At 50.0% G+C, this 50,408-nt stretch carries 44 protein-coding genes and 3 pseudogenes; 27 read left to right on the top strand and 20 right to left on the bottom strand.

Translation table 11 applies throughout. The features are described 5' to 3' along the window. Positions 1–171: 171 nt before the first annotated feature. Both mobB and mobA read right to left on the bottom strand, forming a co-directional pair. Complete coding sequence (gene mobB, locus RTW80_RS12050) at positions 172–699, bottom strand: molybdopterin-guanine dinucleotide biosynthesis protein MobB (RefSeq protein WP_000907640.1); 528 nt, start codon at positions 697–699, stop codon at positions 172–174. Beyond that, positions 681–1,265: a molybdenum cofactor guanylyltransferase MobA gene (mobA, locus tag RTW80_RS12045; protein ID WP_001052168.1), complete on the bottom strand. Its 585-nt coding sequence runs from the start codon at positions 1,263–1,265 to the stop codon at positions 681–683. Before mobA ends, mobB begins: the two co-directional genes overlap by 19 nt. Before the next feature lie 69 nt (positions 1,266–1,334). Between mobA and RTW80_RS12040 the strand changes: the two genes are divergently transcribed. From RTW80_RS12040 to RTW80_RS12025, 4 genes and pseudogenes are all read left to right on the top strand, one after another. Continuing rightward, positions 1,335–1,604 (top strand): YihD family protein, encoded by a 270-nt coding sequence (locus tag RTW80_RS12040; RefSeq protein ID WP_001295263.1) that lies wholly within the window; start codon positions 1,335–1,337, stop codon positions 1,602–1,604. A gap of 76 nt (positions 1,605–1,680) precedes the next feature. Continuing rightward, entirely contained in the window at positions 1,681–2,667 is a 987-nt protein-coding gene (srkA, locus tag RTW80_RS12035) for a stress response kinase SrkA (RefSeq protein WP_001065497.1), read from the top strand. 16 nt (positions 2,668–2,683) lie between these two features. Continuing rightward, positions 2,684–3,310 (top strand): thiol:disulfide interchange protein DsbA, encoded by a 627-nt coding sequence (dsbA, locus tag RTW80_RS12030; RefSeq protein WP_000725337.1) that lies wholly within the window; start codon positions 2,684–2,686, stop codon positions 3,308–3,310. A gap of 154 nt (positions 3,311–3,464) precedes the next feature. Next, a pseudogene (locus RTW80_RS12025) lies at positions 3,465–4,895 on the top strand (YdgA family protein). Between the two features lie 40 nt (positions 4,896–4,935). Here the strand turns inward: RTW80_RS12025 and RTW80_RS12020 are convergent. After that, positions 4,936–5,868 carry an acyltransferase gene (locus RTW80_RS12020; RefSeq protein WP_001303740.1) on the bottom strand — a complete coding sequence of 311 codons (933 nt, stop codon included), beginning with the start codon at positions 5,866–5,868 and terminating at the stop codon, positions 4,936–4,938. Between the two features lie 363 nt (positions 5,869–6,231). On the opposite strand from RTW80_RS12020, the gene polA reads away from it, so the two are divergent. After that, positions 6,232–9,018: a DNA polymerase I gene (gene polA / locus RTW80_RS12015; protein ID WP_000250006.1), complete on the top strand. Its 2,787-nt coding sequence runs from the start codon at positions 6,232–6,234 to the stop codon at positions 9,016–9,018. Positions 9,019–9,399: 381 nt separating this feature from the next. On the opposite strand, the gene yihA is transcribed toward polA, so the two are convergent. Next, positions 9,400–10,032 carry a ribosome biogenesis GTP-binding protein YihA/YsxC gene (yihA, locus tag RTW80_RS12010; protein WP_000183349.1) on the bottom strand — a complete coding sequence of 211 codons (633 nt, stop codon included), beginning with the start codon at positions 10,030–10,032 and terminating at the stop codon, positions 9,400–9,402. Positions 10,033–10,328: 296 nt separating this feature from the next. On the opposite strand from yihA, the pseudogene RTW80_RS12005 reads away from it, so the two are divergent. The 3 genes and pseudogenes from RTW80_RS12005 (at position 10,329) to hemN (ending at position 12,682) form a co-directional block, all read left to right on the top strand. Further along, a pseudogene (locus RTW80_RS12005) lies at positions 10,329–10,495 on the top strand (hypothetical protein). Positions 10,496–10,613: 118 nt separating this feature from the next. After that, positions 10,614–11,120, top strand: coding sequence for a Der GTPase-activating protein YihI (gene yihI / locus RTW80_RS12000; RefSeq protein WP_001300530.1), 507 nt, complete (start codon positions 10,614–10,616; stop codon positions 11,118–11,120). A gap of 188 nt (positions 11,121–11,308) precedes the next feature. Next, the gene (gene hemN, locus RTW80_RS11995) at positions 11,309–12,682 is read left to right on the top strand and encodes an oxygen-independent coproporphyrinogen III oxidase (RefSeq protein WP_000116090.1); all 1,374 of its coding nucleotides are present in this window, start codon (positions 11,309–11,311) and stop codon (positions 12,680–12,682) included. 189 nt (positions 12,683–12,871) lie between these two features. Here the strand turns inward: hemN and RTW80_RS11990 are convergent, their stop codons facing one another. The 4 genes from RTW80_RS11990 to glnA all read right to left on the bottom strand — a co-directional run bounded on the left by RTW80_RS11990 (position 12,872) and on the right by glnA (position 17,259). Next, complete coding sequence (locus tag RTW80_RS11990; RefSeq protein WP_000893994.1) at positions 12,872–12,982, bottom strand: YshB family small membrane protein; 111 nt, start codon at positions 12,980–12,982, stop codon at positions 12,872–12,874. 111 nt (positions 12,983–13,093) lie between these two features. After that, on the bottom strand, positions 13,094–14,503 hold the full coding sequence (gene glnG / locus RTW80_RS11985; protein ID WP_001188775.1) for a nitrogen regulation protein NR(I): 1,410 nt from the start codon (positions 14,501–14,503) through the stop codon (positions 13,094–13,096). An 11-nt stretch (positions 14,504–14,514) separates the two neighbouring features. Next, positions 14,515–15,564, bottom strand: coding sequence for a nitrogen regulation protein NR(II) (glnL, locus tag RTW80_RS11980; protein WP_000190577.1), 1,050 nt, complete (start codon positions 15,562–15,564; stop codon positions 14,515–14,517). 285 nt (positions 15,565–15,849) lie between these two features. Continuing rightward, positions 15,850–17,259 carry a glutamate--ammonia ligase gene (gene glnA, locus RTW80_RS11975; RefSeq protein ID WP_001271717.1) on the bottom strand — a complete coding sequence of 470 codons (1,410 nt, stop codon included), beginning with the start codon at positions 17,257–17,259 and terminating at the stop codon, positions 15,850–15,852. A 372-nt stretch (positions 17,260–17,631) separates the two neighbouring features. Between glnA and typA the strand changes: the two genes are divergently transcribed. From typA to RTW80_RS11955, 4 genes are all read left to right on the top strand, one after another. Beyond that, a complete protein-coding gene (typA, locus tag RTW80_RS11970; RefSeq protein WP_000570668.1) occupies positions 17,632–19,455 on the top strand; it encodes a ribosome-dependent GTPase TypA in 1,824 nt (607 codons plus the stop codon). Between the two features lie 216 nt (positions 19,456–19,671). Further along, positions 19,672–20,382, top strand: coding sequence for a GntR family transcriptional regulator (locus RTW80_RS11965; protein ID WP_032248001.1), 711 nt, complete (start codon positions 19,672–19,674; stop codon positions 20,380–20,382). 7 nt (positions 20,383–20,389) lie between these two features. Further along, positions 20,390–21,370 carry a sugar phosphate isomerase/epimerase family protein gene (locus RTW80_RS11960; RefSeq protein ID WP_000256400.1) on the top strand — a complete coding sequence of 327 codons (981 nt, stop codon included), beginning with the start codon at positions 20,390–20,392 and terminating at the stop codon, positions 21,368–21,370. Positions 21,371–21,471: 101 nt separating this feature from the next. Continuing rightward, the gene (locus RTW80_RS11955) at positions 21,472–22,737 is read left to right on the top strand and encodes an MFS transporter (RefSeq protein WP_000956312.1); all 1,266 of its coding nucleotides are present in this window, start codon (positions 21,472–21,474) and stop codon (positions 22,735–22,737) included. A 110-nt stretch (positions 22,738–22,847) separates the two neighbouring features. On the opposite strand, the gene RTW80_RS11950 is transcribed toward RTW80_RS11955, so the two are convergent. Both RTW80_RS11950 and RTW80_RS11945 read right to left on the bottom strand, forming a co-directional pair. After that, positions 22,848–23,636: a DeoR/GlpR family DNA-binding transcription regulator gene (locus tag RTW80_RS11950; protein ID WP_000022286.1), complete on the bottom strand. Its 789-nt coding sequence runs from the start codon at positions 23,634–23,636 to the stop codon at positions 22,848–22,850. Between the two features lie 39 nt (positions 23,637–23,675). After that, entirely contained in the window at positions 23,676–24,572 is an 897-nt protein-coding gene (locus RTW80_RS11945) for a sugar kinase (RefSeq protein ID WP_000160872.1), read from the bottom strand. A gap of 172 nt (positions 24,573–24,744) precedes the next feature. Here RTW80_RS11945 and yihU point away from each other — a divergent pair, with 172 nt between their 5' ends. The 13 genes and pseudogenes from yihU (at position 24,745) to yiiF (ending at position 35,963) form a co-directional block, all read left to right on the top strand. Continuing rightward, positions 24,745–25,623: a sulfolactaldehyde 3-reductase gene (gene yihU, locus RTW80_RS11940; RefSeq protein ID WP_001299483.1), complete on the top strand. Its 879-nt coding sequence runs from the start codon at positions 24,745–24,747 to the stop codon at positions 25,621–25,623. 24 nt (positions 25,624–25,647) lie between these two features. Further along, on the top strand, positions 25,648–26,535 hold the full coding sequence (locus tag RTW80_RS11935; protein ID WP_000094544.1) for an aldolase: 888 nt from the start codon (positions 25,648–25,650) through the stop codon (positions 26,533–26,535). A 32-nt stretch (positions 26,536–26,567) separates the two neighbouring features. Next, complete coding sequence (locus RTW80_RS11930) at positions 26,568–27,578, top strand: zinc-dependent alcohol dehydrogenase (RefSeq protein ID WP_000357967.1); 1,011 nt, start codon at positions 26,568–26,570, stop codon at positions 27,576–27,578. A gap of 69 nt (positions 27,579–27,647) precedes the next feature. After that, positions 27,648–29,081: an MFS transporter gene (locus RTW80_RS11925; RefSeq protein ID WP_032247381.1), complete on the top strand. Its 1,434-nt coding sequence runs from the start codon at positions 27,648–27,650 to the stop codon at positions 29,079–29,081. 98 nt (positions 29,082–29,179) lie between these two features. Further along, a complete protein-coding gene (locus RTW80_RS11920; RefSeq protein WP_001291190.1) occupies positions 29,180–30,529 on the top strand; it encodes an MFS transporter in 1,350 nt (449 codons plus the stop codon). Beyond that, entirely contained in the window at positions 30,519–31,406 is an 888-nt protein-coding gene (locus RTW80_RS11915; protein ID WP_063119344.1) for an aldose 1-epimerase, read from the top strand. Before RTW80_RS11920 ends, RTW80_RS11915 begins: the two co-directional genes overlap by 11 nt. Before the next feature lie 140 nt (positions 31,407–31,546). Continuing rightward, entirely contained in the window at positions 31,547–32,146 is a 600-nt protein-coding gene (gene yihX, locus RTW80_RS11910; RefSeq protein WP_001295269.1) for a glucose-1-phosphatase, read from the top strand. Next, positions 32,140–33,012, top strand: coding sequence for a virulence factor BrkB family protein (locus tag RTW80_RS11905; protein WP_000920762.1), 873 nt, complete (start codon positions 32,140–32,142; stop codon positions 33,010–33,012). Before yihX ends, RTW80_RS11905 begins: the two co-directional genes overlap by 7 nt. Continuing rightward, entirely contained in the window at positions 33,009–33,446 is a 438-nt protein-coding gene (dtd, locus tag RTW80_RS11900) for a D-aminoacyl-tRNA deacylase (protein ID WP_000560983.1), read from the top strand. Before RTW80_RS11905 ends, dtd begins: the two co-directional genes overlap by 4 nt. 44 nt (positions 33,447–33,490) lie before the next feature. Further along, on the top strand, positions 33,491–34,432 hold the full coding sequence (gene fabY / locus RTW80_RS11895; protein WP_001297068.1) for a fatty acid biosynthesis protein FabY: 942 nt from the start codon (positions 33,491–33,493) through the stop codon (positions 34,430–34,432). A gap of 359 nt (positions 34,433–34,791) precedes the next feature. Further along, a pseudogene (locus RTW80_RS31345) lies at positions 34,792–34,908 on the top strand (hypothetical protein); the annotation flags it as partial. Between the two features lie 376 nt (positions 34,909–35,284). Continuing rightward, entirely contained in the window at positions 35,285–35,503 is a 219-nt protein-coding gene (locus RTW80_RS11885; RefSeq protein WP_001295676.1) for a CopG family transcriptional regulator, read from the top strand. A 217-nt stretch (positions 35,504–35,720) separates the two neighbouring features. Next, positions 35,721–35,963 (top strand): protein YiiF, encoded by a 243-nt coding sequence (gene yiiF, locus RTW80_RS11880; protein WP_001086388.1) that lies wholly within the window; start codon positions 35,721–35,723, stop codon positions 35,961–35,963. 329 nt (positions 35,964–36,292) lie between these two features. On the opposite strand, the gene fdhE is transcribed toward yiiF, so the two are convergent. Genes fdhE through fdnG form a run of 4 tightly spaced genes read right to left on the bottom strand, consistent with a single transcriptional unit; the run spans position 36,293 to position 41,816 of the window. Continuing rightward, entirely contained in the window at positions 36,293–37,222 is a 930-nt protein-coding gene (fdhE, locus tag RTW80_RS11875) for a formate dehydrogenase accessory protein FdhE (RefSeq protein ID WP_000027705.1), read from the bottom strand. Continuing rightward, positions 37,219–37,854 (bottom strand): formate dehydrogenase cytochrome b556 subunit, encoded by a 636-nt coding sequence (fdoI, locus tag RTW80_RS11870; protein ID WP_000829013.1) that lies wholly within the window; start codon positions 37,852–37,854, stop codon positions 37,219–37,221. The genes fdhE and fdoI overlap by 4 nt, the downstream gene beginning before the upstream one ends. After that, positions 37,851–38,753, bottom strand: coding sequence for a formate dehydrogenase O subunit beta (gene fdoH, locus RTW80_RS11865; RefSeq protein ID WP_000331377.1), 903 nt, complete (start codon positions 38,751–38,753; stop codon positions 37,851–37,853). Before fdoH ends, fdoI begins: the two co-directional genes overlap by 4 nt. A gap of 12 nt (positions 38,754–38,765) precedes the next feature. Beyond that, the gene (gene fdnG, locus RTW80_RS11860) at positions 38,766–41,816 is read right to left on the bottom strand and encodes a formate dehydrogenase-N subunit alpha (RefSeq protein ID WP_010723259.1); all 3,051 of its coding nucleotides are present in this window, start codon (positions 41,814–41,816) and stop codon (positions 38,766–38,768) included. 193 nt (positions 41,817–42,009) lie between these two features. On the opposite strand from fdnG, the gene fdhD reads away from it, so the two are divergent. Both fdhD and RTW80_RS11850 read left to right on the top strand, forming a co-directional pair. Then, positions 42,010–42,843 carry a formate dehydrogenase accessory sulfurtransferase FdhD gene (gene fdhD / locus RTW80_RS11855; protein ID WP_000753617.1) on the top strand — a complete coding sequence of 278 codons (834 nt, stop codon included), beginning with the start codon at positions 42,010–42,012 and terminating at the stop codon, positions 42,841–42,843. 152 nt (positions 42,844–42,995) lie between these two features. Then, on the top strand, positions 42,996–44,051 hold the full coding sequence (locus RTW80_RS11850; RefSeq protein ID WP_001295677.1) for a YiiG family protein: 1,056 nt from the start codon (positions 42,996–42,998) through the stop codon (positions 44,049–44,051). Between the two features lie 49 nt (positions 44,052–44,100). Here the strand turns inward: RTW80_RS11850 and RTW80_RS11845 are convergent, their stop codons facing one another. The 6 genes from RTW80_RS11845 to rhaD form a co-directional block, all read right to left on the bottom strand. Further along, positions 44,101–45,849, bottom strand: coding sequence for a putative frv operon regulatory protein (locus tag RTW80_RS11845; protein WP_063119345.1), 1,749 nt, complete (start codon positions 45,847–45,849; stop codon positions 44,101–44,103). Then, entirely contained in the window at positions 45,849–46,919 is a 1,071-nt protein-coding gene (locus tag RTW80_RS11840) for an aminopeptidase (RefSeq protein ID WP_001019484.1), read from the bottom strand. Before RTW80_RS11840 ends, RTW80_RS11845 begins: the two co-directional genes overlap by 1 nt. Beyond that, a complete protein-coding gene (locus tag RTW80_RS11835; RefSeq protein WP_000446023.1) occupies positions 46,909–48,360 on the bottom strand; it encodes a PTS fructose-like transporter subunit IIBC in 1,452 nt (483 codons plus the stop codon). The genes RTW80_RS11840 and RTW80_RS11835 overlap by 11 nt, the downstream gene beginning before the upstream one ends. Before the next feature lie 10 nt (positions 48,361–48,370). Beyond that, on the bottom strand, positions 48,371–48,817 hold the full coding sequence (locus RTW80_RS11830; RefSeq protein WP_000729595.1) for a PTS fructose transporter subunit IIA: 447 nt from the start codon (positions 48,815–48,817) through the stop codon (positions 48,371–48,373). Positions 48,818–49,117: 300 nt separating this feature from the next. Next, a complete protein-coding gene (gene rhaM, locus RTW80_RS11825; protein WP_000619493.1) occupies positions 49,118–49,432 on the bottom strand; it encodes an L-rhamnose mutarotase in 315 nt (104 codons plus the stop codon). Between the two features lie 9 nt (positions 49,433–49,441). Next, positions 49,442–50,266 carry a rhamnulose-1-phosphate aldolase gene (rhaD, locus tag RTW80_RS11820; RefSeq protein ID WP_063119346.1) on the bottom strand — a complete coding sequence of 275 codons (825 nt, stop codon included), beginning with the start codon at positions 50,264–50,266 and terminating at the stop codon, positions 49,442–49,444. Positions 50,267–50,408 lie beyond the last annotated feature (142 nt).

Here is a 50,408-nt window from a genome sequence, read left to right as displayed (position 1 = left end):
CAGAAGTGAAACGCCGTAGCGCCGATGGTAGTGTGGGGTCTCCCCATGCGAGAGTAGGGAACTGCCAGGCATCAAATAAAGCGAAAGGCCATCCTGACGGATGGCCTTTTTGCGTTGGTGCAAAAAAATGCCGGATGCGACGCTGGCGCGTCTTATCCAGCCTGCTCTTGCTTATCCGTCCTGCTTTTGCATCCACTCCACCACAAAATCAGCCAGCCCCTCAACATCATTAATATCCAGTAATGCGACATCAAGATTAAGCGGCACATCACTGGCTACAGCAATAACATGTCTGTCTATCACTAATTCTTCCGGTCGATGTCCGGCTCTATCGCGAAACAGCACAATCTTTGCGATCTCTTCATGCTTAAACCCTTCGACCAGAATCAAATCCAGCTTTGAGGTATCCATTCGACTTGCGAGAAAATGTAGATCCAGCTCTTCTTCGTCTGGTGTTTCCGTCATCAAGGCCCATCGTTGCTGGCTGGCAACGATGGTTTGTGCCGCGCCAGCCTTGCGCAGCTCATAGCTATCTTTGCCTGGCTTATCAACATCCATATCATGGTGCGTATGCTTAATCAGCCCTGGACGGATCCCTCTGGCGCATAATGCCGGGATCAGTTGTTTCAAAAGCGTAGTTTTTCCGGTACCACTCCACGCGGCAAAGGCGAGTAACGGTATCATCGTTTTTCCTGCCATCGGGCAAGCTCCTCTGGCGTATTCACGTTAACAAATGCATCTTTATGATCGCTGAAATCAACCGCATGACCGCCAGCCAGACGCATAAATGCCATTACCCGGCGTTCTCCTGCTTGCAGATATTCTAGTAATAAAGGCTCAATAGCGCGGTTTACCAGAGCAATAGTCGGGTGATCGCGTTCACCGTCATGGACCCACACGACAGGCGCATCTTTGCGCTGATGATTAAGCCGGGCGGCTAAATCATGGGGAATGTAAGGCGTATCGCACGGACAAAACAAAAACCACTCACCAGCTTCCTGCTGCATTACTGAAAGCATCCCTGCCAGAGGGCCTGGGTAATCCGCCAGTGAATCTTCAATCACTTTCAGACCGCCTGCCTGATAGATTTCCTGATGACGATTAGCATTAACCACGACGTGAGAGAGCTGCGTCATAAGCGCGTCAGCGACATGTTGCCATAATGGTTTGCCGTTTAATTCAAGCAATCCTTTATCTACGCCGCCCATTCGTCTGGCTTTACCGCCTGCCAGCACAACGCCTGTTATCGTCGTCATCAGATTCACCGATATCGCCTCTTTTATTGTGGGATTGACCCTGCTAACGTGTCTGTCTCAAGAGTAAGGAGCATTACTATGAAATGTAAACGTCTGAATGAAGTTATTGAACTCCTCCAGCCAGCCTGGCAAAAAGAGCCAGACCTTAACCTGTTGCAATTTTTGCAGAAACTGGCGAAAGAGTCAGGTTTTGACGGCGAACTGGCGGATTTGACGGATGACATTCTGATCTATCACCTGAAAATGCGTGATTCCGCGAAAGATGCGGTGATCCCGGGTTTGCAGAAAGATTATGAAGAAGACTTCAAAACGGCGCTGTTACGCGCTCGCGGCGTAATTAAAGAGTAAAAGCTTGTAAGCGGCGCCACCAAAATCATCGTGAAATGATATCCTTCGTCATTCGTAATGTTTTCCGGATGATGGGATGAATAACAGCGCTTTTACTTTCCAGACACTACACCCGGATACCATCATGGACGCTCTGTTTGAGCATGGGATCCGGGTGGATTCCGGTCTTACCCCGCTTAACAGCTATGAAAACCGTGTCTATCAATTTCAGGACGAAGATCGTCGACGTTTTGTCGTCAAATTTTATCGCCCTGAACGTTGGACAGCCGATCAAATCCTCGAAGAACATCAATTTGCGTTGCAGCTGGTAAATGATGAAGTTCCGGTCGCAGCACCTGTGGCCTTTAACGGTCAGACTTTATTGAATCATCAGGGATTTTATTTCGCTGTTTTTCCAAGCGTCGGTGGTCGCCAGTTCGAAGCTGATAATATCGATCAGATGGAAGCGGTTGGGCGTTATTTAGGGCGTATGCACCAGACGGGGCGCAAACAGCTTTTTATCCATCGCCCGACCATCGGTTTGAACGAATATCTCATTGAGCCACGCAAGCTGTTTGAGGACGCTACACTGATACCTTCCGGGTTGAAAGCGGCATTCCTGAAAGCGACAGATGAGCTGATTGCCGCCGTTACAGCACACTGGCGGGAAGATTTCACCGTTCTGCGGCTACATGGAGACTGCCACGCCGGGAATATTCTCTGGCGCGATGGTCCAATGTTTGTTGATCTGGATGATGCACGTAATGGTCCAGCCGTTCAGGATTTGTGGATGTTGCTCAATGGCGATAAAGCCGAGCAGCGGATGCAACTGGAAACTATTATTGAAGCTTATGAAGAATTTAGCGAGTTCGACACCGCTGAAATCGGACTGATTGAACCTTTACGCGCCATGCGTTTGGTTTATTATCTTGCCTGGCTAATGCGGCGTTGGGCTGATCCCGCGTTCCCGAAAAATTTCCCGTGGTTAACCGGGGAAGATTACTGGCTGCGACAGACGGCGACTTTTATAGAACAGGCAAAAGTTCTACAAGAACCCCCTTTGCAATTAACACCTATGTATTAATCGGAGAGAGTAGATCATGAAAAAGATTTGGCTGGCGCTGGCTGGTTTAGTTTTAGCGTTTAGCGCATCGGCGGCGCAGTATGAAGATGGTAAACAGTACACTACCCTGGAAAAACCGGTAGCTGGCGCGCCGCAAGTGCTGGAGTTTTTCTCTTTCTTCTGCCCGCACTGCTATCAGTTTGAAGAAGTTCTGCATATTTCTGATAATGTGAAGAAAAAACTGCCGGAAGGCGTGAAGATGACTAAATACCACGTCAACTTCATGGGTGGTGACCTGGGCAAAGATCTGACTCAGGCATGGGCTGTGGCGATGGCGCTGGGCGTGGAAGACAAAGTGACTGTTCCGCTGTTTGAAGGCGTACAGAAAACCCAGACCATTCGTTCTGCTTCTGATATCCGCGATGTATTTATCAACGCAGGTATTAAAGGTGAAGAGTACGACGCGGCGTGGAACAGCTTCGTGGTGAAATCTCTGGTCGCTCAGCAGGAAAAAGCTGCAGCTGACGTGCAATTGCGTGGCGTTCCGGCGATGTTTGTTAACGGTAAATATCAGCTGAATCCGCAGGGTATGGATACCAGCAATATGGATGTTTTTGTTCAGCAGTATGCTGATACAGTGAAATATCTGTCCGAGAAAAAATAATTCAATGTAAATTACATAAAGCCCGTGAATATTCACGGGCTTTTTTTATTATTTAATAAATATAAATACATTCTGATAATGCATCCTGCCGCTGGACATTATTTCAGCATAAGTGGATATTCAAAGTTTTGCTGTTTTATCAGGGAATATTTATATGATACGTAAGTCAGCTACAGGTGTTATTGTTGCGTTAGCCGTAATCTGGGGTGGTGGCACATGGTACACAGGTACGCAAATTCAGCCTGGTGTCGGAAAATTTATTAAAGATTTTAACGATGCTAAAAAGAAAGGTGAACATGCCTACGATATGACGTTAAGTTATCAAAATTTTGACAAAGGCTTTTTTAATTCCCGTTTTTAAATGCAAATGACATTCGATAACGGTGCACCCGATCTCAATATCAAGCCAGGCCAGAAAGTTGTATTTGATGTGGATGTTGAGCACGGTCCGTTGCCCATCACAATGTTAATGCATGGTAATGTCATCCCAGCACTGGCAGCGGCAAAAGTGAACTTAGTGAATAATGAACTGACACAACCGCTATTTATCGCCGCGAAAAATAAATCGCCCGTGGAAGCGACATTGCGATTCGCGTTTGGTGGCTCATTCTCTACGACATTAGATGTTGCCCCTGCAGAGTATGGAAAGTTTTCTTTTGGTGAGGGCCAGTTTACTTTTAATGGTGATGGTAGTTCATTGTCTAACCTGGATATTGAAGGCAAAGTCGAAGATATTGTTCTGCAATTATCACCAATGAACAAAGTAACGGCAAAAAGTTTTACCATTGATTCTCTGGCGCGATTAGAAGAAAAGAAATTTCCGGTTGGTGAAAGCGAGTCGAAATTTAATCAGATTAACATTATCAATCACGGGGAAGACGTTGCCCAAATCGATGCTTTCGTTGCAAAAACCATGCTGGATCGCGTTAAAGACAAAGATTATATCAATGTCAATCTGACCTACGAACTTGATAAGTTAACAAAAGGGAATCAGCAACTCGGTAGTGGTGAGTGGTCATTGATTGCTGAATCTATTGATCCCTCAGCGGTGCGCCAATTTATCATCCAGTATAACATTGCAATGCAGAAGCAGCTTGCTGCACACCCTGAGTTAGCAAACGATGAAGTTGCTCTGCAAGAAGTGAATGCTGCATTGTTCAAAGAGTATTTACCGTTATTACAAAAAAGTGAGCCGACCATTAAACAACCGGTAAAATGGAAGAACGCACTCGGCGAACTAAATGCCAATCTGGATATCAGTATTGCCGACCCAGCCAAATCTTCATCATCCACAAACAAAGATATTAAATCGCTCAATTTTGATGTGAAGTTACCGCTTAATGTCGCCACAGAAACCGCAAAACAGCTTAATTTATCTGAAGGAATGGATGCGGAAAAAGCGCAAAAGCGGGCTGATAAACAAATCAGCGGGATGATGACCTTAGGTCAGATGTTTCAGTTAATCACGATTGACAACAATACCGCCTCGCTGCAACTGCGTTATACACCGGGTAAAGTTGTTTTTAACGGACAGGAGATGAGCGAAGAAGAATTTATGTCTCGTGCCGGACGTTTTGTTCATTAAAATACTCACTCGCCTCTGCTCATTCAGAGGCGAGCAAAATTTACTTGTCCTGCCGCTGTGATGACATCAACGACGTCAGAAGTCGGTCTTTTTCCTGCCACAGTGAGTTCAGCCATTGCTGAAAATGGCGCTTAAAGCTTTTGTCATTGATGTAGTCGCCATGTAACTCATCGGCAATAGGCTGTAAATCCACATGTACGACAATCCGCGTCAGTTTACCGCTTAACATATCGAAGAACGGCTGACGGTTATTGTCCGGATAACACAGCGTAACATTAAGCAGTTTATCGAATTGTTTACCCAGTACATTTAGCGCCATCGCAATGCCTGCCGCCTTTGGTGGCAACAAGTTTTGAAAAGTGGAGTGGGTTTGCTGATGTTTTTCTTGCGTGAAACGGGAGCCTTCAACGAAATTGACAATGGTGGTGGGATGCAGGCGAAACTTTTCACAAGAACGCCGAGTGGTTTCAACATCTTTACCACGTCGCTCCGGATGACGTAATAAATAAGCGCGGGAATAACGCTTCATAAACGGCATATCCAGCGCCCAGCACGCCAGGCCAAGAAATGGCACCCAGGCCAGCTGTTGCTTGAGGAAATATTTATTCATCGGAATGTGCTTACGAAACAGCACGCACAGTACGACAATATCTGCCCAACTACGGTGGTTACAAATAAGCAGATACCAGTTCTTCTTACTTAACCCTTCCAGCCCGTGAACTTCCCATTGCAGGTGTGGGTTCAGATGCAGTAATACCGCCAGACCTTCACACCAGCAATACATCATAAAATCACAAAAACGCGAAACCTTTCGCCAAATGACTGGCACAGGTAGCAATAGTTTTACAATCCCGGCAATGATGATCGGGACGGAGCAAAAAATAGTGACCAAAATGGTCAATACGATACTCAGCAAAAGGGTTATCGCAGCGAGTATTCTCGTCATAATGAATTTATTCAAAAGGTTAGCCATAGACAGTGCGCTAAAGAAGCGCAAGGCGCAGATTTTAGCAGAAAACGACCCAAATAACGGATGATCCTTAAGGAGAAAAATAATTCATATCTATCCACATTAGAAAAAATCCCATTATCTCAATTATTAGGGATGGCTTTATTTTTAACTGCATGAAAAACAAAGACAAACATCATGCTGTAAAAAGCATGATAATAAATTAAAAGCGATGTAAATAATTTATGCACAAAGTTATCCACATGACGATTTGCGAGCGATCCAGAAGATCTACAAAAGATTTTCACGAAAAGCGGTGAAAAACTCATGTTTTTATCCTGTCTGTGGCATCCTTTACCCATAATCTGATAAACAGGCACGGACATTATGGTTCAGATCCCCCAAAATCCACTTATCCTTGTAGATGGTTCATCTTATCTTTATCGCGCATATCACGCGTTTCCCCCGCTGACTAACAGCGCAGGCGAGCCGACCGGTGCGATGTATGGTGTCCTCAACATGCTGCGCAGTCTGATCATGCAATATAAACCGACGCATGCAGCGGTGGTCTTTGACGCCAAGGGAAAAACCTTTCGTGATGAACTGTTTGAACATTACAAATCACATCGCCCGCCAATGCCGGACGATCTGCGTGCACAAATCGAACCCTTGCACGCGATGGTTAAAGCGATGGGACTGCCGCTGCTGGCGGTTTCTGGCGTAGAAGCGGACGACGTTATCGGTACTCTGGCGCGCGAAGCCGAAAAAGCCGGGCGTCCGGTGCTGATCAGCACTGGCGATAAAGATATGGCGCAGCTGGTGACGCCAAATATTACGCTTATCAATACCATGACGAATACCATCCTCGGACCGGAAGAGGTGGTGAATAAGTACGGCGTGCCGCCAGAACTGATCATCGATTTCCTGGCGCTGATGGGTGACTCCTCTGATAACATTCCTGGCGTACCGGGCGTCGGTGAAAAAACCGCGCAGGCATTGCTGCAAGGTCTTGGCGGACTGGATACGCTGTATGCCGAGCCAGAAAAAATTGCTGGGTTGAGCTTCCGTGGCGCGAAAACAATGGCAGCGAAGCTCGAGCAAAACAAAGAAGTTGCTTATCTCTCATACCAGCTGGCGACGATTAAAACCGACGTTGAACTGGAGCTGACCTGTGAACAACTGGAAGTGCAGCAACCGGCAGCGGAAGAGTTGTTGGGGCTGTTCAAAAAGTATGAGTTCAAACGCTGGACTGCTGATGTCGAAGCGGGCAAATGGTTACAGGCCAAAGGGGCAAAACCAGCCGCGAAGCCACAGGAAACCAGTGTTGCAGACGAAGCACCAGAAGTGACGGCAACGGTGATTTCTTATGACAACTACGTCACCATCCTTGATGAAGAAACACTGAAAGCGTGGATTGCGAAGCTGGAAAAAGCGCCGGTATTTGCATTTGATACCGAAACCGACAGCCTTGATAACATCTCTGCTAACCTGGTCGGGCTTTCTTTTGCTATCGAGCCAGGCGTAGCGGCATATATTCCGGTTGCTCATGATTATCTTGATGCGCCCGATCAAATCTCTCGCGAGCGTGCACTCGAGTTGCTAAAACCGCTGCTGGAAGATGAAAAGGCGCTGAAGGTCGGGCAAAACCTGAAATACGATCGCGGTATTCTGGCGAACTACGGCATTGAACTGCGTGGGATTGCGTTTGATACCATGCTGGAGTCCTACATTCTCAATAGCGTTGCCGGGCGTCACGATATGGACAGCCTCGCGGAACGTTGGTTGAAGCACAAAACCATCACTTTTGAAGAGATTGCTGGTAAAGGCAAAAATCAACTGACCTTTAACCAGATTGCCCTCGAAGAAGCCGGACGTTACGCCGCCGAAGATGCAGATGTCACCTTGCAGTTGCATCTGAAAATGTGGCCGGATCTGCAAAAACACAAAGGGCCGTTGAACGTCTTCGAGAATATCGAAATGCCGCTGGTGCCGGTGCTTTCACGCATTGAACGTAACGGTGTGAAGATCGATCCGAAAGTGCTGCACAATCATTCTGAAGAGCTCACCCTTCGTCTGGCTGAGCTGGAAAAGAAAGCGCATGAAATTGCAGGTGAGGAATTTAACCTTTCTTCCACCAAGCAGTTACAAACCATTCTCTTTGAAAAACAGGGCATTAAACCGCTGAAGAAAACGCCGGGTGGCGCGCCGTCAACGTCGGAAGAGGTACTGGAAGAACTGGCGCTGGACTATCCGTTGCCAAAAGTGATTCTGGAGTATCGTGGTCTGGCGAAGCTGAAATCGACCTACACCGACAAGCTGCCGCTGATGATCAACCCGAAAACCGGGCGTGTGCATACCTCTTATCACCAGGCAGTAACTGCAACGGGACGTTTATCGTCAACCGATCCTAACCTGCAAAACATTCCGGTGCGTAACGAAGAAGGTCGTCGTATCCGCCAGGCGTTTATTGCGCCAGAGGATTATGTGATTGTCTCAGCGGACTACTCGCAGATTGAACTGCGCATTATGGCGCATCTTTCGCGTGACAAAGGCTTGCTGACCGCATTCGCGGAAGGAAAAGATATCCACCGGGCAACGGCGGCAGAAGTGTTTGGTTTGCCACTGGAAACCGTCACCAGCGAGCAACGCCGTAGCGCGAAAGCGATCAACTTTGGTCTGATTTATGGCATGAGTGCTTTCGGTCTGGCGCGGCAATTGAACATTCCACGTAAAGAAGCGCAGAAGTACATGGACCTTTACTTCGAACGCTACCCTGGCGTGCTGGAGTATATGGAACGCACCCGTGCTCAGGCGAAAGAGCAGGGCTACGTTGAAACGCTGGACGGACGCCGTCTGTATCTGCCGGATATCAAATCCAGCAATGGTGCTCGTCGTGCAGCGGCTGAACGTGCAGCCATTAACGCGCCAATGCAGGGAACCGCCGCCGACATTATCAAACGGGCGATGATTGCCGTTGATGCGTGGTTACAGGCTGAGCAACCGCGTGTACGTATGATCATGCAGGTACACGATGAACTGGTATTTGAAGTTCATAAAGATGATGTTGATGCCGTCGCGAAGCAGATTCATCAACTGATGGAAAACTGTACCCGTCTGGATGTGCCGTTGCTGGTGGAAGTGGGGAGTGGCGAAAACTGGGATCAGGCGCACTAAGATTCGCCTGAACATGCCCTTTTTTCGTAAGTAAGCAACATAAGCTGTCACGTTTTGTGATGGCTATTAGAAATTCCTATGCAACAACTGAAAAAAAATTACAAAAAGTGCTTTCTGAACTGAACAAAAAAGAGTAAAGTTAGTCGCGTAGGGTACAGAGGTAAGATGTTCTATCTTTCAGACCTTTTACTTCACGTAATCGGATTTGGCTGAATATTTTAGCCGCCCCAGTCAGTAATGACTGGGGCGTTTTTTATTGGGCGAAAGAAAAGATCCGTAATGCCTGATGCGCTATGTTTATCAGGCCAACGGTAGAATTGTAATCTATTGAATTTACGGGCCGGATACGCCACATCCGGCACAAGCATTAAGGCAAGAAAATTATTCGCCGTCCTGCGTTTCTTCTACAGGCTGCATCTCGCTAAACCAGGTATCCAGTTTCTGCCGCAGCTTGTCCACGCCTTGTTTCTTCAACGAAGAAAACGTTTCAACCTGCACATCACCGTTAAACGCCAGTACAGCTTCACGCACCATATTCAATTGCGCTTTACGTGCGCCGCTTGCCAGTTTGTCCGCTTTGGTCAGCAGCACCAGAACGGCGATATTGCTGTCTACCGCCCACTCAATCATCTGCTGATCCAAATCTTTCAGCGGATGGCGAATATCCATTAGCACCACCAGACCTTGCAGGCTCTGACGTTTTTCGAGGTATTCGCCGAGCGCACGCTGCCATTTGCGCTTCATCTCTTCCGGGACTTCCGCATAACCGTACCCAGGCAAGTCAACCAGACGCTTGCCGTCAGCCACTTCAAACAGGTTGATAAGCTGGGTGCGCCCTGGGGTTTTTGAGGTACGAGCCAGGCTTTTCTGGTTAGTCAGCGTGTTCAGCGCGCTGGATTTACCTGCGTTGGAACGGCCTGCAAAAGCCACTTCAATTCCGGTATCGGAAGGTAGGTGGCGAATATCAGGCGCACTCATCACAAAATGCGTCTGTTGATAATTCAAATTAGTCAAAGCGGTCGTCTCCGTCAGTCAAAGCTTTGTGGCGATTATACCTGAACCATAATAAAAGGCGGATTTTTCGGCGTGAGCGTTGTAAGTAAAAGCCATACGCTTTGTGAGACATTGCCGATAGTCTTTATGCGAAATAGCAGAGAAAATTCTGCGATGCATGTCAAATAAGCTATATAAATCAGTGAATTGCTTTTATATAAAACTCTGAAAATGTGCAAATACTGATGGCGGTTGATTGTTTGTTTAAAGCAAAGGCGTAAAGTAGCACCCATAGAGCGAGGACGCTAACAGGAACAATGACTCAGGATGAGGGTCAGGAGCGCCAGGAGGCGAAGACAGAGGATTGTCAGGAAGACAAACGTCCGGAGACGTAATTAAACGGAAATGGAATCAACACGGATTGTTCTGGCTAATGGAAAAACAGGGTGTGTTGGCGGCCTGCAAGGATTGTAAGACCCGTTAAGGGTTATGAGTCAGGAAAAAAGGCGACAGAGTAATCTGTCGCCTTTTTTCTTTGCTTGCTTTCTGTTAGATTCCGCCGCAAATCTATACTGAATAAAACGGCTAAAAGACGAACCATTATGAAACCATCTTCACCATCACGCAGCAAAGGTCATGCAAAAGCGCGTCGCAAAACGCGCGAAGAGCTGAATCAGGAAGCTCGTGACCGCAAGCGTCAGAAAAAACGTCGTGGTCATGCGCCGGGCAGCCGCGCAGCGGGCGGTAACACCACGTCAGGCAGCAAAGGCCAGAACGCACCAAAAGATCCACGTATTGGCAGTAAAACCCCTATTCCATTGGGCGTGACTGAAAAAGTCACCAAACAGCACAAACCGAAGAGTGAGAAACCTATGCTTTCACCGCAGGCGGAGTTGGAATTACTGGAAACGGATGAGCGTCTGGATGCGCTGCTGGAACGTCTGGAAGCAGGCGAAACCCTGAGTGCCGAAGAGCAATCCTGGGTGGATGCTAAACTGGATCGTATTGATGAGTTGATGCAGAAACTCGGCCTCTCTTATGACGATGACGAAGAAGAGGAAGAAGACGAGAAGCAAGAAGACATGATGCGTCTGCTGCGGGGCAACTAACGGATTGCCGCCATGGGCCTTCCCGTTCTGCTGATAACCCTTCCGGTTATATGTTATCTGGTGTGGTTATTCGTTAAACTACAGCGGTTGTCGCGGCGACAAAAGTGGCTGCGCAACCGGCTGATGACCCGAAACGGGCATCCGCCGGTACGCCGTAGCCGCCAGAGACGCCATCGGAAGGAGTGAGCATGTCTGTACAGCAAATCGACTGGGATCTGGCCCTGATCCAGAAATATAACTATTCCGGGCCACGATACACCTCGTACCCGACCGCGCTGGAGTTTTCAGAAGACTTCGGCGAACAGGCGTTTTTACAAGCCGTGGCGCGCTATCCTGAGCGTCCATTATCTCTCTACGTACATATCCCGTTCTGCCATAAACTTTGTTACTTCTGCGGTTGCAATAAGATTGTTACTCGCCAGCAGCACAAGGCCGATCAGTATCTGGACGCGCTGGAGCAAGAAATCGTCCATCGTGCACCGCTGTTCGCCGGGCGTCACGTCAGCCAATTGCACTGGGGCGGCGGAACGCCGACGTATCTGAATAAAGCGCAAATCAGCCGCCTGATGAAGCTGCTGCGCGAAAACTTCCAGTTCAATGCCGATGCGGAGATTTCGATCGAAGTCGATCCGCGGGAAATCGAACTGGATGTACTCGATCATTTACGCGCCGAAGGCTTTAATCGCCTGAGCATGGGCGTGCAGGACTTCAACAAAGAAGTGCAACGTCTGGTTAACCGCGAGCAGGATGAAGAGTTCATCTTTGCACTGCTTAACCATGCGCGTGAGATTGGTTTTACCTCCACCAACATCGACCTGATTTACGGCCTGCCGAAACAGACGCCGGAGAGTTTCGCCTTTACCCTGAAACGTGTGGCGGAGCTGAACCCCGATCGTCTGAGTGTCTTTAACTACGCGCATCTGCCGACCATTTTTGCTGCTCAGCGCAAAATCAAAGATGCTGACCTGCCGAGTCCGCAGCAAAAACTCGATATCCTGCAGGAAACCATCGCCTTCCTGACGCAATCGGGCTATCAGTTTATCGGTATGGATCACTTTGCCCGTCCGGATGACGAGCTGGCGGTGGCCCAGCGTGAAGGCGTGCTGCATCGTAACTTCCAGGGCTACACCACTCAGGGCGATACCGATCTGCTGGGGATGGGCGTTTCCGCCATCAGCATGATTGGCGACTGCTACGCGCAGAACCAGAAAGAGTTGAAGCAGTACTATCAGCAAGTGGATGAACAAGGCAATGCGCTGTGGCGTGGTATTGCGCTAACGCGTGATGACTGTATTCGCCGCGATGTGATTAAGTCGCTCATCTGCAACTTCCGTCTGGATTACGCCCCTATTGAGAAACAGTGGGATTTGCACTTCGCTGATTACTTTGCGGAAGATCTCAAGCTGCTCGCCCCGTTAGCAAAAGATGGGCTGGTGGATGTGGATGAGAAGGGAATACAGGTGACGGCGAAAGGTCGCTTGCTGATCCGCAACATTTGCATGTGCTTTGATACCTATCTGCGCCAGAAAGCGCGGATGCAGCAGTTCTCACGGGTGATTTAAATAGTGAATGGCGCTTCGTTTACAAAGTAGAAAACGAAAGCGCCATCAATGTGCTGAGAACAAGATTGCCTGATGCGCTACGCTTATCAGGCCTACAAAACCTGTTGAAAATATTGCTTTTGTAGGCCGGATAAGGCGTTCACGCCGCATCCGGCATGAACAAAGAGCACTTCATCAGCAATCTGAAACTCAACTAAACAGCCCAATCATTGCGGCACACAGCACGGCAGCAACGGCAGTTTGCGGTGTGTGGCTGTCAACTGCGCCACTCGATACCAGATTAATTATTGATTCCAGCATAATGACTCTCCCCGTTTTCCGGGCAAGATCATACTGAACTTATCGGAACAGTAAAGCGTAAAATACCAGCAATTTGCGCTCAATAATCAATCTTTACACACAAGCTGTGAATCACTCCATCCCCAGCTCTTTTAACTTACGCGTCAGGGTGTTGCGGCCCCAGCCGAGTAGCCGCGCCGCTTCCTGTTTATGCCCCTGCGTATGTCGCAACGCGGTCGTCAGTAACGTCCGCTCCAGCTCTGGCTGCGCTTCGGAAAGCAGATTTTGATGACCGGAACGCAGCGCTCTGTCTGCCCACTGCGCAAGAAGCGTCGCCCAACTGTCCGGTTGCATTTGCGAAGTACTCTCCGCAACCGTTGATTCAAACAGTTCGCCGGGCAAATCCTGAATCAACACTTCCTGCCCGGCGGCCATCACCGTTAGCCAGCGGCAGGTGTTTTCCAGCTGGCGCACGTTGCCTGGCCACGCCAGACGCGTCAGAGCAGCTTCGGTTTCCGGATGCAGTAACTTCGCTTCTACGCCCAGTTCGTGCGCGGCAACCTGTAAAAAATGGCGCGCCAGACGGGGAATATCTTCCCGACGTTCGCGCAGCGGCGGCAGATGAACGCGGATAACGTTCAGGCGGTGGAACAGATCCTCACGGAACTTACCTTCCTGCACTCGCTGTTCGAGATTCTGGTGAGTGGCAGCGATAATCCGCACATCCACTTTCACCGGCGCATAGCCGCCAACGCGGTAAAACTGACCGTCTGCCAGCACGCGCAGCAAACGCGTCTGCACATCCAGCGGCATATCACCAATTTCGTCGAGGAATAATGTACCGCCATCGGCCTGTTCAAAACGCCCCTGACGAATGGTATTCGCGCCAGTAAACGCGCCTTTCTCGTGGCCAAACAGTTCTGATTCGATCAAATCTTTTGGGATAGCTGCCATATTCAGCGCGATAAACGGCGCTTTGGCGCGCGGACTGTGGCGATGCAGGGCATGAGCGACCAGTTCTTTACCGGTGCCGGATTCGCCGTTAATCAGCACGCTAATAGAAGAACGCGAAAGCCGACCGATAATACGGAACACGTCCTGCATGGCTGGCGCTTCGCCGATGATATCGGTCGTTGGGCCGTTAAGCTGAATATTACGCGGCTGCTGCTGTTCCTGGTAATGACTGATAGCGCGCTCAACCAGCGCCACTGCTTCGTCGATATCAAACGGTTTGGGCAGATAATCAAACGCCCCTTGTTGATAGGCGCTGACGGCAGCATCCAGATCGGAATGTGCGGTCATAATGATGACCGGAAGCATTGGATGGCGCTGTTTAATCTGCTTGAGCAGCGCCAGCCCGTCCATTCCCGGCATACGGATATCTGAAAGCAGCACATCCGGCGTTTTGCTCGCCAGCGCCTCCAGTACTTCCGCGCCGTTCTCAAATGTCGTACAGGTTAAACCCGCTCCAGCGAGCGCACGTTCAAGCACCCAACGGATGGAACTATCGTCATCGACTACCCAGACTATCCCTCGTTGCATAAACGTCACCTTTATTTCCTGATAGGCAGGTAAACCGAGAACTCGGTATGCCCTGGCCAACTGGTAAATTCAATTTTGCCTGAATGCTGATCAATCAAATTACGAGCGATGGATAAGCCAAGCCCGGTGCCACCTTCGCGGCCGCTGACCATCGGGTAAAACAGCGTATCCTGCAAATGAGGCGGAATGCCCGGCCCGTTATCTTCCACATCAATCCGCGCCGCCAGCCGGTAGCGCTCGCCGTGTAAGGTCAGTTGAAACGCGGTGCGGGTACGCAGAATGATTTCACCGCCTTCCGGCCCCAGCGCCTGTAGCGCATTGCGCACAATATTCAGCAAGACCTGTTCAATTTGATCCGGGTCGTGCGCCAGTTCCGGCAGGCTGGGATCGTAATCACGAATCAACCGCACGTTGTCCGGCAGTTCCATCGACACCAGCGTTACCACGCGTTCAGCCACTTTGTGAATACTTTCGGTAACGCGCGTACCGGGCAGCTGCGGCCCCAACAGACGGTCGACCAGATTTCGCAGCCGGTCCGCCTGTTCGATAATCACTTTGGTATATTCGAGTAGTGATGGGTCAGGTAACGCTTTGCTGAGCAGCTGCGCCGCGCCACGTAAACCGCCAAGCGGATTTTTAATCTCATGTGCCAGGCCGCGCACTAAATCACGGGCAGCAACCTGCTGGGCGTGCTGTAGCTGTTCCTGACTTAAGCGGCGCTGGTTATCCATCGGAGCCATCTCCAGCAGGATCATGCCGTCCGGCATACGCTGGGCCGTCACAGAAAGGATATGCGAGCGCCCGTCGATGACCAGCGTCACTTCGTTATCGGTAAAACCTTGCCCCGCCTCCAGACTTTCTTGCATCAGCTCGATATTTAATGAGAAGTAGCTCAACAGTTCCGGTAACGGTGTACCAAACAATTTGCGGGAGCTTTGGGCGAGCAGTTGTTGCGCGGCGGGGTTGGCGTAATGGATCGCCAGGTTGTCATCGATTAACAAAATACTGTTAATCAGCGAGTTGAGGATCTGCCCAGCATCGGGCTGCGTGCCTGTTGCCATAAAGCAGTCTCCTGAACAGGTTGCACCATTTTAGTGCATTATAGCTTTTTACGGATAAAAAGCGCGAAGCATCAGAGAATTGACGGAGAAAAAAGCCCATGCAGAGATGGGCTACAGATAGCTGACAAACTTCACGTTGGAGAGCGACTCACCTGCTCCGGCCTACCACATCATCACCGTGTAGGCCGGGTAAGACGCATTTGCGTCGCATCCGGCGTGATGTGCTTGCCACCGATCCCAGGCCTGCCAGAGACAGGCGAAAAGTTTCCACGGCAACTAAAACACTTAGACGCTGTAGTACAGCTCAAACTCTACCGGATGCGGAGTCATACGCACGCGGTCATCTTCTTCGCGACGCAGTGCGATGTACGCATCAATTGCTTCGTCAGTGAACACGCCACCGGCTTTCAGGAACTCGCGGTCCAGATCCAGTTCGTTCAGTGCTTCTTCCAGAGAGCCTGCAACCTGTGGGATCTCTTTCGCTTCTTCTGGCGGCAGGTCATACAGGTTTTTGTCCATGGCTTCGCCCGGATGGATCTTGTTCTTGATACCATCAAGACCGGCCATCAGCAGGGCAGCAAAGCACAGGTACGGGTTAGCTGCCGGATCCGGGAAACGTACTTCGATACGACGTGCTTTCGGAGAAGAAACCACCGGAATACGGATAGACGCAGAACGGTTACGCGCAGAGTAAGCCAGCATTACCGGTGCTTCATAGCCCGGGACCAGACGCTTATAAGAGTTGGTGGTCGGGTTTGCCAGGGCGTTAATCGCTTTAGCGTGTTTGATTACGCCGCCAATGTAGTACAGCGCCTGCTCAGACAGACCTGCGTATTTGTCGCCTGCGAACAGGTTAACGCCGTTTTTAGACAGAGACATGTGGCAGTGCATACCGGAGCCGTTATCACCGAACATCGGTTTTGGCATAAAGGTCGCGGTTTTACCGAAGCGGTGCGCTACGTTGTGCACAACATATTTGTAGATCTGAATTTCGTCAGCTTTTTTGGTCATGGTATTGAAGCGGGTAGCCACTTCGTTCTGACCAGCAGTCGCTACTTCGTGGTGATGGGCTTCAACCACCAGGCCCATCTGTTCCATCACCAGACACATTTCAGAACGAATATCCTGAGCAGAGTCTACCGGCGGAACCGGGAAGTAACCGCCTTTCACTGCCGGACGGTGACCTTTGTTACCACCTTCATATTGGGTGGAGGAGTTCCATGCGCCTTCGATATCGTCGATAGCAACGTGAGAACCGGAGATAGATGATCCGAAACGGATGTCATCGAACAGGAAGAATTCAGGTTCTGGCCCGAACAGTACGGTGTCGGCAATGCCAGTGGAACGCAGGTAATCTTCGGCGCGCTTCGCAATGGAGCGCGGGTCACGGTCATAGCCTTGCAGGGTGCCAGGTTCAAGGATGTCGCAACGGATAATCAGGGTGGAGTCGGCGAAGAACGGGTCAATCACTGCGGTGGATGCGTCTGGCATCAGCACCATGTCGGACTCGTTAATGCCTTTCCAGCCGCCAATCGAGGAGCCGTCAAACATTTTGCCTTCTTCGAAGAATTCAGCATTCACCTGATGAGCAGGGATAGTGACGTGCTGTTCTTTACCTTTAGTATCGGTGAAGCGCAAATCAACAAACTTCACTTCGTGCTCGTTCAGCATCGTCAGTACGTGTTCAGCGGACATACTTTAACTCTCCTGGATTGGTCATGGTCGTCGTGGTAACGAAATCTGCAATTATTTTGGCCGTGTCGCCGTAAAAAAGATAAAGCGAAATCTGTGCCAACTTTTAAATTGCCCCTAAAAGGCGTTATCATGCGCACCATCGTGCAAAAGGGCTGCACCACGATGTGAATGTTGCACCAATATAGTGCTTCAATGGAAACATTAAGCACCATGTTGGTGCAATGACCTTTGGATAACCCTTTTTATGCTCCGTGAAAGCGATCACAAAGGGACTCTGCAATACTTGTTTGCGGAGGATGTTTGTGATCCTGTTTTGTAGTGCGATTAATCCGTGTACAATAACGCGCTATTTCTAATGCCTGAGGCAAAGTTGTGATCGAAAAATTGCGTAATATCGCCATCATCGCGCACGTAGACCATGGTAAAACCACCCTGGTAGACAAGCTGCTCCAACAATCCGGTACGTTCGACTCTCGTGCCGAAACCCAAGAGCGCGTGATGGACTCCAACGATTTGGAGAAAGAGCGTGGGATTACCATCCTCGCGAAAAACACCGCTATCAAATGGAATGATTACCGTATCAACATCGTTGATACCCCGGGGCACGCCGACTTCGGTGGTGAAGTTGAACGTGTAATGTCCATGGTAGACTCAGTGCTGCTGGTGGTTGACGCATTTGACGGCCCGATGCCGCAAACGCGCTTCGTAACCAAAAAAGCGTTTGCTTACGGCCTGAAGCCGATTGTTGTTATCAACAAAGTTGACCGCCCTGGCGCGCGTCCTGATTGGGTTGTGGATCAGGTATTCGATCTGTTCGTTAACCTCGACGCGACCGACGAGCAGCTGGACTTCCCGATCGTTTACGCTTCTGCGCTGAACGGTATCGCGGGTCTGGACCACGAAGATATGGCGGAAGACATGACCCCGCTGTATCAGGCGATTGTTGATCACGTTCCTGCGCCGGACGTTGACCTTGACGGTCCGTTCCAGATGCAGATTTCTCAGCTCGATTACAACAGCTATGTTGGCGTTATCGGCATTGGCCGCATCAAGCGCGGTAAAGTGAAGCCGAACCAGCAGGTCACTATCATCGATAGCGAAGGCAAAACCCGCAACGCGAAAGTCGGTAAAGTGCTGGGCCACCTCGGTCTGGAACGTATCGAAACCGATCTGGCGGAAGCTGGCGATATCGTTGCGATCACGGGCCTTGGCGAACTGAACATTTCTGACACCGTTTGCGACACGCAAAACGTTGAAGCGCTGCCGGCACTCTCCGTTGATGAGCCGACCGTTTCTATGTTCTTCTGCGTTAACACCTCGCCGTTCTGCGGTAAAGAAGGTAAGTTCGTAACGTCTCGTCAGATCCTGGATCGTCTGAACAAAGAACTGGTACACAACGTTGCGCTGCGCGTAGAAGAAACCGAAGACGCCGATGCGTTCCGCGTTTCTGGTCGTGGCGAACTGCACCTGTCTGTTCTGATCGAAAACATGCGTCGTGAAGGTTTCGAACTGGCGGTATCCCGTCCGAAAGTTATCTTCCGTGAAATCGACGGTCGTAAACAAGAGCCGTATGAAAACGTGACTCTGGACGTTGAAGAACAGCATCAGGGTTCTGTAATGCAGGCGCTGGGCGAACGTAAAGGCGACCTGAAAAACATGAATCCAGACGGTAAAGGCCGCGTACGTCTCGACTACGTGATCCCAAGCCGTGGTCTGATTGGCTTCCGTTCTGAGTTCATGACCATGACTTCCGGTACTGGTCTGCTGTACTCCACCTTCAGCCACTACGACGACGTACGTCCGGGTGAAGTGGGTCAGCGTCAGAACGGCGTACTGATCTCTAACGGTCAGGGTAAAGCGGTCGCGTTCGCGCTGTTCGGTCTGCAGGATCGCGGTAAGCTGTTCCTCGGTCACGGTGCAGAAGTTTACGAAGGTCAGATTATCGGTATTCATAGCCGCTCTAACGACCTGACTGTAAACTGCCTGACCGGTAAGAAACTGACCAACATGCGTGCTTCCGGTACTGACGAAGCCGTTGTTCTGGTTCCGCCTATCCGCATGACTCTGGAACAAGCTCTGGAGTTCATCGATGATGACGAACTGGTAGAAGTGACCCCGACCTCTATCCGTATTCGTAAACGTCACCTGACGGAAAACGATCGTCGTCGCGCCAACCGCGCACCGAAAGACGATTAATTTCGTTTTTTAGTCATAAAAAACCTGCCAGCGATGGCAGGTTTTTTTTTGCCTGTCGTGAGCACTCAGCAATGCGAGTATCTCCCTTATAAGTCTGTGGTTACGTCAATAGAGAGCTTTGTCACAATTATCTGCAAAGTCATACGCCGTTAATTGCTTTCTTTTTTGGCGTAAGCGTAAGATGCCTCATCTGGTTTAAACCAAAAGGATTAAACAATGACGGGAAATCAATCCACCGTAGAAAATGCAAAAGAGAAACTGGATCGGTGGTTAAAAGATGGCATCACTACGCCGGGTGGAAAACTCCCTTCAGAAAGAGAGCTGGGAGAGCTGCTGGGCATTAAACGTATGACGCTGCGCCAGGCGTTGCTGAACCTCGAGGCAGAATCCAAAATCTTCCGTAAGGATCGTAAAGGGTGGTTCGTGACTCAGCCGCGATTTAATTACAGCCCGGAGCTGTCGGCGAGCTTTCAGCGGGCCGCAATTGAGCAAGGGCGGGAACCTTCCTGGGGGTTTATCGAGAAAAGCCGTACCAGCGATATTCCCGAGACGCTCGCGCCACTGATTGCAGTGACGCCATCAACTGAACTCTATCGCATCACCGGCTGGGGGGCGTTGGAAGGACATAAAGTTTTCTATCACGAAACATATATTAATCCTGAAGTTGCTCCGGGTTTTATTGAACAACTTGAAAACCACTCATTTTCTGCAGTCTGGGAAAAGTGCTACCAAAAAGAGACGGTAGTAAAAAAATTGATTTTCAAACCCGTCAGAATGCCGGGCGATATCAGCAAGTATCTTGGCGGTTCTGCGGGTATGCCAGCGATCTTAATTGAAAAGCATCGCGCCGACCAGCAAGGCAATATTGTCCAGATAGATATTGAATATTGGCGATTTGAGGCCGTAGACCTCATCATTAATCTGTAGGTGTTTTATGGTGACAATAAATAACGCAAGAAAGATTCTACAACGTGTCGATACTCTTCCTCTTTATTTACATGCCTATGCCTTTCATTTAAATATGCGGCTGGAAAGAGTATTGCCTGCTGATTTACTTGATATCGCGAGTGAAAATAATCTGCGGGGCGTCAAAATTCATGTTCTGGATGGAGAGCGTTTTTCTCTTGGTAATATGGACGATAAAGAACTCTCTGCCTTTGGTGATAAAGCCCGCCGTCTGAACCTTGATATTCATATTGAAACCAGCGCCTCAGATAAGGCATCTATTGACGAAGCCGTCGCCATCGCGTTGAAAACTGGGGCATCGTCCGTACGTTTTTATCCACGTTATGAAGGTAATTTGCGCGACGTATTATCGATCATCGCTAACGACATTGCCTATGTACGGGAAACGTATCAGGACAGCGGCCTGACTTTTACGATCGAGCAGCATGAAGATTTAAAAAGCCATGAGCTGGTGTCGTTGGTCAAAGAAAGTGAGATGGAGTCTCTTTCCTTACTGTTTGATTTTGCGAACATGATCAATGCAAATGAGCATCCCATCGACGCTTTAAAAACGATGGCGCCGCATATTACCCAGGTGCATATCAAAGATGCATTGATTGTTAAAGAACAGGGTGGTCTGGGCCATAAAGCCTGTATTTCAGGTCAGGGAGATATGCCCTTCAAAGCGTTATTAACGCACCTTATCTGCCTGGGCGATGATGAGCCGCAGGTGACGGCATATGGCCTGGAAGAAGAGGTTGATTATTATGCTCCGGCGTTCCGCTTTGAAGACGAAGATGATAATCCGTGGATCCCTTATCGCCAGATGAGTGAAACACCACTACCAGAAAATCATTTACTGGATGCGCGGTTACGTAAAGAAAAAGAAGATGCGATTAATCAGATAAATCATGTGCGTAACGTACTACAACAAATCAAACAAGAGGCAAGCCATCTTCTGAACCACTAATAAGTTTTAACTCATACGCAGTTAATAAAACCATTCCATAAGAATGGTCGATATCTTATTGCCTTTAAAACAGTGATTTTATAAATCGCTTAGGGGATGTTATGCTCACGAAAAAGAAATGGGCCTTATTTAGTCTATTAACACTGTGTGGCGGTACAATTTATAAATTACCGTCGCTGAAAGATGCGTTTTATATCCCGATGCAGGAATATTTCCATTTGACCAATGGTCAAATTGGTAATGCTATGTCGGTAAACTCATTTGTCACGACAGTGGGTTTTTTTCTGTCTATTTATTTTGCCGATAAACTACCGCGCAGATACACCATGTCATTCTCACTCATTGCGACAGGATTACTGGGTGTTTATTTGACGACAATGCCGGGGTATTGGGGCATCCTCTTTGTCTGGGCGCTATTTGGCGTTACTTGCGACATGATGAACTGGCCGGTCTTGCTCAAGTCGGTAAGTCGATTGGGCAATAGCGAACAACAAGGTCGGTTGTTTGGCTTCTTCGAAACAGGGCGTGGCATTGTCGATACCGTGGTGGCATTTTCTGCGTTGGCAGTATTTACCTGGTTTGGCAGTGGCTTATTGGGTTTTAAAGCAGGCATCTGGTTCTATTCCCTTATTGTGATTGCCGTAGGCATTATCATTTTCTTTGTTCTGAATGACAAAGAAGAGGCACCGTCCGTCGAGGTGAAAAAAGAAGACGGAGCATCGAAAAACACCAGTATGACCTCGGTGCTGAAAGACAAAACTATCTGGCTTATCGCTTTTAACGTCTTCTTCGTTTACGCGGTTTACTGTGGCCTGACATTCTTCATTCCATTCCTGAAAAACATCTATCTATTGCCCGTTGCGCTGGTGGGGGCTTACGGCATCATTAACCAATACTGTCTGAAAATGATTGGTGGACCGATTGGTGGCATGATTTCAGATAAGATCCTGAAATCGCCGAGTAAATATCTATGCTACACCTTTATCATCAGTACCGCTGCGCTCGTACTGTTGATTATGCTGCCGCACGAAAGTATGCCGGTCTATTTAGGGATGGCATGTACGCTGGGCTTTGGCGCGATAGTCTTTACACAGCGAGCCGTATTTTTTGCACCTATCGGCGAAGCAAAAATTGCTGAAAATAAAACAGGCGCGGCGATGGCGTTGGGTAGCTTTATTGGTTACGCCCCGGCGATGTTCTGCTTCAGTCTGTATGGCTACATTCTGGATTTAAATCCGGGGATTATTGGCTACAAAATCGTGTTTGGCATTATGGCCTGCTTCGCATTCTGTGGTGCGGTGGTTTCCGTAATGCTGGTTAAGCGTATTAGCCAACGTAAGAAAGAGATGCTGGCGGCTGAAGCTTAATTAATGGCCGGATGTGCTTAATCCGGCCAACGAAAACCGTATCAACCGTAGGCCGCATCCGGCAAAATAAAATCCGCTGAATCCCCAGCGGATTTTTCGAAGTTTCAATTTCAGGAAACTTCCTGCTCGGCAACCACCAGTTCAACATTCTCTTCACTTAACAACTGGCAGAAAGAATTGGGAGGCGGGGCATCTGTAAAAAAAGCCCTGACATTCCGTGCATTGCCAATTGAAACGGCAGCAGACGCGGCAAACTTCGTATGATCGGCCACTAACAATGTATTCCGCGCATGTTTAATCATCGTTCTCGCGACTAACGCTTCATTTACATCAAATTCCAGTAGGGTGCCGTCATGTTCAATGGCACCTATACTGGTGATTAAATAATCTGCGCGGAAGCCTTCAATAAAATCCACGGCTCCTGGGCCGATAATCCCGCCGTTATGAGCGCGTAAAGTGCCTCCCGGCACCATCACTTCAATATCCTGATTCTTATAAAGAATCTGTGCCACACGTAGGCTGTTAGTGATAATGCGTAAATCACGCCGGTTGAGTAATGCCCTGGCAACGGCTTCTACGGTTGTACCGATGGTGATAAAGACGGTACAGCGTTCGGGAAGGTAATCGGCGACTGCCTCAGCGATCGCCCGTTTCTCGGCGGTGAGCGAAAGTTCCCGTTGCTCAAAAGCGGTATTCATGACGCTGGAGACGCGCCCGGCCCCTCCATGATGACGGGTGATCAAGCCCTGCTCACTGAGTTTTCGGATATCCCGGCGCACGGTTTGCGTTGAAACATCCAGCAGTTGTGCCAGTTCTTCAATATTCATATAACCGCGTTCTGCGATTAGATGAACGAGTTGGTCATGGCGTGGATTACCTGTCACTTCGATGATACTCATGAATACTCCCTTGCCCCTCCTCGGTAGATGTTTACCATTTTACGCATAAAGTGACAAAAATGATTCGGTTTGCTCACGATTAGGAATGCCGGCCCGACCGCCAGGCTGGGTACATTTCATCGCGGCAACCGCACTGGCAAAACGAATAGCCTCTTTTGTTGGCATTTTTTCTGCCAACGCTACCGCGAGTGCGCCGTGAAAAACATCGCCTGCTCCAGTGGTATCAACCACATTGACAGAAAATGCCTCCTGTTGACACAAATGACCATCTTCAATCCACAACGATCCTTCAGAACCCAGCGTAACATACACTTTACCTGCTGTTTGTGTCGTTGCCTGGAACAAACCTTCTTCAGGTGACTGCAGGCCAGTCATGCGTTTCAGCCCTGGTGTTGAGAACACGGCGTGATCGGCAAGCGCGACAAGTGGAGAAATATCCTGCGGTGTCATATCGGCGTCTAAAAGCGTTGTCACACCCGCAAGACGCGCTAGCGAGAATGCTTTTTCAGTACCGCTATGCCAGCGAACATCGGCCAGAATCAGATCATAACGAGAGAAATCGATCGCTTCTAACCATTCGGCATCAGTACCGAGATCGGGACTTGGATAATTAACGATAATCCGTTCGCCATGCTGATCAACGAGGATCGCTGATTGCGATGAACGGGCGTTAGGATATCGGCGGCAAAATGCGGTATTGACGCCCCAACCCTCAAGTTCTGCAAGTAAGGTATTTCCACAACTGTCATCGCCGACGCGACCGATGAAATCAACCTCCACGCCAAGCTTTGCGATTGCAACAGCGGCTGTTGCTGCCGGGCCGCCACCAATCTCAAGATAATGATTTGCCTGATATTTTCCGCCGCCATCCGGCAGAGTGAGCAAAGAATAAATCCTGTCCTGAACTGTGATACCCACGCATGCAATTTTGGTCATATTTGTCTTGTCCTGTTTAATTTTGTCGTCTTCGGTCAATTTAAATGACACAAATGATCAAATTAGTGATGCGTGTCGTGTTTTTGAACATAAATTACAAATATGCTCAAAAACAGACGAAAACGAATTTTCAATTGTCATTATTTTGTCAATGTCAGACAGGAGAGTATTCATGGCAACCATTGCATTTCTCGGGCTGGGGCAGATGGGTAGCCCAATGGCTAACAATCTATTGCAAAAAGGGCATTCATTGCAGGTATTTGATGTCAATGCACAGGCCGTCGATGCGCTAGTTACGCAGGGGGCCACTGCGGCACAAACCCCAGCGGAAGCGGCAGCAGGCGCTGAATTTATCATCACTATGCTTCCCAATGGTGACATTGTTCGACAGGTTCTGTTGGGGGAAAAAGGCGTCTGTGAGGCTGTTTCATCTGACGCGTTATTGATTGATATGTCGACTATTCATCCCTTACAGACCGATGCATTAATACGGGAGTTACAAGAAAAAGGCATCAGTATGATGGACGCCCCCGTGGGCAGAACGTCCGTGAATGCGATTGATGGCACATTGCTGATTTTAGCGGGTGGCACTGATGAGCAGATTGCACGTGCACGCCCGATTCTCATGTGCATGGGTAATGAGCTGGTCGAGGCTGGCGGCCCAGGAATGGGGATCCGCGTGAAGCTAATTAACAACTATATGAGCATTGCGCTTAATGCGCTGTCCTCCGAGGCCGCTGTGTTATGTGAGTCACTGGGATTAAATCTTGATGTCGCAATTAAGGTGATGAGTGGTACGGCAGCAGGGAAAGGACATTTTACGACCACCTGGCCTTGCAAAGTGCTGAAAGGCGATCTTTCACCCGCCTTCATGGTGGATCTGGCGTTGAAAGATCTGCGTATTGCAGTTGACGTCGCTCGGGAGACGGGGGCACCGCTCAATATGGGGATTGCAGCAGAAAGTTATTACGCTGCAGCAAGTCAAGACGGCAAAGGGCGGCAGGACTGGAGTGCCCTGCTAAATCAGGTTCGCCAGCAGGCTGGTCTTTAATTTTATCTATTAACAGGAGTTTCTATGTCATCCCACTTCACCCCATTTACGCTGAAAGATATCTCCCGCCCAGGTGGTGGATTTGCCATGTTAGCTGTCGATCAGCGTGAGGCCATGCGCTTGATGTTTGCGGCAGCAGGGCAGCCAAAACCCATCGCCGACAGTGTACTCACCGATTTTAAAGTTGCCGCGACCCGAATCCTTTCTCCTTATGCTTCTGCCGTTCTGGCGGATAAACAATTTTGTCTTGAGCAAATAGTCGAGCAGGGCGCTGTTGCTAATTCTTGCGGCCTGATTGTCGCTGCCGATCTTTTTATCCCAGGTAATGGCATCCCGGTTGATAGCGTTGAAATAGATATGTCCGTCGACCCGCATAAAGCCCGTGAAATGGGGGCTAAGGCAATGAAATTACTTGTACTCTGGCGTGAAGATGAACCCGCAGAGGAACGTCTGGCAATGGTTGATAAATTTGTTCGTCGCTGCCGTAGTGCCGGGCTGGTTAGCATTATTGAACCTGTGGTGCGTCCACCTCGTCGCGGTTGGGACTTTGATCGTGAAAGCGCCATTGTTGCCGCCGCCGCAGAGCTTGGTGGAACAGAGGCTGATCTTTACAAAGCCGAGATGCCATTAGGGGGCAAAGGCGATGAAAAAACCTTACTTGCCGCCTGTCAGCAACTTAACGATCAGATGAAGATGCCGTGGGTAATTCTTTCTTCTGGCGTTGATGCCGATATTTTTGGCCGTGCAGTAAGTATTGCCATGAAAGGTGGTGCGTCAGGCTTCCTGGCTGGACGAGCGGTTTGGGCGTCGGTTGTTGGTGCACAAGATCCACAAACTATGCTGCGAGATGTCTCTGTTCCTCGTTTACAACGGTTGGCAGAAATTGTCGATGAAGGTATCGCGCAACGCTAATCCCCTATGGATATCGATTCTGGAGAATAACAATGGATAAAATTACCCAGGTTTTATTTTCAGATATTGGGAAAGTCACCACTCAATATGTTGAAGTACCACACCAGGAACTTAAACCGCACGAAGTGCGGATTGCGCCTGTGTTCTATGGGATATGCGGTTCGGATCTGCATGTTCTGAAAGGCGGTCATCCGTTTGCTAAACCACCTGTCGTCCCCGGTCATGAAATTGCAGCGCGCGTTACGGAAGTTGGCAGCGACGTTAAAAATGTACAGCCGGGCGATCATGTTGTGGTCGATCCCATCATGGCTTGCATGGAATGCCGAGCCTGCAAAGCAGGACGTTTTAATCTTTGTGAACCACCGCAGGTTGCTGGTTTTCGCGCACCGGGCTTTGCTCGCTCACAACACATTGTTCCTGCGCGTAATTGCCATGTCGCACCAGCCTCTTTACCGCTAAAAGTGTTGGCCTTTGCCGAACCGGCGGCTTGTGCCCGTCACTGCGTTAACCGAATGCCGAAAGCTTCTCTGGAAAGCGTACTGGTGATTGGTGCCGGAACGATAGGCTTATCCATCGTGCAGGCACTGCGCATTATGGGGGCAGGTAAGATTACCGTGATTGAACCTGACGCTGCCAAACGCGCGCTGGCGTTAAAGCTGGGCGCAGCAGAAGTTTGGGCACCAGGTGAGCTGGCCGCAGATGTGCGATTTACGGGGGCGATTGATGTCGTTGCAGCGCAGGCCACGCTTAACGATGCATGTACCCGTGTATATGCCGGAGGCACCGTCGTGTGCATGGGCGTACCAAGTGGGCCGCGTGAAATACCATTACCGATGATGCAACGTTTCGAGCGTGACTTGCTCAACTCTGGCATGTACATCCCTGAAGATTTCGATGCTGTTATCGAATGGCTGGCGGATGGGCGGTTTGATACCAGTGAACTGGTTACCGATTTATTTGCCATTGAGGATGCAGCGGCGGCATTCGAACGCGCGCAGCAAAATGACTCCATAAAGGTCATGCTGCAATTTGCGCCGGAATGATTTTCTAAATCTCTGTCTGGCGCTGCGTCACGTCAGCGCCACCCTACAACAATTAAAAAGGACACTGCGATGAGTCAAATCACCAGTCCTGCAACTTATTCAATTAGTCGGCCACAGGACGTAATTGATATTGTTAATAAGAACTCTGCAATCAACACCAGTATCGGCGTTATTTTTATTGCTTTGGGCGGCATATTGATTGATGCCTACCAGGCGGCGATGGTGGGGTTTGGTAATAAATACATTGCCGCTCAATTTGGCATTTCTCCAGGCCTTGCCGCAACCGTTAATGCGTCAGTATTAATCGCCGCGTTAATTGGCGGTTTATTAGCGAACCGAGTAATAAACCGCTTTGGGCAAAAGCGAGCATTTATTATTGGCATGGGGCTGTGCACCATCGGGGCTGCTGCGGTAGCTATTGCGCCCAGTATCTGGTGGGTGCTGGTGTGCCGCGTCATCATGGGCTTTGGTTTAGGCATCGACTTCCCTTTGGCAACCAATGCCGTGGCAGAGCTTCGTGGTTCAACGTCGAAGAAAACCGGAACGTCGGTCAACCTCTGGCAAATGGCCTGGTATGTTTCGACAACTGTTGTTTATTTGGTGCTCTTGCCGCTGCTTCTGTCGGATATCGCTGAAGAACAATTGTGGCGTTACGGAATATTCATCGGAGCTATTTTTGCAGTCATCTTCATGATTTTGCGTTACTTCTTTATTGGTGAATCCGCAATGTGGGCCGCACGCGTCGGGCGTTACCAGGAAGCGTGCGACATTCTGGGAAAACGTTATGGTGTTCAGGCTCGCGTTGCGGCATCGAGTACAACAGAAGCGAAATTCTCGGAAAAAGCAGAGAATAAATACAGTGGTGGATATGGCATCTTATTTAATGATCGTTACCGCAAACGCACCATTCTTGGCTGTGTCGTGGCAACCATGCAGGCGTGGCAATATAACGCCGTAGGTGTTTATCTTCCTCTTACGTTGGCGGGAATAATAAGTGGCGGGCTTACTGGTGCGTTGACGGGTTCTGCCGTCGTGAATGCCCTTTGTGGGGTGACAGGCGGGATGATCGGCTCGTTTATTCTCCAACGACTGGGTACTCGCCGACAGTCGATGTATGGATTTGCTGTTGTGACCTTAGCATTGCTGTCGTTAGGCGCACTGGCAACGACTAATCCATGGCTGTCTTTAGGGTTATTGGGATCAATTATTTTCTTCCATTCAGCGGGTCCTGGTGGGCTGGGCATGACCATTGCCACACTCTCTTATCCTCCCGCTATTCGCCCTACTGGGGTCGGATTTGCCCGCGCTATTATGCGCACAGGGGCAATTGCAGGACTCATTTTCTGGCCGATGCTGTGGGGGGCGTTGAAAACTGAAGCGTTTTACTGGTTGGCAATCGTGCCATTCTTGGGGTTCCTGACCTGCGTATTGATTAATTGGGAACCACTGGGTGCAAATGTTGATGCTGAGGATGCAGAGGTTCTGGCTGAATTGAAGAAATAAATTAATGCGCATCGGCTTAAACCGATGCGCATTAATTCAAACTGCCCACGTTTAGTGGTTCGTATCCCAGATTTCTCGCCTACCAGGAGAGGAAAATTATGTCTGAAAAGTTACCCGCACCGCGTGAAGGGCTTTCCGGTAAAGCCATGAGACGTGTCGTTATGGGCAGTTTCGCAGGCGCGTTAATGGAATGGTATGACTTCTTTATTTTTGGCACGGCAGCAGGACTGGTATTTGCACCGCTGTTTTATCCAGACAGCGATCCTTTTATAGGTCTTATAGCCGCCTTTGCTACCTTTGGCGTTGGTTTTTTGACCCGTCCTTTAGGTGGTATCGTCTTTGGCCATTTTGGCGATAAAATTGGGCGAAAAATAACACTTATCTGGACACTGGCTATTGTCGGTTGCTCCACATTTTTGATTGGTTTTATTCCGACGTATCAGGAAATTGGGATCTGGGCACCGCTCATATTAATGGCGCTGCGTTTAATTCAGGGCTTTGGTCTTGGTGGCGAGTATGGCGGAGCGGCATTGATGACCATAGAATCAGCGCCCGAATCCCGACGCGGATTTTTAGGTTCACTCCCGCAAACGGCTGCGTCTGTGGGTATTATGCTGGCAACCGGTATTTTTGCTCTCTGTAACCATTTTCTTACTTCGGAGCAGTTTCTCTCCTGGGGATGGCGCATTCCGTTTTGGCTTTCTGCGGTGATGTTGATCGTTGGGCTGTTTATCCGCCTGCATACCGAAGAAACGCTGGATTTTCAAAAGCAAAAAACGACGAATAATAAAGAAAAGTCCGTTCCTCCGTTGATTGAATTATTCAAAAAACATCCACGAAATATTTTATTGGCACTGGGTGCGAGGCTGGCGGAAAGTGTCTCCTCTAATATTATTAACGCCTTTGGTATTGTCTATATTTCCAGCCAATTAGCATTGTCGCGAGATATTCCCCTGACGGGTATGTTGATTGCCTCGGCGATCGGTATTTTCAGTTGTCCATTGGTTGGATGGTTATCAGATCGTATAGGTCAAAAAAGTCTGTATTTGTCGGGAGCAGGATTTTGTGTCCTGTTCGCGTTTCCTTTCTTCTTATTACTGGATAGCAAAAGTACGCTCATCATCTGGTGCAGTATGATCCTCGGCTACAACTTAGGTCCGACGATGATGTTTGCCGTGCAGCCAACACTTTTCACCCGCATGTTCGGTACCAAAGTACGATATACCGGCCTTTCTTTTGCTTATCAATTTTCCGCGATTCTTGGCGGACTAAGCCCCCTTATCGCCTCAAGTTTGCTGGCGCTAGGGGGAGGAAAACCGTGGTATGTCGCTCTGTTTTTATTTGCTGTCTCAGTTCTTTCCTTTGTTTGCGTCTGGCTGATTGAGCCGACCGATGAACAAGAAACCGCTTCTTACCGCTACATCAGGGAACAATCTCATGAAAACTGAACGAAAAAACGAGCATTACCTGGCGCTACAACAGGCGTTTGACGCGCCATGGCCTGGGCCTGTAGGAGAGTTAGTGACGCTGGAAAAAGGCAATATTCACCTGCAGATTTATCCGCATGATGGTGCCAGGATAACCTCGTTAAAGGCATTTGGTTCTGAAGTATTACGCCAATGGCAGCCGCAGCGCAGAGCTTTTCAGTATGGCTGTTTCCCAATGGTGCCGTGGGCAGGGCGACTGGGGAATGCGACGCTGAATGCTGGTGGGCAATGTTATTCTTTACCCGCCAATAAACCACCACATGCGTTGCATGGTATGGCTTGTTACTCAACGTGGGAAATCATCGACAAAACAGCAGATTCCCTGACTTTACGTATGCCCCTGGCTTCACCGTGGCCCTGGCAAGGGGAAGTGATTCAGACTTTTTTGCTGGAGAACGATGCGCTGGTTTTGCAACTGGAAGTCCATTCATATGCCGATACATTCCCGGCCTCCGCAGGCTGGCATCCGTGGCTTGCGAAAAAGCTGACTCCGCAAAATACAGAATCGTTGCAGGTGCTTTTTGATGCGGACTGGCAAGAAGAAGCGGGTAGTGATGAACTGCCAACTGGAAATCGTATCTCTCCTCAAGCCGGTCCCTGGGATGACTGTTTTGGTTTTTATGACGGGGTGAAGGTTAAGTTACTGTGGCCTGGTAAACTCGCGATGACCATGATCTCTTCTGCAAACAGTCTGGTGGTATTTGATAAACAGCCCGATGCCACCTGTATTAACCCGCTGACTCAGGCACCTAACGCAATAAATCTAACGCCGGAATTGGTGACACCAGATAGGCCGCTGGTCATCGAAACTCGTTGGCAATTTACACCTGAATCTTAACCATTCATCTATTGCGAAAAAGCCAGTGAAATTACTCTGCTTTTTCGCAATCAGCATCACAAGATTACCCTTATTGCCACATAGCCAAACCCATCCTTTCCCGCTACAGTTAATTTCTTGTGGCGCGAAAGGAGGCAAAAATGCTCTATATCTTTGATTTAGGTAATGTGATTGTCGATATCGACTTTAACCGTGTGCTGGGAGCCTGGAGCGATTTAACGCGTATTCCGCTGGCATCGCTTAAGAAGAGTTTTCATATGGGGGAGGCGTTTCATCAGCATGAGCGTGGGGAAATTAGCGACGAAGCGTTCGCAGAGGCGCTGTGTCATGAGATGGCTCTACCGCTAAGCTACGAGCAGTTCTCTCACGGCTGGCAGGCGGTGTTTGTTGCGCTGCGCCCGGAAGTGATCGCCATCATGCATAAACTGCGTGAGCAGGGGCATCGCGTGGTGGTGCTTTCCAATACCAACCGCCTGCATACCACCTTCTGGCCGGAAGAATACCCGGAAATTCGTGATGCTGCTGACCATATCTATCTGTCGCAAGATCTGGGGATGCGCAAACCTGAAGCTCGAATTTACCAGCATGTTTTGCAGGCGGAAGGTTTTTCACCCAGCGATACGGTCTTTTTCGACGATAACGCCGATAATATAGAAGGAGCTAATCAGCTAGGCATTACCAGTATTCTGGTGAAAGATAAAACCACCATCCCGGACTATTTCGCGAAGGTGTTATGCTAAAAACCATTCAGGACAAAGCCAGGCACCGTACCCGTCCACTATGGGCCTGGCTAAAACTACTCTGGCAACGTATTGATGAGGACAACATGACAACCCTGGCAGGTAACCTTGCCTATGTGTCGTTGCTCTCATTAGTGCCGCTGGTTGCCGTTGTTTTTGCGCTTTTCGCCGCTTTTCCCATGTTTTCCGACGTCAGCATTCAGTTGCGTCACTTTATTTTTGCCAACTTTCTGCCTGCTACTGGCGATGTTATTCAGCGGTATATCGAACAATTTGTTGCCAATTCCAACAAGATGACCGCCGTTGGCGCGTGCGGGCTGATCGTCACCGCGTTATTGTTGATGTACTCCATCGATAGCGCGTTGAATACCATCTGGCGCAGTAAACGAGCGCGACCAAAAATTTACTCGTTTGCCGTGTACTGGATGATTTTAACGCTGGGGCCGCTGCTGGCAGGGGCTAGTCTGGCGATCAGTTCCTATTTGCTCTCCCTGCGCTGGGCGAGCGATCTCAATACTGTCATCGACAACGTGCTGCGTATTTTTCCGCTGCTGTTGTCGTGGATCTCCTTCTGGTTGCTGTACAGCATTGTTCCTACCATCCGCGTACCTAACCGCGACGCGATTGTCGGCGCGTTTGTTGCTGCACTCCTGTTCGAAGCAGGAAAGAAAGGTTTCGCGCTTTATATCACCATGTTCCCGTCATATCAGCTCATTTACGGTGTGCTGGCGGTGATCCCCATTCTCTTTGTCTGGGTCTACTGGACATGGTGTATCGTCTTGCTTGGCGCGGAAATTACTGTCACTCTCGGGGAATACCGCAAACTAAAACAAGCTGCTGAACAAGAAGAAGACGACGAACCATGATTGCATTAATTCAACGCGTAACCCGTGCCAGCGTCACCGTGGAGGGAGAAGTGACGGGCGAAATTGGCGCGGGACTTTTGGTGTTATTGGGTGTCGAAAAGGATGACGACGAACAGAAAGCAAACCGTCTGTGCGAGCGTGTGCTCGGCTACCGCATCTTTAGCGATGCCGAAGGCAAGATGAATCTCAACGTGCAACAGGCGGGCGGCAGTGTGCTGGTGGTTTCCCAGTTTACCCTCGCCGCAGATACCGAACGGGGGATGCGCCCAAGTTTCTCCAAAGGTGCATCACCGGATCGCGCAGAGGCGTTATATGACTATTTCGTCGAACGCTGCCGTCAGCAAGAGATGAACACGCAAACAGGACGCTTCGCTGCGGATATGCAGGTATCGCTGGTCAATGATGGCCCCGTGACATTCTGGTTGCAGGTATGAGCCAGCTTCCAGGGTTGTCACGGGAAACAAGAGAGAGTATCGCTATGTATCACCTTCGGGTTCCACAAACAGAAGAAGAATTAGAGCGTTACTATCAGTTTCGCTGGGAAATGTTGCGTAAGCCCCTGCATCAACCAAAAGGTTCGGAACGCGACGCGTGGGATGCGATGGCGCATCACCAGATGGTCGTCGACGAGCAGGGTAATCTGGTGGCGGTAGGCCGACTGTATATTAATGCCGACAATGAAGCGTCCATTCGCTTTATGGCCGTTCATCCCGACGTGCAGGACAAAGGGTTAGGCACGCTGATGGCGATGACCCTGGAGTCGGTGGCGCGTCAGGAAGGCGTTAAGCGCGTGACCTGTAGCGCCCGTGAAGACGCGGTGGAGTTTTTCGCCAAGCTGGGGTTTGTTAATCAGGGAGAAATCACCACGCCAACCACCACGCCGATTCGCCATTTTTTGATGATTAAGCCCGTCGCCACTCTGGATGACATTCTGCATCGCGGCGACTGGTGCGCGCAGCTGCAACAGGCGTGGTACGAACATATCCCGCTTAGTGAAAAAATGGGCGTGCGCATTCAGCAATATACCGGGCAAAAATTTATCACTACCATGCCAGAAACCGGCAATCAGAATCCGCACCATACGCTGTTTGCCGGGAGTTTATTCTCACTGGCGACGCTCACCGGTTGGGGACTTATCTGGCTGATGCTGCGTGAACGCCACCTCGGCGGAACGATTATTCTTGCGGATGCGCATATCCGCTACAGCAAGCCGATTAGCGGTAAACCTCATGCGGTAGCCGACCTCGGTGCCTTAAGCGGCGATCTCGACCGTCTGGCGCGCGGACGAAAAGCACGGGTGCAGATGCAGGTCGAAATCTTTGGCGACGAGACGCCGGGTGCAGTGTTTGAAGGCACGTATATCGTTCTGCCCGCGAAGCCATTTGGCCCGTATGAAGAGGGCGGGAACGAAGAAGAGTAGCTGATGGAGAGGGGCGGTGCTGCCTCTCTCATTCAGGTCATTTATATTAGTCCTTGGCTATTTCGGTTATATTAAATAAGAACTCTATAAATTTTTATTCTTCGTTGGCTCCATACGTGTCTTGCTACATCACTGTTCAGGAGCATTTAAATATTATTTGTAGAACTGAGTGGCAATTATCGCAGATAATGCTTAATTCATCATCTTAGTTCATGTTTGAGCGATTTTTGATAGTCAAAACCCCCTCTGGTGCCATACTTTTCTCATAAATATTTTTAAAATCTATAGCTAACAAATATTATGCAAAGATAATGGACTAGCATCATTGTCAGTATCATTCATTTACTGCTCTGTATGTTATGAATAATTATGTTGTATGTTTGCTCTTAAACCGTGGGAAGGAGGCTATAATGGTTGCCAATATTAATCTCATTAAACAAGAAAGTTATTCTGTTGTTAATTTAGAAAAACAACTTTCCCGAACTGTTACCAACAAAATTATAACGATGAGCAAGTAAAGACCGGTTGGTGGCAGTACTGACCGGTCTGTGATGAAAGATTAATTTCACCTTAAATCCTGGTGCTGTTAGGATGCTGACGTTTTTCGGCTACACCATTCAGATTATGCAAATAAATATCTCTGAATATAATATATTCATAGCACCCATAATTCATCCTGGGCGATAACTAAACCATTTTTGAGTAATAAATGAAACAACTGCAACACTCTTATTATTTCTGGAAAACGCCTCGCAAAAACAAAACAACATGCAAAAATCCGCTTTTTTTAAATGATTTTCCGGCGTAATTTTCGCACATACATTAATGAGTAATATATGTAAGGTATTGGTAATGGCGATGAATACGGTTTTTCTTCATTTATCAGAAGAGGCAATTAAACGGCTGAACAAGCTTCGGGGCTGGCGTAAGGTTTCACGATCTGCAATTTTACGCGAAGCGGTAGAGCAATATCTGGAACGTCAGCAATTCCCGGTGCGTAAAGCAAAGGGAGGCAGGCAAAAGGGGGAGGTAGTTGGTGTTGATGATCAGTGTAAGGAGCATAAGGAATGACAAAAATTTTTCATTCTTGAATATAAAAAACAGATGCCCTTATTCTGGTATTAATACAAGGCTGTTTTACTTGAACTTATAATAACTGCAACTGTTACATCATATCTGGAAAACGCCTCGCAAAAATAAAAAATGATGCGTAAATGAGCTTTCTTTAAAGATTCGGCAAGGGTACTTTTCTCTCCATAGATTCAAAAATGATATTGGCGAGATATTTATGAACTCTCTGGCAGGTATAGATATGGGCAGAATTTTACTCGATTTATCGAATGAGGTGATTAAGCAACTTGATGATCTCGAGGTGCAGCGTAATCTTCCTCGTGCGGACCTATTAAGGGAAGCGGTAGATCAATACCTGATAAATCAATCGCAAACAGCAAGAACCAGTGTTCCTGGCATCTGGCAAGGGTGTGAGGAAGATGGTGTCGAATATCAGCGTAAGCTGCGCGAGGAATGGTAATGGGAAAAAATGATGTCAATCAGATTGCTGACAACGTGCGCGTTGTTCATGCCGGATGCGGCGTGAACGCCTTATCCGGCCTACAAAGTCGTATAAATTCAATGTATTGCAGTTTATTGGTAGGCCTGATAAGCGCAGCGCATCAGGCAATCTTACGCTTGTCATCAGTCTCATGCCCATAACCTTATTGATGTGGTGGTGGGTAAATTGAGGCCAAACCGGCACTGGCGGCATAGCTTGAGGTGGTAACGCGGAATACGAGAGATGGTGTCGTCACACCCTATGAGCTGTAATCCGGGCGACCTGCGCCACCCGGAAAACGTCAGAGATTACTCTCCTTCACCCGGAAACAGGAACGGGTTGATGGAACTGCGGGCATAGCCTTCTTGCTCCATTCGTGCGTCCAGTACCAGAGAGGCGAGGTCATCTGCTACGGCTTCGATTTTTGGATCTTTTTCCTGATAGAGAATTTTCAGGTAAGTGCCGCAGTCATCGCAGCTTTCGGCTTTAATCGCGGCCTGTTCGTCATCCAGCGACCAGTAATGCAGTTTGCCGCTCTGCTCGCAGTTGCTGCATTTTACGCGCACTACGTGCCATTCAGTTTCACACAGGTTGCAGTGCAGGTAACGTAGCCCCTGAGTGGTGCCAATTTGCACCATGCTGGACACCGGCATAGAACCACAAACCGGGCAATATTGACGTTGCTCGCCGTATTCAGCGCGGGCTTTGCCGGGGATCAGATTGGCCATCTGCGCCCAGTAGAGCGACAGTGCAGCCCAGATAAACGGCGCTTTATCGCTGCTGACGGACGAGAAATCAGAGGCAAACAGCGCGCTGGCCATATCTTCCAGCTCCTGAGTCGATGCCTTCTCCAGATTCTCAATCACTGCCAGCGCCGGGCCGCTCATTTCAGGTTTCAGCTCAGCAATCAGCGCCATCAGCAGCTTTTGCCAGTGCTTATCACGCGGCAGAACGTGAATATCCAGCGGGGGCTTGCCTTGTGCGCTGGCTTCTTTAATGCGCGCAGTCAGATCCATCTCCAGCGGATGGTCGTACAGCACCACTTCCTGGGCGTGGGCGATAAGCGCAGCAAAGCGCAGGTAATCACCCAGAGGATTATTTTCTGCCAGCTCGCGCAGACGCTCGGCGCGGCGGTTGTATAAATTCTTGAGCCGAGGGAACAATAACGGCGGAATCATATCCGCCGTACGTTTCTCGCTTGAACCCAGCTCATCTTGCGGGATTATGCGAATACTCATTCAGCTTTCTTTTCCGTTGTCTTGCGGACCTCACGGTACCAGCGCGGGTGATGTTTCTTCGCCCAGGCGCTGGTAACCCATCCTTCCACCATGGCGGTAATCGTGCCTTTCACCCAAAGGGCGGCGTAGATATGCACCATGATAACCACAATTAACGCCACTGCGGCAAATGAATGCAGCATTAACGCGAATCGGATCACCGGGATTGAGAAAGCAGGCGCAAAATAAGGACGCCAGATAATCACGCCGCTCACCAGCAGCAGAACCAGGAAAATAATCGCCGCCCAGAAAACGCATTTCTGACCGAAGTTATAACGCCCGGTGTCACCTACTTCCTCGTTGACGACGATCTTACGAATATTCTTCGCCCAAAAGATATCATCCCGATTGATTAGGTTGTGATGCCAGTAACGGAAAAACATGATGATGAACGAGGCAAACATAACCACGCCGACAAACGGGTGCAGAATTCGCGCCAGCTGCGGTGTGCCCATGATTTGCATCAACCAGTTGAAGGACGGGAACAAAAAGCCCAGCCCGCTCACCGCCGCCAGGATGAAGCAGAAGGCGGTGATCCAGTGGTTGATACGTTCCGGCGCGGTGTAGCGCACGATGGTGTCACGTCGTTTCATTTGCGCTCCTCGTCTTTCTCTTCGTGCAGATTATTCTCTTCCTCATCCGCACGGTTCGGACCGACACCCACGTAGTGGAAGATACTGGCCGCAAAGGTAGCCGCAAAGCCAACAGCCGCGAGCGGTTTCCAGATGCCTTTCCAGAATTTCACGGTTTCGCTGATTTCCGGGTTCTCCGGCAAGCCATGATACAGATTTGGCTTGTCAGCATGGTGCAGCACGTACATGACGTGTGTACCACCGACGCCTGCCGGATCGTACAGACCCGCATTGTCGTAACCGCGGGTTTTCAGCTCAGCAACGCGCTCGCTCGCCAGCGTTTTCATCGACTCTTTCGTACCGAAGTGAATCGCGCCCGTTGGGCAGGTCTTCACGCAGGCTGGTTCTTGCCCAACCACCACGCGGTCAACGCACAGCGTACATTTGTAGACGCGGTTGTCTTCCGGGTTGAGGCGCGGAATGTCGAACGGACAGCCCGCAATGCAATAACCGCAGCCAATGCACTGCTCGGACTGGAAGTCGACGATACCGTTGGCATACTGAATAATTGCACCTTCCGCCGGGCACGCTTTCAGGCAGCCTGGATCGGAACAGTGCATACAGCCGTCTTTGCGGATCAGCCATTCCAGTTTGTCGTTCTGCTCCACTTCCGAGAAGCGCATTACCGTCCACGATTTGGCGCTTAAATCATTGGGGTTGTCGTACACCCCAATGTTATTGCCGACGGTATCGCGAATGTCGTTCCACTCTGAACACGCCACCTGACAGGCTTTACAGCCGATACAGGTGGTAACGTCGATGAGTTTCGCCACTTCTTCCTGGAAGTCCCGCGCCTGAGGCGCGGGGGTCAGACCGTTAGTCGCGGAACGACGAATGATATCTTGAGATTGATAAGCCATATGTCGTCTCCGTTACACCTTTTCCACATTCACAAGGAAGGACTTAAACTCCGGCGTCTGCGTGTTCGCATCACCAACGAATGGCGTTAAAGTATTGGCAATAAAGCCTTTTTTAGCTACGCCTTCATAGCCCCAGTGAATCGGAATACCGATGGTATCGATATCTTTGCCGTTCGCTTTCAGCGTGCGAATACGTTTGGTCACCACCGCTTTGGCTTTGATATAGCCACGGTTGGAGGAGACTTTCACGGTATCGCCCTGGGCAATGCCAAGTTTATTCGCCAGCGACTCCCCGATTTCCACAAACTGCTCTGGCTGCAAAATCGCGTTCAACAGCGCGTGTTTGGTCCAGTAGTGGAAGTGCTCGGTCAGACGATAGGTGGTTCCGACATACGGGAACTTATCGGCTTTACCCAATGCTTCGGCGTCGTCTTTAAAGATACGTGCAGCCGGGTTCGAGATAACGTTTGGATGCAGCGGGTTAGTTCCCAGCGGCGTTTCAAACGGCTCGTAGTGTTCCGGGAACGGACCTTCCGCCATCTTATCGAGGGCAAACAGACGCCCCATGCCTTCCTGCTGCATGATAAACGGCCCGACGCCGCTACCCGGAGGCGCTGCGCTGTAGTCCGGAATATCCCAGCCGGTCCACTTAGTGCCGTCCCATTTCAGCAACTGACGCTTCGGATCCCACGGGTTACCCTGCGGATCTGCGGAGGCGCGGTTATACAGAATGCGGCGGTTAAGCGGCCATGCCCATGCCCAGCCCAGCGTGTTACCGAGGCCAGACGGATCGGCGTTATCACGGCGTGCCATCTGGTTGCCTTCCGGCGTCCAGCTACCGGCGAAAATCCAGCAGCCACAGGAGGTTGTACCGTCATCGCGCAATTGGGCGAACGAACTAAGTTGTTGGCCTTTCTTGACGATAACCGCACCGGTTGCCGGATCGGTAATATCGGCCAGCGCCTTACCGTTGCTCTCCATCGCCACTTCTTCTGAAGATGGCTCATGCGGAATGGCGTAGTTCCATGTCATGTTCAGCACCTGGTCCGGGTTCGCGCCACCCTGTTCGGCATACATCTTGCGCAAGCGCAGGAAGATACCGGAGAGGATCTCGCCGTCAGTCAGCGCAATCCCCGGGGCGTCCGCACCTTTCCAGTGCCACTGTAACCAGCGACCTGAGTTAACGATAGAACCGTTCTCTTCCGCGAAGCAGGTCGATGGCAGACGGAACACTTCGGTCTGGATCTTCGACGAGTCAACTTCGTTCAGCTCACCGTGGTTCTGCCAGAAGTTAGAGGTTTCAGTGTTCAGTGGGTCGATGGTGACGAGGAACTTCAGTTTCGACAGACAACCGATCACTTTGTTTTTGTTCGGGAATGAGGCAACAGGGTTAAAGCCCTGGCAGATATAGCCATTGACCTTGCCCTCTTTCATCATCTCGAAGTATTGCAGGACGTCGTAGCCTTTATCCCACTTCGGCAACCAGTCAAAGCCCCAGCTATTTTCCGCCGTCGCTTTATCACCAAAGAAGGCCTTCATCATAGAGACGAAGAATTTCGGGTAGTTGCCCCAGTAGTTTACCTGGCCTTCCAGCAGCGGTTTTGGCGTGTTGGCGGTAAGGTAGGTTTGCAGATCGGTCTGCTTCTCGCTTGGCAGCGTCATGTAACCTGGCAGGCTCTGCGACAGCAGCCCCAGGTCCGTCAGCCCCTGAATATTGGAGTGACCGCGCAGGGCGTTAACGCCGCCGCCTGCCATCCCCATATTGCCGAGCAGCAGCTGGATCATCGCCATCGTACGAATGTTTTGCGCACCAACGGAGTGTTGCGTCCAGCCGAGGGCATACAGGAACGAGGCAGTTTTATCGTGAGCACTGGTTTCTGCGATGTATTCGCAGACTTTCAGGAACGCGTCTTTTGGCGTACCACAGATGTTTTCAACCACATCTGGCGTGTAGCGGGAAACGTGCTGTTTCAGCAAGTTCCACACGCAGCGCGGATGTTGCAGCGTGGTATCGCGTTTGGCGAAGCCGTTTTCGTCCAGTTCATAAGTCCAGGAGGATTTATCGTACTTGCGTTTTTCCGCGTCGTAGCCGGTGAACAGGCCATCTTCAAAGCCGTAATCCTCACGCACGATCAGGCTGGCGTTGGTATAGGCTTCGGTGTATTCGCGGTTGAATTTTTCATTGTTCAGCAGGTACAGCAATACGCCTGACAGGAAAGCAATGTCAGTACCGGAACGAATAGGGGCATAGTAGTCAGCTACCGCCGCCGTACGCGTAAAGCGAGGATCGATCACAATCAGCTTCGCGCCGTTGTGAATTTTGGCTTCCATCGCCCAGCGGAACCCGACCGGGTGAGCTTCAGCGGCGTTACCGCCCATCACCACGACGAGGTTGGCGTTCTTGATGTCGACCCAGTGGTTGGTCATCGCACCGCGACCAAATGTTGGAGCAAGACTTGCTACCGTTGGTCCGTGTCAGACACGCGCCTGGTTGTCGACCGCGAGCATACCCAGCGCGCGGGAGAATTTTTGCGTTAAATAGCCGGTTTCGTTACTCGACGCGGAAGCACACAGCATCCCGGTGGAGAGCCAGCGGTTAACAGTCACGCCTTCGGCGTTTTGCGCAATGTAGTTAGCATCGCGGTCTTCTTTCATCAGTTTGGCGATGCGATCAAACGCCTCTTCCCAACTGATTTGCTGCCATTTATCAGAACCTGGCGCACGGTATTCCGGAAACTTCAGACGGCTTTCGGAGTGGATGAAATCCACCAGGCCAGCGCCTTTCGGACAAAGTGCACCGCGGTTGACCGGGTGATCCGGATCGCCTTCGATATGGAAGATAGATGCTTTGGCGTTTTTTGCTCCGTCACCGAGGCTGTACATCAACAGCCCACAGCCTACGGAACAATAGGTGCAGGTATTACGGGTTTCGCGGGTGCGCAGCAGTTTATACTGCCGGGTTTCCGCGAGTGCTACGCTGGGTGCAAAACCCAGTGCCGCTGCCGTGGTGCCTGCCATACCGCCAGCGCAGATCTTAAAGAACTGCCTTCTGCTGACCTGCATGGATTGCTCCTTGTTTCGACATTGTCACGTCCCATTTACATTCGCTTGCTGCGTGTGCAGGGAGTGGGAGTTATTTTTCTTTGCGGAAGGGGCCGCAAAGGTCCAGAATTGGCTCAATTTCCCTCCATCCAGGAAGGGTTTGTAACAGAATACCATAATGTTGGTGTGTGTGTTCTTATCTGGTTAAGAGAAAGTGAAAAAAACACAGCGAAAAGAAATCGAAAATGTGACAAATATCACAGGTGTTCGTCAAATTGAGTTATGGCGGCGTGATGATTTACAACACCCACGGTTAGATGAGGTCGCGGAAGAAGTTCCCGTTGCGCTGGTCTACAACGGCATTTCGCATGTGGTGATGATGGCGTCGCCCAAAGACCTTGAGTACTTTGCGCTCGGTTTTTCGCTTTCCGAGGGGATTATCGAAAGTCCGCGCGATATCTTCGGCATGGATGTCGTTCCTTCCTGTAATGGTCTTGAAGTACAAATTGAGCTTTCCAGCCGCCGCTTTATGGGGTTGAAGGAGCGCCGCCGGGCGCTGGCGGGACGTACGGGCTGTGGCGTATGCGGCGTGGAGCAACTTAATGACATCGGAAAACCGGTGCAGCCGCTACCGTTCACCCAGACGTTTGATCTCAACAAACTGGATGATGCATTACGTCATCTCAACGATTTTCAGCCAGTGGGGCAACTGACTGGTTGTACTCACGCCGCTGCCTGGATGTTGCCATCTGGCGAACTGGTCGGCGGGCATGAAGACGTGGGTCGCCATGTGGCGCTGGACAAACTGTTAGGCCGCCGGTCACAAGAAGGGGAAAGCTGGCAGCAAGGTGCGGTACTGGTTTCCAGTCGTGCCAGTTATGAAATGGTGCAAAAGTCGGCGATGTGCGGCGTAGAGATTTTGTTTGCGGTGTCTGCCGCGACCACGCTTGCTGTAGAAGTGGCTGAGCGCTGTAATCTGACACTGGTAGGTTTTTGTAAACCGGGTCGGGCAACGGTTTATACCCATCCGCAGCGTTTGAGCAATTAATTAAAATAAGTCCTGCGAAATATATTAAATTGCAGGACTTATTCATTTCGTGAATTTTATTATTTTATTTATAAACAAAATGCGTGTAGTGGCGTTTTCTTTTTTCATTTATTATGTTCACTCTCTTATCTATATATTTATAAGGCAATTAAATGAAAAGGAATTTATTATCTTCCGCTATTATAGTCGCCATCATGTCCCTCGGTCTGACGGGTTGTGATGATAAAAAAGCCGAAACAGAAACGCTCCCGCCTGCCAATAGTCAACCTGCCGCACCAGCTCCTGAAGCGAAACCTACTGAAGCTCCCGTTGCAAAAGCAGAAGCTAAACCTGAAACACCTGCGCAACCGGTGGTCGATGAACAAGCGGTTTTCGACGAAAAAATGGATGTCTATATCAAGTGCTACAACAAGTTACAGATCCCGGTACAGCGCAGTCTGGCGCGTTATGCTGACTGGCTGAAAGATTTTAAACAGGGGCCTACCGGTGAAGAGCGTACTGTTTATGGCATCTACGGCATTAGTGAATCCAACCTCGCTGAGTGTGAAAAAGGCGTAAAAAGTGCTGTGGCGTTAACGCCTGCGCTGCAACCAATTGATGGCGTGGCGGTGAGTTATATCGATGCTGCCGTGGCGTTGGGTAATACCATTAACGAAATGGATAAATATTACACCCAGGAAAATTATAAAGACGATGCGTTTGCGAAAGGGAAAACGCTGCACCAGACATTCTTAAAAAATCTGGAAGCCTTTGAACCTGTAGCCGAATCTTATCATGCGGCGATTCAGGAAATTAATGATAAGCGTCAGCTTGCGGAACTGAAAAATATTGAAGAAAGAGAAGGGAAAACATTCCACTACTACTCTCTGGCAGTCATGATTTCAGCGAAACAAATTAATAACCTGATATCGCAAGATAAGTTTGATGCAGAAGCGGCAATGAAGAAAGTGTCTGAACTGGAAACGCTAGTGGCGCAGGCCAAAGAAGCGGATAAAGGCGGCATGAATTTCTCGTTTATTAATTCGGCAGGCCAGTATCAACTCGAGGCTAAAAAATACGTTCGCCGCATCAGAGATAAAGTCCCGTACTCTGACTGGGATAAAGAGCAACTTCAGGACGCAAACTCAAGCTGGATGGTCGAAGACTCTTTCCCGAGAGCATTACGCGAGTACAACGAAATGGTTGATGACTATAATAGCCTGCGTTAAACGTTTTTGATGATAAATGCAGTGTCGGATGCGGCGCATCCGACACAGTTCACCCCTTGTGAAGTAACTCCATAAATGCCTCATATCCTGTTAATCCGGCAATAATCTCCGCCGGATGCTGACACAATATGCTTGCCAGATAGCTAAATATTTTTAGCTCATGACGCGCATCGGCGGCGGCGCAGGCGATCAAGACATGGTTAATGACTTCGTTATTCACCTCAACTGGTTGGGCGAGGGTAATAAAAAATCCACGAAAACGTCGCTCCTGTTCGCTCCAGCAATGTGGGATGGCGAGGCGATTAACAATCAGGTTTTCACCTTCGCCTTCGCGGGCGATGATGCGTTGTGCTTCATCGGCGGTAATATGGTGTTGTGCGACTAATTGCGCACAAATTTGCCGGGTAATATGTTGCCAGCTTTCACCGCGTACATTCGAATAATGAAAACTTCCGAGGGCAGAGAAAAAACGCTCCGGTTGCTGGCGAATAAATGCCGTCGCCAGAAAATGTTTTATTTGTTCGATACCGGCAGCCGTAATGATATTTTTTACGGTGATGTAATTATTTACCGCGTCATCCAGTAAATAATGGCTGTTGTTAATGATCAATAACGGCTCAATCTCTTCGCGAATGGCAACAAGCTCGCTTAAGCTACGGGCAATAATCACCCGACAATTTAAAACATCGCGCTCAATGGCGAGCTGATTAATGGTGGCAATCGCGTTCTGGTCCGAGAGCAAAATGATCGGCTGGCGTTCGTTTTGATGCCGCTCCAGCGCACAGGCAAAATACAAACCGAGCAGATCGCTGTCGAAAAGGGGAATATCGAGCTGTTCACGCAGTAGCGTAATAAAGTGCAGACTCATATCAAAGGCCGCAGGCCAGGCTGCTTTCAGGTTATTCATGCTGCTTTGGCGGTGCTCAGCAATCCACACTGGTGCGGCAAGGCAACGTAATAAATGCCCGGTAATGTTCTCAACCAGCCGCGTATCAATAATATTCAATGACGCGATGCCCGGCACCCTTTGCAGCAACCGCTGCACATTATCGGCAGAAATTATCTGCGCTTGCTGATGCTGTTTCTCTATCAAACCTGTCAGGGTTCTTACAGCGTTATCACCAAGAAACATGCCGCTTTGTTCAACGATTTGTTTTATCTCGTCACCGGGATATTGCGGCCACTCATCGGTCAGTTGATTACGCAGGGCGTAAATCGCCAGAATCAGGCTGGAGAGATAATCACCCTGCATGAGCGGCCAGCGGTGTTGGTTGTCGCAGGCCGTGGATAAATGCTGAAGGTTGTCTCGTGTTATGCCCGCCAGCGGAATTAAAAACGGATCTTTGCGCAGCAAGTTCGCCAGCAAGATAACGCGTTTCTCTTCTGTCTCATCAATGAAATGGCCCAAACCAGGGCGGCTGGCCAGGCAACAAGTGCGTTCATAACGCTGTTTTAACCGGGGCAGACGCTCTGCTACCCACGTTTCTGGCAAATTAAGCGCCGAGGCGAGTTGCGCACGGGGAGTGAAAGTATTCAGTAATAACAGCGCCAGCAGCCGATCGTCGTTATCGTGCTTTTGCAGCAACTGAAAAAAGCTGCGGCGCTCGAAGATTTCCAGCTGATAGCCCGCACTGCCACTGGCGAAAATGCGGGCTTTGCCGTTAAGGGTGAAGTTGAGATAGTCAATATCACGCAGGATGGTCCTGCCTGAAACGCCAGTCTGTTGCGCCAGCTCGCCAGGCGTGCGCGGCTGTTGCTCCAGCAGATCGACAATCTTTAACTGGCGTTCGTTTAGCATTAATCCACCTGACGGAACTGGCTAAACGCGTTGACTTTCTCCGCAGTTAAGGTCGTCAGAAAACCCCGTATCAGCGTGAGCAGAGCTTCGTAATCGGCTTTTGAAATCATACCGCTGTTGGCGTGCAGATAACGAGTTGGCAGACACAGCGCGACAACCGGACGCCCGCCGCCCATCACGTTGTAGCGCCCGCCATCCGTCGCACCGGTTTTCATGGTGGAAAATTGCAGCGGTAAATCGTTATGTGCGGCACAGCTTTTTAACGCTGCTACCAGTTTCTGGTTGGGGAAGTAGCGCTTGTCAAACAGCATCAGCCCCGGCCCCTGGCCCAGTTTCAGCGGGTATTTAATGTTATCAATGCCCGGAACATCGCCCGCTACGGCGGTATCCAACACGATCACGACGTCCGGTTTAATGTGTTCCGCCGAGGTTTGCGCCCCGCGTAGCCCAACTTCTTCTTCCACACTGCCAACGCCATACAGCGTAATTTCGGGATTATTCACCGTCTGCAATAGTTCAGCCATCATTGCGCAGCCGATGCGGTTATCCAACGCCTTGCCGACCACTTTATCTTCGCCCCAGCAGGCAAAATTGGCTTCCGGGCTAATAAAATTACCAATTTCCACGCCGCGCTTTTCCACCTCTTCGCGACTGTTCGCGCCAATATCAATGAACATCTCATCAAATGACAGCGGTTGTTGCTTTTGCTTTTCCGTTAACGCATGAGGCGCGACGGAACCAATCACACCAGGGATTTTCACTCCTTTGTGTGTGCGTATGGTTACCCGGTGGTTGAGCATCGACTGATTCCACCAGCCGCCAATGGTGGTAAAACGCAGAAAACCGCTCTCGTCGATGTGGGTGACCATAAAGCCGACTTCATCCATATGTCCGACAACGGCAACTTTTGGACCTTTATTCCCCTTACGGGCAACAAAGCTGCCCAGACCATCGAAGGTGATTTCATTCACGCAAGGTTCCAGCGTGTTTATCAGAATGTCGCGAACTTCCTGTTCATCGCCGCTGACGGCGCTGGCTTCGCACAACTGTTGCAGTAACTCAATGTTCATGGACAAGCTCCTGTTGCGCGGCTTTCGCTTTGCGGCGTAACCACAATCCTTTCAGGACGATAATGAATGAAATGTTCAGCGCGAGGCCAATCGCCAGCACCAGATAAAACGAACCCACCGGCGACATCAGGCCGATCAGCGGGTCAAAGATACCCAAACCAGGTGCCAGACGTTTGATTCCGAAAGCGATCACCAGCACGCCGGTAATGCCGCCCGCCAGCGTATTGGCGGTAATCATCGGCAACGGAGCTGCCAGAGCGTAAGGAATAGCCGGTTCGGTTGCGACTGTGGCACCGACCACAATGGCACTACTGGCAGCCTCTTTTTCCTGTCGGGTAAACAGTTTGGGCGCAATGAACGTCGCAAGACCCGCCGCGACGGGCGGCATCAGCGCGACAACGCCGACGATGGCGTACCAGTCATAAATGTGTTTTTCCAGCAGTGAGAAGCAGAAGAACCAGGCGGTTTTATTGATGGGGCCGCCCATATCGAACGCCAGCATCGCACCGACCAGAAACGCTGCCGCAAACTTCATTGATGGAGGAATGGTATTCAGGAAGTGGAGCAGCCCGCCCATGAGGTCGGACATCACCGGCCCGATAACGTAGTAAGTGAGCACGCCGAAAACCAGCAGAGTAACGAACGGGATCAGCATTGAACCGAGCAGCGGTTGTAATGCTTTGCCAAGGCGCACTTTGCGGAACCAGAAGACGAAATAGCCAATCGCCAGCCCCAGCACCACCGCGCCGAGGAATCCCGCACCCGACTGGGTGCCGAGCAGCGCTTTGTCGTTCGCCAGATAGCAAACCAGAAACGCCGGAGCGAAAGCCGGTTTATCGGCAATCGACGAGGCAATATAAGCGCCCATGATGGGGATCATAAAGGTGAAGCCAAGGTAACCGATGGATTCAACTACCCAGGTAAACGACGGCGCGCCTTTCGACATATCGGTATACGGCAAACCGAACTGCACCAGCATGTTGGCAAGCGCCACCAGGATACCACCGCCGATGACAAACGGCAGCGCCGCAGAGACGCCCGCCATCAGGTGGCTCATCACGCTACCGCTTTGCACTTCCTGTTTGCCAAGCTTCACGCCGCTATCTGCGGCAAAAAGCTGCGAGTTTGTCGGTAATTCGCTAAAAATCTGGTCGATATTTTTCAACGCCTGGGAGATGGCAATCTCATAAACTTTCTTCCCGGCAAACCGCGCGCGATCATCACCGCTCAGGCCACGCCCGGTAGCGAGAATGACGTAATCGGCAGCGGCAATCTCTTCGCTGGATAAGCGGTTTTCAACGCCACTGGACCCTTGAGTTTCCACTTTTATGGTATGACCGAGAGAACGGGCTTTCTGTTCCAGGGCTTCCGCCACCATGTAGGTGTGAGCGATCCCGGCGGGGCAGTTGGTGATCGCGACAATACGTAAGGATGACTCCATCGCCACTTCCTTATGAGCTGAGGGTTTGATTTAACAAGGCAAGCACCTGGTCGGTATCGCCCTGTTGCAGTTGATGAATAAATTCCTTGTGAATAATTTTGCGACACAGTGTGCCGATGATTTTGACCTGATCCTCTTCGCCGCTTTGCGGCACGCCGAGGCAGATCCAGCAATTCACGTCTTCGCCATCGCTGGCTTTCCAGTCAATAGCCTGCGCTTTGCGGGCGAATAATACGAACGGTTGTTTAACGCAGGCGCTTTTACCGTGCGGCACGGCGACACCGGAACCAAATCCAGTAGAGTGCATTTTTTCGCGCAGCAGCAGGGTTTGCAGGAACTGGTGTGAGTCGGTGATAAAACCGTTTTGTAACGCTATTGTCGCCAACTGCTTCAGAACGGAATAAGCGCCATTGCCCTGAATATTCAGGTCAATACAGCTTGCAGTAAGAGCTGCCATTAATCGGACTCCATAAAATATATTTTAATCAATTGTAATGGTGGAGCGATTAAGTGATGAGAGGCGATATGTCGGTAAACAATGACAATTTGAGACAGAGTGAAAGGTCAGATTTGCGGAGTAATGCACATAATGGTTATTTAAATAAACCACATGAATCATTAATGGGTTATTCATTATTTTTGTGATTTACTCACAATGTATCAGGGAAATATAACTTACCGGGAGATGTAATATGTTTAATTTTTCAAATCGAAATTTAAAATATTGTGCCGGAGGCATCTCTGGCACATTGGGCAATTACGGCAGGTAAAACACTTCTTGCAGCTCGCTACTCACCGGGCTGTTATCCGGGTTAGCGGGCATAACATCGGTCATATATTTCCACCAACGTTGGCAAACATCAGTGCTGGCAACCGCATTCCAGCGTTCTTCAGATTCAATCTCTACCATGGCAAACAGCAGATTACGCGCTTTGTCGAGATAGATGGCGTAGTTATGCGCACCGTGAGATTTCAGCACTGCTTCCAGTTCTGGCCAGATGGGATTATGCCGACGCTGATACTCTTCGTGGGCGTCGGGGTTTACCTGCATGACAAAGGCTTTGCGGATCATGTTTGCTCCTTACAGCGCCAGCGCACTGGCGAGTGGCGTAACGCCGAAACGCTTGCCGAGCGCTATCAACTCTTCACGGCTGATGGTCTGTTTCATGCCGCCCATCGAATAAACCTTCACTAATACTTGTGCTGATTTTTCTGCGGTGTCGATTAAACCGAAGGTTTCATCCAGCGTCGGTCCGCTGCCGAAGACGCCGTGGAAGGGCCACAACACCAGCGAATGTTTTTGCATCTCTTGTGCGGTCTCCTGGCCGATTTCGTCCGTGCCGGGCACCATCCACGGCAAAATGCCAACGCCATCCGGGAATACCACCAGACACTCGGTGCTGCCTTCCCACAGTTGGCGAGTGAAGACCGCGGTGTCGTTTTCAAGTACATAGGTGAGGGCGATCAGGTTGGTGGCGTGGCAGTGCATGATCACCCGATCTTTGCCGTTGGTGGCTTTAATGCGCTCGCAGTGGGAAAGGAAGTGAGCCGGAAGTTCGGAAGTGGGGACGGCTTCGTTGGTTAACCCCCAAAGAATGTGGTAGCCCGCGCCGTCGCTGTCGACTTTTACGATGCCTAAGTTAGCCGCAGGATCAAGCTGGACGTTACGGAAGAATTTGCCCGAGCCGGTGACAATAAACGGTGTATTTGCCAGTAAAGGCATGGGCTGGCTGAGCGGGATATAGCGCGGTTGTTGGTGGAAATTGTCGTGATATGGTGCGATATCGGCGTCATCCAGGCGTAGCGTCAGGTTGCCGCCGTTGCGCTCATCCCAGCCTTTCAGCCAGGCGTCGGTGGTGGTTTTGATCATTCCCTGGACAAACCAGGACTGAGTAATGTTTTGCATGTTCTGTGTTCCTGTAAATTCGGTGTTGTCGGATGCACGACCCGTAGGCCGGATAAGGCGCTCGCGCCGCATCCGGCAATCAATGCCTGATGCGACGCTGTCGCGTCTTATCAGGCCTACAACTATTGCCGACCTGTAGGCC

Source organism: Escherichia sp. AM3 (genome assembly GCF_032029835.1).
GTDB classification, from domain to species: domain Bacteria; phylum Pseudomonadota; class Gammaproteobacteria; order Enterobacterales; family Enterobacteriaceae; genus Escherichia; species Escherichia coli.
The sequence above is the reverse complement of the archived record's forward strand: the minus strand, read 5'-3'. Positions and strand labels throughout refer to the sequence as shown.

Bases quoted from the DNA above. Each gene is read 5' to 3' on its own strand.
- mobB (WP_000907640.1), bottom strand. From the start codon at position 699: ATGGCAGGAAAAACGATGATACCGTTACTCGCCTTTGCCGCGTGGAGT.
- RTW80_RS12040 (WP_001295263.1), top strand. From the start codon at position 1,335: ATGAAATGTAAACGTCTGAATGAAGTTATTGAACTCCTCCAGCCAGCC.
- srkA (WP_001065497.1), top strand. From the start codon at position 1,681: ATGAATAACAGCGCTTTTACTTTCCAGACACTACACCCGGATACCATC.
- dsbA (WP_000725337.1), top strand. From the start codon at position 2,684: ATGAAAAAGATTTGGCTGGCGCTGGCTGGTTTAGTTTTAGCGTTTAGC.
- RTW80_RS12020 (WP_001303740.1), bottom strand. From the start codon at position 5,868: ATGGCTAACCTTTTGAATAAATTCATTATGACGAGAATACTCGCTGCG.
- polA (WP_000250006.1), top strand. From the start codon at position 6,232: ATGGTTCAGATCCCCCAAAATCCACTTATCCTTGTAGATGGTTCATCT.
- yihI (WP_001300530.1), top strand. From the start codon at position 10,614: ATGAAACCATCTTCACCATCACGCAGCAAAGGTCATGCAAAAGCGCGT.
- hemN (WP_000116090.1), top strand. From the start codon at position 11,309: ATGTCTGTACAGCAAATCGACTGGGATCTGGCCCTGATCCAGAAATAT.
- RTW80_RS11990 (WP_000893994.1), bottom strand. From the start codon at position 12,982: ATGCTGGAATCAATAATTAATCTGGTATCGAGTGGCGCAGTTGACAGC.
- glnG (WP_001188775.1), bottom strand. From the start codon at position 14,503: ATGCAACGAGGGATAGTCTGGGTAGTCGATGACGATAGTTCCATCCGT.
- glnL (WP_000190577.1), bottom strand. From the start codon at position 15,564: ATGGCAACAGGCACGCAGCCCGATGCTGGGCAGATCCTCAACTCGCTG.
- glnA (WP_001271717.1), bottom strand. From the start codon at position 17,259: ATGTCCGCTGAACACGTACTGACGATGCTGAACGAGCACGAAGTGAAG.
- RTW80_RS11965 (WP_032248001.1), top strand. From the start codon at position 19,672: ATGACGGGAAATCAATCCACCGTAGAAAATGCAAAAGAGAAACTGGAT.
- RTW80_RS11960 (WP_000256400.1), top strand. From the start codon at position 20,390: ATGGTGACAATAAATAACGCAAGAAAGATTCTACAACGTGTCGATACT.
- RTW80_RS11955 (WP_000956312.1), top strand. From the start codon at position 21,472: ATGCTCACGAAAAAGAAATGGGCCTTATTTAGTCTATTAACACTGTGT.
- RTW80_RS11950 (WP_000022286.1), bottom strand. From the start codon at position 23,636: ATGAGTATCATCGAAGTGACAGGTAATCCACGCCATGACCAACTCGTT.
- RTW80_RS11945 (WP_000160872.1), bottom strand. From the start codon at position 24,572: ATGACCAAAATTGCATGCGTGGGTATCACAGTTCAGGACAGGATTTAT.
- yihU (WP_001299483.1), top strand. From the start codon at position 24,745: ATGGCAACCATTGCATTTCTCGGGCTGGGGCAGATGGGTAGCCCAATG.
- RTW80_RS11935 (WP_000094544.1), top strand. From the start codon at position 25,648: ATGTCATCCCACTTCACCCCATTTACGCTGAAAGATATCTCCCGCCCA.
- RTW80_RS11930 (WP_000357967.1), top strand. From the start codon at position 26,568: ATGGATAAAATTACCCAGGTTTTATTTTCAGATATTGGGAAAGTCACC.
- RTW80_RS11925 (WP_032247381.1), top strand. From the start codon at position 27,648: ATGAGTCAAATCACCAGTCCTGCAACTTATTCAATTAGTCGGCCACAG.
- RTW80_RS11920 (WP_001291190.1), top strand. From the start codon at position 29,180: ATGTCTGAAAAGTTACCCGCACCGCGTGAAGGGCTTTCCGGTAAAGCC.
- RTW80_RS11915 (WP_063119344.1), top strand. From the start codon at position 30,519: ATGAAAACTGAACGAAAAAACGAGCATTACCTGGCGCTACAACAGGCG.
- yihX (WP_001295269.1), top strand. From the start codon at position 31,547: ATGCTCTATATCTTTGATTTAGGTAATGTGATTGTCGATATCGACTTT.
- RTW80_RS11905 (WP_000920762.1), top strand. From the start codon at position 32,140: ATGCTAAAAACCATTCAGGACAAAGCCAGGCACCGTACCCGTCCACTA.
- dtd (WP_000560983.1), top strand. From the start codon at position 33,009: ATGATTGCATTAATTCAACGCGTAACCCGTGCCAGCGTCACCGTGGAG.
- fabY (WP_001297068.1), top strand. From the start codon at position 33,491: ATGTATCACCTTCGGGTTCCACAAACAGAAGAAGAATTAGAGCGTTAC.
- RTW80_RS11885 (WP_001295676.1), top strand. From the start codon at position 35,285: ATGGCGATGAATACGGTTTTTCTTCATTTATCAGAAGAGGCAATTAAA.
- yiiF (WP_001086388.1), top strand. From the start codon at position 35,721: ATGAACTCTCTGGCAGGTATAGATATGGGCAGAATTTTACTCGATTTA.
- fdhE (WP_000027705.1), bottom strand. From the start codon at position 37,222: ATGAGTATTCGCATAATCCCGCAAGATGAGCTGGGTTCAAGCGAGAAA.
- fdoI (WP_000829013.1), bottom strand. From the start codon at position 37,854: ATGAAACGACGTGACACCATCGTGCGCTACACCGCGCCGGAACGTATC.
- fdoH (WP_000331377.1), bottom strand. From the start codon at position 38,753: ATGGCTTATCAATCTCAAGATATCATTCGTCGTTCCGCGACTAACGGT.
- RTW80_RS11850 (WP_001295677.1), top strand. From the start codon at position 42,996: ATGAAAAGGAATTTATTATCTTCCGCTATTATAGTCGCCATCATGTCC.
- RTW80_RS11845 (WP_063119345.1), bottom strand. From the start codon at position 45,849: ATGCTAAACGAACGCCAGTTAAAGATTGTCGATCTGCTGGAGCAACAG.
- RTW80_RS11840 (WP_001019484.1), bottom strand. From the start codon at position 46,919: ATGAACATTGAGTTACTGCAACAGTTGTGCGAAGCCAGCGCCGTCAGC.
- RTW80_RS11835 (WP_000446023.1), bottom strand. From the start codon at position 48,360: ATGGAGTCATCCTTACGTATTGTCGCGATCACCAACTGCCCCGCCGGG.
- RTW80_RS11830 (WP_000729595.1), bottom strand. From the start codon at position 48,817: ATGGCAGCTCTTACTGCAAGCTGTATTGACCTGAATATTCAGGGCAAT.
- rhaM (WP_000619493.1), bottom strand. From the start codon at position 49,432: ATGATCCGCAAAGCCTTTGTCATGCAGGTAAACCCCGACGCCCACGAA.
- rhaD (WP_063119346.1), bottom strand. From the start codon at position 50,266: ATGCAAAACATTACTCAGTCCTGGTTTGTCCAGGGAATGATCAAAACC.